The 57,671-nt window shown below is 71.0% G+C and carries 47 protein-coding genes, 2 tRNA genes and 1 pseudogene (2 of these 50 only partly in view); 23 read left to right on the plus strand and 27 right to left on the minus strand.

The window, feature by feature from the left end:
- Positions 1–35 carry the 3' portion of a TIGR03943 family putative permease subunit gene (locus ACYUD3_RS28145; protein WP_470975523.1) on the plus strand. It extends 661 nt beyond the left edge of the window, so the window shows 35 of its 696 coding nt (coding positions 662–696); its start codon lies off the left edge, out of view; it ends in the stop codon at positions 33–35.
- On the opposite strand, the gene ACYUD3_RS28150 is transcribed toward ACYUD3_RS28145, so the two are convergent.
- From ACYUD3_RS28150 to ACYUD3_RS28165, 4 genes are all read right to left on the minus strand, one after another.
- Positions 36–881 (minus strand): EamA family transporter, encoded by an 846-nt coding sequence (locus tag ACYUD3_RS28150; RefSeq protein ID WP_470975526.1) that lies wholly within the window; start codon positions 879–881, stop codon positions 36–38. It lies immediately after the preceding gene.
- A 69-nt stretch (positions 882–950) separates the two neighbouring features.
- Positions 951–1,460, minus strand: a complete 510-nt coding sequence (locus tag ACYUD3_RS28155; protein ID WP_470975529.1) for a formylglycine-generating enzyme family protein — start codon at positions 1,458–1,460, stop codon at positions 951–953.
- Positions 1,461–1,540: 80 nt separating this feature from the next.
- The gene (locus ACYUD3_RS28160; protein WP_470975532.1) at positions 1,541–3,742 is read right to left on the minus strand and encodes an MMPL family transporter; all 2,202 of its coding nucleotides are present in this window, start codon (positions 3,740–3,742) and stop codon (positions 1,541–1,543) included.
- A 139-nt stretch (positions 3,743–3,881) separates the two neighbouring features.
- Positions 3,882–4,484 carry a TetR/AcrR family transcriptional regulator gene (locus ACYUD3_RS28165; protein WP_470975535.1) on the minus strand — a complete coding sequence of 201 codons (603 nt, stop codon included), beginning with the start codon at positions 4,482–4,484 and terminating at the stop codon, positions 3,882–3,884.
- A gap of 154 nt (positions 4,485–4,638) precedes the next feature.
- On the opposite strand from ACYUD3_RS28165, the gene ACYUD3_RS28170 reads away from it, so the two are divergent.
- Positions 4,639–7,902: a S41 family peptidase gene (locus tag ACYUD3_RS28170; RefSeq protein ID WP_470975537.1), complete on the plus strand. Its 3,264-nt coding sequence runs from the start codon at positions 4,639–4,641 to the stop codon at positions 7,900–7,902.
- Positions 7,903–7,910: 8 nt separating this feature from the next.
- On the opposite strand, the gene ACYUD3_RS28175 is transcribed toward ACYUD3_RS28170, so the two are convergent.
- The 3 genes from ACYUD3_RS28175 to ACYUD3_RS28185 are packed head-to-tail and all read right to left on the minus strand — an operon-like array spanning position 7,911 to position 11,214.
- Positions 7,911–8,786: an SDR family oxidoreductase gene (locus ACYUD3_RS28175; RefSeq protein WP_470975539.1), complete on the minus strand. Its 876-nt coding sequence runs from the start codon at positions 8,784–8,786 to the stop codon at positions 7,911–7,913.
- Positions 8,783–9,682 carry an alpha/beta fold hydrolase gene (locus tag ACYUD3_RS28180; protein WP_470975541.1) on the minus strand — a complete coding sequence of 300 codons (900 nt, stop codon included), beginning with the start codon at positions 9,680–9,682 and terminating at the stop codon, positions 8,783–8,785. The genes ACYUD3_RS28175 and ACYUD3_RS28180 overlap by 4 nt, the downstream gene beginning before the upstream one ends.
- Complete coding sequence (locus tag ACYUD3_RS28185) at positions 9,679–11,214, minus strand: flavin-containing monooxygenase (RefSeq protein WP_470975543.1); 1,536 nt, start codon at positions 11,212–11,214, stop codon at positions 9,679–9,681. Before ACYUD3_RS28185 ends, ACYUD3_RS28180 begins: the two co-directional genes overlap by 4 nt.
- A 946-nt stretch (positions 11,215–12,160) precedes the next feature.
- On the opposite strand from ACYUD3_RS28185, the gene ACYUD3_RS28190 reads away from it, so the two are divergent.
- Positions 12,161–12,859: a MerR family transcriptional regulator gene (locus ACYUD3_RS28190; protein ID WP_470975545.1), complete on the plus strand. Its 699-nt coding sequence runs from the start codon at positions 12,161–12,163 to the stop codon at positions 12,857–12,859.
- Between the two features lie 338 nt (positions 12,860–13,197).
- Here the strand turns inward: ACYUD3_RS28190 and ACYUD3_RS28195 are convergent, their stop codons facing one another.
- A complete protein-coding gene (locus ACYUD3_RS28195) occupies positions 13,198–14,001 on the minus strand; it encodes an exodeoxyribonuclease III (protein ID WP_470975547.1) in 804 nt (267 codons plus the stop codon).
- A 423-nt stretch (positions 14,002–14,424) separates the two neighbouring features.
- Between ACYUD3_RS28195 and ACYUD3_RS28200 the strand changes: the two genes are divergently transcribed.
- Positions 14,425–14,898 carry a GNAT family N-acetyltransferase gene (locus ACYUD3_RS28200; protein ID WP_470975550.1) on the plus strand — a complete coding sequence of 158 codons (474 nt, stop codon included), beginning with the start codon at positions 14,425–14,427 and terminating at the stop codon, positions 14,896–14,898.
- A 265-nt stretch (positions 14,899–15,163) separates the two neighbouring features.
- On the opposite strand, the gene ACYUD3_RS28205 is transcribed toward ACYUD3_RS28200, so the two are convergent.
- The 8 genes from ACYUD3_RS28205 to galU all read right to left on the minus strand — a co-directional run bounded on the left by ACYUD3_RS28205 (position 15,164) and on the right by galU (position 21,987).
- On the minus strand, positions 15,164–15,964 hold the full coding sequence (locus ACYUD3_RS28205; RefSeq protein ID WP_470975553.1) for a GNAT family N-acetyltransferase: 801 nt from the start codon (positions 15,962–15,964) through the stop codon (positions 15,164–15,166).
- A 188-nt stretch (positions 15,965–16,152) separates the two neighbouring features.
- Positions 16,153–16,226: transfer RNA gene (locus ACYUD3_RS28210), tRNA-Ala, on the minus strand.
- A 93-nt stretch (positions 16,227–16,319) separates the two neighbouring features.
- Complete coding sequence (gene sepX / locus ACYUD3_RS28215; protein WP_470975556.1) at positions 16,320–17,726, minus strand: divisome protein SepX/GlpR; 1,407 nt, start codon at positions 17,724–17,726, stop codon at positions 16,320–16,322.
- Between the two features lie 173 nt (positions 17,727–17,899).
- On the minus strand, positions 17,900–18,574 hold the full coding sequence (locus ACYUD3_RS28220) for a GNAT family N-acetyltransferase (RefSeq protein ID WP_470975558.1): 675 nt from the start codon (positions 18,572–18,574) through the stop codon (positions 17,900–17,902).
- 26 nt (positions 18,575–18,600) lie between these two features.
- Entirely contained in the window at positions 18,601–19,110 is a 510-nt protein-coding gene (locus ACYUD3_RS28225; protein ID WP_470975561.1) for a MogA/MoaB family molybdenum cofactor biosynthesis protein, read from the minus strand.
- A complete protein-coding gene (moaC, locus tag ACYUD3_RS28230; RefSeq protein ID WP_470975564.1) occupies positions 19,107–19,586 on the minus strand; it encodes a cyclic pyranopterin monophosphate synthase MoaC in 480 nt (159 codons plus the stop codon). Before moaC ends, ACYUD3_RS28225 begins: the two co-directional genes overlap by 4 nt.
- A gap of 170 nt (positions 19,587–19,756) precedes the next feature.
- On the minus strand, positions 19,757–21,079 hold the full coding sequence (glp, locus tag ACYUD3_RS28235; RefSeq protein WP_470975567.1) for a molybdotransferase-like divisome protein Glp: 1,323 nt from the start codon (positions 21,077–21,079) through the stop codon (positions 19,757–19,759).
- A complete protein-coding gene (gene galU, locus ACYUD3_RS28240) occupies positions 21,076–21,987 on the minus strand; it encodes a UTP--glucose-1-phosphate uridylyltransferase GalU (RefSeq protein ID WP_470975570.1) in 912 nt (303 codons plus the stop codon). The genes glp and galU overlap by 4 nt, the downstream gene beginning before the upstream one ends.
- Positions 21,988–22,080: 93 nt before the next feature.
- On the opposite strand from galU, the gene ACYUD3_RS28245 reads away from it, so the two are divergent.
- Positions 22,081–22,695 carry a 5-formyltetrahydrofolate cyclo-ligase gene (locus ACYUD3_RS28245; protein WP_470975572.1) on the plus strand — a complete coding sequence of 205 codons (615 nt, stop codon included), beginning with the start codon at positions 22,081–22,083 and terminating at the stop codon, positions 22,693–22,695.
- Positions 22,696–22,803: 108 nt separating this feature from the next.
- Here ACYUD3_RS28245 and ACYUD3_RS28250 read toward each other — a convergent pair whose 3' ends face one another.
- Complete coding sequence (locus tag ACYUD3_RS28250; RefSeq protein ID WP_470975575.1) at positions 22,804–25,599, minus strand: penicillin acylase family protein; 2,796 nt, start codon at positions 25,597–25,599, stop codon at positions 22,804–22,806.
- Between the two features lie 217 nt (positions 25,600–25,816).
- On the opposite strand from ACYUD3_RS28250, the gene ACYUD3_RS28255 reads away from it, so the two are divergent.
- The 6 genes from ACYUD3_RS28255 to mscL all read left to right on the plus strand — a co-directional run bounded on the left by ACYUD3_RS28255 (position 25,817) and on the right by mscL (position 31,715).
- A complete protein-coding gene (locus tag ACYUD3_RS28255) occupies positions 25,817–27,391 on the plus strand; it encodes a potassium/proton antiporter (RefSeq protein ID WP_470975578.1) in 1,575 nt (524 codons plus the stop codon).
- Positions 27,392–27,692: 301 nt separating this feature from the next.
- Positions 27,693–28,985, plus strand: a complete 1,293-nt coding sequence (locus ACYUD3_RS28260) for an MFS transporter (protein ID WP_470975580.1) — start codon at positions 27,693–27,695, stop codon at positions 28,983–28,985.
- Positions 28,986–29,052: 67 nt separating this feature from the next.
- Positions 29,053–29,361, plus strand: a complete 309-nt coding sequence (locus ACYUD3_RS28265; protein WP_470975583.1) for an FmdB family zinc ribbon protein — start codon at positions 29,053–29,055, stop codon at positions 29,359–29,361.
- A 93-nt stretch (positions 29,362–29,454) separates the two neighbouring features.
- A complete protein-coding gene (locus ACYUD3_RS28270) occupies positions 29,455–30,288 on the plus strand; it encodes an S-methyl-5'-thioadenosine phosphorylase (protein WP_470975586.1) in 834 nt (277 codons plus the stop codon).
- A 173-nt stretch (positions 30,289–30,461) separates the two neighbouring features.
- Positions 30,462–31,100: a hypothetical protein gene (locus tag ACYUD3_RS28275; protein WP_470975588.1), complete on the plus strand. Its 639-nt coding sequence runs from the start codon at positions 30,462–30,464 to the stop codon at positions 31,098–31,100.
- A 138-nt stretch (positions 31,101–31,238) separates the two neighbouring features.
- Positions 31,239–31,715, plus strand: coding sequence for a large conductance mechanosensitive channel protein MscL (gene mscL, locus ACYUD3_RS28280; protein ID WP_470975591.1), 477 nt, complete (start codon positions 31,239–31,241; stop codon positions 31,713–31,715).
- 43 nt (positions 31,716–31,758) lie between these two features.
- On the opposite strand, the gene ACYUD3_RS28285 is transcribed toward mscL, so the two are convergent.
- Positions 31,759–31,941, minus strand: a complete 183-nt coding sequence (locus ACYUD3_RS28285; RefSeq protein ID WP_470975593.1) for a hypothetical protein — start codon at positions 31,939–31,941, stop codon at positions 31,759–31,761.
- A gap of 53 nt (positions 31,942–31,994) precedes the next feature.
- Here ACYUD3_RS28285 and ACYUD3_RS28290 point away from each other — a divergent pair, with 53 nt between their 5' ends.
- The 4 genes from ACYUD3_RS28290 (at position 31,995) to ACYUD3_RS28305 (ending at position 36,648) form a co-directional block, all read left to right on the plus strand.
- Entirely contained in the window at positions 31,995–33,263 is a 1,269-nt protein-coding gene (locus tag ACYUD3_RS28290; protein WP_470975596.1) for a low temperature requirement protein A, read from the plus strand.
- A 5-nt stretch (positions 33,264–33,268) separates the two neighbouring features.
- Positions 33,269–34,294: a P1 family peptidase gene (locus ACYUD3_RS28295; RefSeq protein ID WP_470975598.1), complete on the plus strand. Its 1,026-nt coding sequence runs from the start codon at positions 33,269–33,271 to the stop codon at positions 34,292–34,294.
- 200 nt (positions 34,295–34,494) lie between these two features.
- Positions 34,495–35,661, plus strand: coding sequence for a L,D-transpeptidase (locus tag ACYUD3_RS28300; RefSeq protein WP_470975738.1), 1,167 nt, complete (start codon positions 34,495–34,497; stop codon positions 35,659–35,661).
- A gap of 237 nt (positions 35,662–35,898) precedes the next feature.
- Positions 35,899–36,648 carry a DUF6227 family protein gene (locus tag ACYUD3_RS28305; protein ID WP_470975601.1) on the plus strand — a complete coding sequence of 250 codons (750 nt, stop codon included), beginning with the start codon at positions 35,899–35,901 and terminating at the stop codon, positions 36,646–36,648.
- Between the two features lie 263 nt (positions 36,649–36,911).
- On the opposite strand, the pseudogene ACYUD3_RS28310 reads toward ACYUD3_RS28305, so the two are convergent.
- The 5 genes and pseudogenes from ACYUD3_RS28310 to ACYUD3_RS28330 all read right to left on the minus strand — a co-directional run bounded on the left by ACYUD3_RS28310 (position 36,912) and on the right by ACYUD3_RS28330 (position 43,373).
- Positions 36,912–38,134, minus strand: a pseudogene (locus ACYUD3_RS28310) (IS701 family transposase).
- A 352-nt stretch (positions 38,135–38,486) separates the two neighbouring features.
- Positions 38,487–38,768, minus strand: coding sequence for a hypothetical protein (locus ACYUD3_RS28315; RefSeq protein ID WP_470975603.1), 282 nt, complete (start codon positions 38,766–38,768; stop codon positions 38,487–38,489).
- Positions 38,769–39,215: 447 nt separating this feature from the next.
- Complete coding sequence (locus ACYUD3_RS28320) at positions 39,216–41,348, minus strand: PTS fructose transporter subunit IIABC (RefSeq protein WP_470975606.1); 2,133 nt, start codon at positions 41,346–41,348, stop codon at positions 39,216–39,218.
- Between the two features lie 262 nt (positions 41,349–41,610).
- Positions 41,611–42,558: a 1-phosphofructokinase gene (gene pfkB, locus ACYUD3_RS28325; RefSeq protein ID WP_470975741.1), complete on the minus strand. Its 948-nt coding sequence runs from the start codon at positions 42,556–42,558 to the stop codon at positions 41,611–41,613.
- A gap of 53 nt (positions 42,559–42,611) precedes the next feature.
- Positions 42,612–43,373 carry a DeoR/GlpR family DNA-binding transcription regulator gene (locus tag ACYUD3_RS28330; RefSeq protein ID WP_470975609.1) on the minus strand — a complete coding sequence of 254 codons (762 nt, stop codon included), beginning with the start codon at positions 43,371–43,373 and terminating at the stop codon, positions 42,612–42,614.
- Positions 43,374–43,634: 261 nt separating this feature from the next.
- Here ACYUD3_RS28330 and ACYUD3_RS28335 point away from each other — a divergent pair, with 261 nt between their 5' ends.
- Positions 43,635–44,618 (plus strand): helix-turn-helix transcriptional regulator, encoded by a 984-nt coding sequence (locus ACYUD3_RS28335; protein ID WP_470975612.1) that lies wholly within the window; start codon positions 43,635–43,637, stop codon positions 44,616–44,618.
- 284 nt (positions 44,619–44,902) lie between these two features.
- Complete coding sequence (locus ACYUD3_RS28340; protein WP_470975614.1) at positions 44,903–46,315, plus strand: glutamate decarboxylase; 1,413 nt, start codon at positions 44,903–44,905, stop codon at positions 46,313–46,315.
- A gap of 421 nt (positions 46,316–46,736) precedes the next feature.
- On the opposite strand, the gene ACYUD3_RS28345 is transcribed toward ACYUD3_RS28340, so the two are convergent.
- Positions 46,737–47,735, minus strand: coding sequence for a sigma-70 family RNA polymerase sigma factor (locus ACYUD3_RS28345; RefSeq protein WP_470975617.1), 999 nt, complete (start codon positions 47,733–47,735; stop codon positions 46,737–46,739).
- A gap of 150 nt (positions 47,736–47,885) precedes the next feature.
- Between ACYUD3_RS28345 and ACYUD3_RS28350 the strand changes: the two genes are divergently transcribed.
- A complete protein-coding gene (locus ACYUD3_RS28350) occupies positions 47,886–48,407 on the plus strand; it encodes a GNAT family N-acetyltransferase (protein ID WP_470975620.1) in 522 nt (173 codons plus the stop codon).
- A gap of 43 nt (positions 48,408–48,450) precedes the next feature.
- On the opposite strand, the gene ACYUD3_RS28355 is transcribed toward ACYUD3_RS28350, so the two are convergent.
- Positions 48,451–49,236, minus strand: a complete 786-nt coding sequence (locus ACYUD3_RS28355) for a dioxygenase family protein (RefSeq protein WP_470975623.1) — start codon at positions 49,234–49,236, stop codon at positions 48,451–48,453.
- A gap of 346 nt (positions 49,237–49,582) precedes the next feature.
- Between ACYUD3_RS28355 and ACYUD3_RS28360 the strand changes: the two genes are divergently transcribed.
- Positions 49,583–50,095 carry a MarR family winged helix-turn-helix transcriptional regulator gene (locus ACYUD3_RS28360; RefSeq protein WP_470975626.1) on the plus strand — a complete coding sequence of 171 codons (513 nt, stop codon included), beginning with the start codon at positions 49,583–49,585 and terminating at the stop codon, positions 50,093–50,095.
- A 44-nt stretch (positions 50,096–50,139) separates the two neighbouring features.
- Here ACYUD3_RS28360 and ACYUD3_RS28365 read toward each other — a convergent pair whose 3' ends face one another.
- Both ACYUD3_RS28365 and ACYUD3_RS28370 read right to left on the minus strand, forming a co-directional pair.
- On the minus strand, positions 50,140–51,651 hold the full coding sequence (locus ACYUD3_RS28365) for an MFS transporter (RefSeq protein WP_470975629.1): 1,512 nt from the start codon (positions 51,649–51,651) through the stop codon (positions 50,140–50,142).
- A 182-nt stretch (positions 51,652–51,833) separates the two neighbouring features.
- On the minus strand, positions 51,834–52,484 hold the full coding sequence (locus ACYUD3_RS28370; protein WP_470975632.1) for a TetR/AcrR family transcriptional regulator: 651 nt from the start codon (positions 52,482–52,484) through the stop codon (positions 51,834–51,836).
- Between the two features lie 389 nt (positions 52,485–52,873).
- Here ACYUD3_RS28370 and ACYUD3_RS28375 point away from each other — a divergent pair, with 389 nt between their 5' ends.
- The 4 genes from ACYUD3_RS28375 to ACYUD3_RS28390 all read left to right on the plus strand — a co-directional run.
- Positions 52,874–54,181, plus strand: coding sequence for a M6 family metalloprotease domain-containing protein (locus ACYUD3_RS28375; protein WP_470975635.1), 1,308 nt, complete (start codon positions 52,874–52,876; stop codon positions 54,179–54,181).
- 335 nt (positions 54,182–54,516) lie between these two features.
- On the plus strand, positions 54,517–56,268 hold the full coding sequence (locus ACYUD3_RS28380) for an IclR family transcriptional regulator domain-containing protein (protein ID WP_470975638.1): 1,752 nt from the start codon (positions 54,517–54,519) through the stop codon (positions 56,266–56,268).
- Between the two features lie 75 nt (positions 56,269–56,343).
- A tRNA-Arg gene (locus ACYUD3_RS28385) sits at positions 56,344–56,416 on the plus strand.
- A gap of 705 nt (positions 56,417–57,121) precedes the next feature.
- On the plus strand, positions 57,122–57,671 hold the 5' portion of the coding sequence (locus ACYUD3_RS28390) for a LuxR C-terminal-related transcriptional regulator (RefSeq protein WP_470975641.1). Its footprint extends 419 nt past the window's final position; 550 of the gene's 969 nt are visible here — the first part of the coding sequence; its start codon is at positions 57,122–57,124; its stop codon lies off the right edge, out of view.

Raw genomic sequence — 57,671 nt, forward strand, 5'->3', positions numbered from 1 at the left:
CGAACGCCTACATGGACGCCCTCCCCCTGGGCTGATCACCCGGCGTGCAGCATCAGCCCGATCCCCACCACCAGCAGCCCGGCGGCGGCGATCCTCGGCGCCCCGAACCGCTCCTTGAAGAACACGGCCCCGATCGCGGCCCCCACGATGATCGACGACTCCCGCAGCGCCGCGATCGGCGCCAGCTCGGCCCGCGTCTGCGCCCACAGCACCAGGCCATAGGCGAGCACGGACAGCGCCGCCCCGAGCAGTCCAACTCCCGCGTACGGCCGCAGAGTCCGCACCATCTCCCCCCGCCACCGCCACCACCCGTACACCGGTATCGCGAGGCCCTCCAGCAGCATCAGCCACCCGGTGTACCCCACCGCGCTCCCTGACGCCCGCACCCCGAGCCCGTCGACGACCGTGTACGACGCGATGGCCACCCCGGTCGCCAACGCGGCCCCGACCGCAGGCCAGTTGGGCGCCTTCCCGCGCATCCCCCACAGCGCGACCCCGGTAAGTCCCGTACAGCACAAGGCGATTCCGGCGGCGCCCCAGCCGTCGGGCACCTCGTGCGCGAACCCGGCCGCGAACACCGTCACGACGAGCGGCGCGCTCCCCCGCGCGATCGGGTACGCCTGCCCGAAGTCCCCGAGCCGGAACGACCGCATGAGCAGCAGGTGGTAGAGCAGATGGACGACGACGGAGAGCAGCAGCCAGGGCCGGGCCGGCCCGGCGGGAACGGCCCCGAACGGCAGCATCAGCAGCCCGATCACCGCCCCGCCCCCGGCGATCAGCGTGAACGCGACGAGCTTGTCCGGGATCCGGTGCGCGAGCGCGTTCCAGCAGGCGTGCGTGACGGCCGCCAGCAGGACGGCGGCGGTGACGGCAGGGGTCATGACCGGCACGCTAGCGGTAGCTGTACCCACCACGCACCGCATCCGGACACCCGCCGCCCCCAAGGGAGTTCACCCCGCCCGGGCCACCCGGAACCCCACGTCGTCCCCCGCCAGCGCCGGATGGCTCCGCCGCCGCTCCGAACTCCTCCTCAAGTCCGACCAGTTGCCCCGCTGCACCCGGTAAGTCCCGTACACCTGGGGGTCGTACAGATCCCAGCACCACTCCCACACCGGACTCGGCGCGCGGCAGCCGTGCTCCCACTCCGCCTCCGTCGGCAGCCGGTAGCCGAGCGGGTCCGCCAGCAGGTCGACCCCGTCCGCGTGGAAGCGGTAGGCCGGCCGCAACCCCTCCGCCAGGGAAAGGGTGTTGCAGTACCGGACGGCGTCCCACCAGGAGACGCCGGCGGCCGGCTGCGGGGACGCCGAGAGCGGCGCCCCGGTCAGCTCGGCGTAGTCCGCCTGCGAGACCGGGTGCGCCGCCAGTTCGTACGGCGGCAGTTCCCTCGTCCAAGTGCCGCTGCCACGGCTTGAGTTGACGGTGACCTCAGCCCCGTCGACCTTGATCATCTGTAAGTCCATGGGCTGATGATCGCAAGGTTGGTGCCGGTGAGGGCTCCCCGTCCCCACGGACCCTCACCGGCGGCTCGTGCGTACGCCCGCTAGGCGCGTACGAGTTCCTTCCCCGGAGCCGGCTCGGTGCGCAGCCCCTCGCCCTCGACGTCGACGTTGGGCAGCGCCCGGTCCAGCCACTTCGGCAGCCACCAGGCCTTCTTGCCGAGGAGGGCGAGGACGGCCGGGACGATCGTCATGCGGACGACGAACGCGTCGAAGAAGACGGCGATCGCGAGCCCGAACCCGATCATCTTGATCATGGACTCGGAGGCGCCGATGAACCCGGCGAACACCGCCATCATGATCACGGCGGCGGCCGAGACGACCCGCGCCCCGTGCCTGAAGCCGGTGACGACCGCCTGCGTCGGCTGCTCCCCGTGCACGAACGCCTCCCGCATCCGGGTCACGAGGAACACCTCGTAGTCCATCGCGAGCCCGAAGACCACGCCGACCATGAAGATCGGCATCATCGACATGACGGGCCCGGTCTCCTCGACCCCCAACAGCCCCGCGAACCAGCCCCATTGGAAGACCGCGACGACCGCGCCGAGCGCCGCCATGACGGAGAGCAGGAACCCGAGAGCCGCCTTCAGCGGGACGAGCACCGACCGGAACACCACGATCAAGAGGAGGAACGCGAGGCCGACGACGAGGATCAGATACGGCACCAGCGCGTCGTTCAGCTTCTGCGAGACGTCGATGTTCATCGCCGTCGCCCCGGTCACCAGGACTTTCGCGTCGGTCTCCGCCGCGACCTGCGCCCCCTTGTCGCGGATGCTGTGGACGAGGTCCTCGGTCGTCACCGACGACGGCTTGGAGTCCGGGATGACGGTGATCGTCGCGGTGTCCCCGGCCTTGTTGGGCGCGGCCGGGGTGACGGTGACGACGTCCTTCAGCCCCTTGATCTCCTCGCCGACCTTGGTGAACGCGGCCTGCGCGTCCTTGCTGCCCTTGGCGTCGACGACGATCATCAGCGGCCCGTTGAAGCCGGGCCCGAACCCGTCGGAGAGCAGGTCGTAGGCGCGCCGCTGGGTGGTCGACGCCGGCTGCGAACCGTCGTCGGGCAGCCCGAGTTCGAGCGAGGAGGCGGGGATGGCGGCGGCGCCGAGCCCGACAACTCCCAGCAGGAGCACGGCGATCGGCCGGCGGACGACGAAACTCGCCCAGCGGGTGCCCATGTTGGGCCCCGCGGCCTTCGCGGAAGCCTTGTTCCCGCCGAGCAGCCTGCTCTTCGTACCGGTCGGCATGACCTTCTTGCCGGCGTACCCGAGGAGCGCGGGGACCAGGGTGAGGGCGATGAGGACGGCGATGACGACCGTGCCGGCCGCCGCGATGCCCATCTTCGTCAGCATCGGGATGTTGACGACGGCCAGGCCCGCGAGGGCGATGACGACGGTGAGCCCGGCGAAGACGACCGCCGATCCGGCCGTCCCGGTGGCCCGCCCGGCCGCCTCCTCGCGCTCGCGGCCCTCGGCGAGTTCGGCGCGGTAGCGGGAGACGATGAACAGGGCGTAGTCGATGCCGACGGCGAGGCCGATCATCAGGGCGAGCGTGGACGTCGTGGAGCCGAGGTCGAGGGCGCTGGCCAGGGCGGTGATCGTGGCGACACCGATGCCGACACCGATGATCGCGGTGAGCAGCGGCAGCCCGGCGGCGATGAGCGAGCCGAAGGTGATGACGAGGACGACCGCGGCGACGCCGATGCCGATGATCTCGCTGGTGCCGCCGACCTCCGGCGTGGCCTGGAGCGCGTCACCGCCGATCTCGACGGTCAGCCCGGCGGCGCGGGCGTGCGCTCCGGCCTCCTCCAGGGCGGTGCGCGAGGAGTCCTTGAGTTCGATGCCGGAGACCTTGTACTTGACCGAGGCGTAGGCGACTTGGCCGTTCTCGCTGACGGCCCGGCCGGTGTAGGGGTCGGCGACGGAGGTGACCTCGGAGCCGGACTTCAGCTCTTCGACGGTCTTCTCGACGACGGCCTTGTTGGCGGCGTCGTTCATGGACTGCCCGGCGGGGGCCTTGAAGACGACGCGCGCGGTGGCGCCGTCCGCGCTCATCCCGGGGAAGCGCTGTTCCAGCAGGTCGAAAGCCTTCTGCGCTTCCGTGCCCGGGATGGAGAAGGAGGTCGAGCCGGCGCTGGGCGCGCTGGCGGCGCCGACCCCGGCGAGGGTGAGGAGGGCTATCCACATCAGGGCGACGACGTTGCGTCGCCGGAAGGCGAACCGGCCCAGTTTGTAGAGGAACGTGGCCACGGAGGCGTACTCCCGGTCAGTCGTGGGGTGTTGATGGGCAGGGGGGACCGGCCGCGGGCGGGGAGGGCGCGGCTGATCGGCCCGACGACATGAGCGGTGTGACGTCAGGAGGTGCTGGATTACTGCGAGTTGGGGAGGGTCAGTCGTGCGCGGGGACGCCGAGCGCGGGGAGGACCACGGCGTCGATGTACGACAGGAGGAAGGCCTGGGTGGGCGGCTGGTCGTCGAGGAGCATGCGGGTGACGAAGCCGCCGACCATCATGTGGAGCATGAACTCCAGTGCGGGGCAGTCCGGTTGGACCTCGCCGCGGTCGACGGCCCGCTCGATCACCTGGTGGAACTCGGAGAGTTCGGGGTCGACGAGCTGCGCCCGCAGGGCCTCGCGCAGATCGGGGTTGCTGTGCATCGCCATGGCGACCCCCCGCATCAGCGCCGAGTTCCGCTCGTGCACGCAGTCGTCCTCCAGCCGGATCAGCGCGTGCATGTCGCCGCGGAGGCTGCCGGTGTCGACCGGCTCGACGGGATGCGCCTTGCTGTGCCGGATGGCCCTGACGACGAGTTCGGCCTTGCCGCCCCACTGGCGGTAGAGCGTGGCCTTGCTGGAGCGGGTGCGGCCCGCCACGGCGTCCATGGTGAGGGCGTCGTAGCCGACCTCGCGGAGCAGTTCGAGCACGGCCTCGTACAGCTCGGCCTCGCGCTCGGGCGAGATACGACTGCGACGCGCCGTCGCGACCTCAGTCATAGCCACACTCTCCACTCTGCTCTGTCCGCTTCCTCTGACCATGAAGATACCCCGAGCGCCAAGCGAAACGAAACCGTTTCGTACGTGTGCTGGGTCACGTGTGTCAGCGGTGCATAAGTTGCCCGCGCGCAGCCGCCGGAAAAGCATGGGAACCGTGAGCTATCTGCGCCTGCCGCACCTCAGCGGCGACCTCCTGTGCTTCGTGGCCGAGGACGACCTGTGGCTGGCCCCGCTCGACGGCCCCGGCCGGGCCTGGCGGCTCACCGTGGACCGCACCAAGACCGGCCACCCCCGCTTCTCCCCCGACGGCACCGAGATCGCCTACACCAACTGGCACAGCCTCGTCCCCGAGATCCACGTCGTCCCCGTGGCCGGCGGCCAGGACCGCCGCCTCACCTACTGGGGCAGCGTCGACACCCGCGTCTGCGGCTGGACCCCCGAGGGCCACGTCCTGGCCGTCACCTCGCACGGCCAGCCCTTCTCCTACTTCACCTGGGCCTACGACGTCCCCCCGACCGGCGCCCCCGGCGGCCGGCTCCCCTGGGGCCCGGTCACCGACCTCCAGGTCACGGACGTGGAAGGCGAACGCCAGTCCCTCTTGCTGACCGGCACCCCGCCGCACGAACCGGCCGCCTGGAAGCGCTACCGCGGCGGCGCGACCGGCCGCCTCTGGCTGCACGGCCGCCGCCTCCTCGACGGCCTCGACGGCCATCTCGCGAGCCCCCTCTTCGTCGCCGGCCGCGTCGCCTTCCTCTCCGACCACGAGGGCGTCGGCAACCTCTACTCCTGCGCCCACGACGGCACCGACCTGCGCCGCCACACCGACCACGACGCCTTCTACGCCCGCAACGCCTCGACCGACGGCACCCGGGTGGTCTACCAGTGCGCGGGCGACCTGTGGCTGGTCGACGACCTCGCCGCCGGCTCCGCACCCCGCCGCCTCGACGTCCGCCTCGGCGGCCCCCGCGCGGGCCGGCGCCCGTACCAGATCCCGGCCGCGCAGCACGTCGACGGCATCTCCGTCGACGAGACCGGCCGCGCCAGCGCCGTCGTCGTACGCGGCAGCCTCTACTGGCTGACCCACCGCGACGGCCCCGCCCGCACCATCGCCGACACGGCCGGGGTGCGGGTACGGCTGCCGGAGATGCTGGGGCCCGGCGGGCGGGTGGCGTATGTGACGGACGCGGAGGGGGAGGACGCGGTGGAGATCGCGTACCTGCCGCGGGCGTCGGGGGCGCGGGAGGGGAGGCGGCTGGCGGGCGGGGGGCTGGGGAGGGTGCTGGAGCTGGTGTCGGACGCGGAGGGGGAGCGGTTGGCCATTGCCTCGCATGACGGGCGGGTGCTGTTGCTGGAGACGGGGGTTTCGGGGGACGAGGAGGGGGTTGCCGGAGGTGCTGCTGACGATGCTGCTGTGGCCGGCGAACCGGTGGAGCTGATCCGCTCCCTCAACGGCCCGGTCCGTGACCTCGCCTTCTCCCCCGACGGCAACTGGCTGACCTGGTCGCACCCCGGCATCGGCCGTTCCCTCCGCCAGATCAAGATGGCCCGCATCAAGGACCGCCTGATCGTGGACGTCACCAACGGCCGCTTCGAGGACGAGAACCCCGTCTTCACCAGCGACGGCCGCTACCTCGCCTTCCTCTCCTGGCGCGGCTTCGACCCCGTGTACGACGTCCACACCGGCGACCTCAGCTTCCCCCTGGGCTGCCGCCCCTACCTGGTCCCGCTGTCCTCGGCGACCCCGTCCCCCTTCGCCCTCAGCCCCGACGGCCGCCCGGCAGCGGGCGGCCTGGACCCCGGCGAGGAGGTCGAGGGCGCGGCGGTGACCGTGGAGGTCGAGGGCCTGGAGAACCGCGTGACCCCGTTCCCCGTGACGGCGTCGAAGTACTCCGCGCTCTGCCCGGTCGCCGGCGGCGGACTGGTCTGGCTGCGCTGGCCCATCTCCGGCGCGCTCGGCGAGACCTTCGCCAACCCCGCCGACACCAGCGGCCGTCCGACCCTCGAGTACTTCACCATCAGCAAGGCGAAGAAGTCCGAACTCGTGGGCCACCTGGACTGGTTCGCGGTCAGCGGCGACGGCACGCGCCTGGTGGTCGTCGACGAGGGCGAGCTGCGCGCCGTCCCCTCCACCGAACTCGGCGACCTGGACTCGACGGTCTGGATCGACCTGCGCCGCATCCTCCACGAGGTGGACCCCGGCGCCGAGTGGCGCCAGTCGTACGCGGAGGCGGGCCGCCTGATCAAGTCGTACTTCTGGGACCCCGGGATGTGCGGCATCGACTGGGAGGCGGTCCTGGACCAATACCGCCCCTTGGTCGAACGGGTGGCGTCCCCCGACGAGTTCGCGGACCTCCTCCGCGAAGTCCTCGGCGAGCTGGGCACATCCCACGCGTACGTCGCCCCCGCCCGCCGCAACGAGGGCCCGCCGCACTACCAGCGCCTGCAAGGCCTGCTGGGCGCGGATTTCACCTACCGGGACGGCAGTTGGATCCTGACCCGCATCCTCCCCGGCGACTCGTCGGACTCCAAGGCGCGATCTCCCTTGGCGGGAACGGGAATTCGCGAGGGCGCGACTCTGACCCACGTGGACGGCCGCGAGGTTGACGAAGTGGCGGGCCCCTACCCCCTGTTGGCGGGCGCGGGCGGCACGACGGTAGAGCTGACGTTCCTCGACGAGGACCGCCCCCGCCGAGTGGCCGTGGTCCCCCTCACCGACGAACGCCCCCTCCGCTACCAGCACTGGGTGGCCAAACGCCGAGAAGTGGTAAGGGAGTTGAGCGGCGGCCGGTGCGGCTACCTCCACATCCCCGACATGGGCGGCTCCGGCTGGGCCCAGTTCAACCGCGACCTCCGCATGGAGGTCTCCCGCCCCGCCCTGATCGTCGACGTCCGCGGCAACGCGGGCGGTCACATCAGCGAGCTGGTGGTGGAAAAACTCTCCCGCACCATCCTCGGCTGGGACCTGACGAGAAACGCCCAGCCGGTGTCGTACGCGTCAAACGCCCCCAGGGGCCCGGTAGTTGCGCTGGCGGACGAGGCGACGGCGTCGGACGGCGACATGATCACGGCCGCGTTCAAACTGCTGGGCCTGGGCCCGGTGGTGGGCCAGCGGACATGGGGCGGGGTGGTGGGGATGACCGGCCGGCACCAGCTGGGGGACGGGACGGTCATCACGGTCCCGATGAACGCGGCGTGGTTCGACGCGTACGGGTGGACGGTGGAGAACAGGGGGGTGGATCCGGACGTGGAGGCGCTGCGAACTCCGCTGGACTGGGCGGAGGGGAGGCATGCGCAGTTGGACGACGCGGTGGGGTTGGCGTTGGAGTTGCTGGAGGGGGGTGCGGTGGCGGATCCGCCGGGGTACCGGGACGTACCGGACCGGTCGCGGCCGAAGTTGCCGCCGAGGGAGGGGGGTTGAGCCCCCCCCTACGCCCCCCGAGCCACCTCATCCGCAGCACCCCCGGCTCCCACCAACTCCCCCCGCACCCCCTCCACCCGAGCCGCCACCCTCCGCATCTCCCGCCCCCCAGCCGCCCCCACCACCAGAGGCAACACCCCCCGAACCCCCTGCATCCCCCGCAACCACCACTGCGCGTAAACATGCGAGGCCCGCCGCTCCACCCCCGCGACCAGCCGATCAACCGCCGGCCCCAACGGATACGTCTTGTTCGCCGGCCAAGGCAACCGCTCCCTCAACTCCCGCATCACCGCGTCCTGATCAGCCCCCCGCACCATGTCGGTATCGGTCCACGACAGATACCCGACCCCGACCCGCACCCCCCGATACCCCACCTCGGCCCGCAAACTGTGCGCGAACGCCTCCACCCCCGACTTGGACGCGCAATACGCACTCATCATCGGCGCAGGAACCATCGCCGCAAGCGAGGCAATCTGCAACAAATACCCCCGGCTCTCCACCAGCACCGGAAGAAACGCCCGAGCAGTCACCGCAGACCCGATGAGATTGACCTCGATGACCCGCCGCCAGGCCCCCGCATCGGAGTCGAGCAACGTCCCCCCGGCGGCAACCCCCGCATTGGACACGACGACATCGACCTTCCCGAACCGCTCCTTGACCTCAGCGGCAACCCGGGACATGGCGACCTGATCGGTGACGTCGGCGTACCAATACCCGCTCTCACCATGCAGCCGAGAAGCAACCCCCTTCAACGCCTCCAACTCCAGCCCCACCAACGCGACAACGGCCCCCCGAGCCGACAACTTCCGCGCCAGCAACGCCCCGACCCCCCGAGCCGCCCCGGTGACCACGACGACCTGCCCCTCAAGACCCACCTTGCTCATGCGCCCTCCTCCTTCAACTGGCAGTACCGGCCGGACAGTTCACGAATGACGGCACTCACGGCGGCAGGCCGCTCGACGGGCCCCATATGCCCGGCCCCGGCCAACTCGGTGACCCCCACGCACTGAGGCAGCGCGGCAGCGATACGCCGCCCCTGCACAGCCGGCGTGAGCCGATCGACGCTCCCCACAAGAACGGCGACGGGAAGCTCCAACTCCCGTACAAGAGCGTCGAGTTGCAGCCCCTCCAACACCCGGGCCCACGCCTGCCGCACCCCAGCGGGACACGCGTGCACGATCCGCGCACACGCCTCCACCGCCTCCGGCGCGGCCCCCACCCCCATGGTCGCGTACCGCAACACCCGCTTCCCGACCGCGTTCACGGGCCCGAGCGACACCCCCGTCCCCAGAATCCGCCCGGTCACCCACGTCCGCAACCGCCCACCCGGCAACGGCACGACGGTCGCCTCCCCGACCAGCCGCGAACTCCCGGTGTTGCACAGCAGCGCGGCCACGGCATGCTCCCGGAACACCGCCCGCCGAGCGGCGGCGATCACGGTCATGGCCCCCATGGAATGCCCGACGACCACAGCCTTCTCCCCCGCCGAAAGCGTGCCCGCCAACACCGCCTCAAGATCATCGGCAAGGGCATCGGTACTGCACACCGCACTCGCGGGACTACGCCCATGCCCCCGCTGGTCGTACACGATCACCCGATGATCCACCCGCAGCGCACGCACTTGAGCGGCCCAGAACCCGGTCGAACAGGTCCACCCATGCGCGAGCACAACGGCAGGCCCTCGCCCATGAATCTCGACGTGCAGAGGACTGCCGTCCCTGGATACGACGGTCAGCGCGCGGTCGGGAACAGGCGGGGCGTAGGAGTCGATCCGGCTCATGCGGTCACCTCGGCGGAATCGGCGGACCCGGACTCGACAGACTCGACGCCAAAGGACCCGGGATCGCGCAGCACCGCGTACTCCCCGAGATCGACGTACCGGGTAGCCCGCCGGAATTCACCGGTCGTCCCCGGCCACACGGTCGTATTGCGCCCCTGAGCGTCGAGATACCAGCTGACGCACCCCCCGGTACTCCACACCGTCCGCTTCATCCGCTCCTGCACCCGCAGATTCCACCGATGAACGGCACTGGGCCGCGCATCAAGAGCGACCCTCCCACCCAGCATCCCCAATTGCCGAACATAATCGGCCATATAGTTCAACTGTGACTCGATCATCAGAATCATGGACGAATTCCCGAGCCCGGTATTGGGCCCGATGACCGTCATGAGATTGGGAAACCCGGGTACGGTGGCCCCGCGCAGCGCCTCCATCCCGCGCTCTTCCCAATGCTCGGCGAGCGAACGCCCGTCGGCCCCCACGACCCGCTCGGCGATCGGCATATCGGTGACATGGAACCCGGTCCCGAAGACGATCACATCCGCCTCGGCCGTACTCCCGTCGGCGGCGACCAGCGTATTCCCGCGAATCTCCTTGAGCCCGCTCGCGACGACGTCGACGTTGGGCCGGGCGAGCGCCGGATAGTAGCTGCTGGACAGCAGGATCCGCTTGCACCCGATCCGGTAGTCGGGCGTCAACTTCCCTCGCAGCACAGGGTCCTTGATGGATCGCGCGATGTTCCGCCTAGCCAACTTCTCGACGAATCCCAGCTCGTCGGGGTGCTTGGTGAACGCCTGGACCTGCAACTCCCGCATCCCCCACAGCAGTCCACGCCGCAGCCGGGTCGTGAACGGCAACGCCCGGTGCAGCGCCCGCTCGGCGCCGCTGATCTCCCGGTCGACGCGGGGCATGACCCAGGCGGGCGTCCGCTGGAACAGCGTCAGCCGGGAGACGAGCGGCTGGATCGCCGGAACGATCTGAATCGCCGAGGCCCCGGTCCCGACCACCGCGACCCGTTTCCCCCGCAGATCAATTCCATGATCCCACCGAGCGGAATGAAACACCTCACCGGAAAAGGACTCAAGCCCCGGAACATCAGGAACCTTGGGATCGGAGAGCGGCCCGGTAGCCGAAACAACAAAGTCAGCGGAGAACAACCCCCGCCCGGTATCAATATCCCAGCAGAGCCCTTCCGAGTTCCAGACCATCCGCTCGACTTCAGCACCGAACCTCAGATGCCCCCGCACCCCGAACACATCGGCAACCCGCTCCAGATAAGCCCGAATATGCCCCTGCCCGGAAAAGGTACGCGGCCACTCGGCATGGGGAGCAAAGGAAAACGAATACAAATGCGAGGGCACATCACAAGCACACCCGGGATAACTGTTATCCCGCCAGGTCCCCCCCACACTGTCCGCCCGCTCCAGCACAACAAAGTCGGTAACCCCTTCCCGCCGCAACCGAACAGCCGCCCCAAGCCCCCCAAACCCGGACCCGACGACAACCACCCGCACCCGCTCCCGCCCACCCATCGCCCACCCTCCTCCACAAGACCCTGCCAGTAATCACTGGCGCAATGGGGAGAGTAGAACAGCAAGGTACTGATGGGTAGCCCCCAGACAGAGGAAAGTTACCCCCGGTACGACATAGGGTGCGGTCGTGACGGAGAGCCGAGGGGATGGGAGTGTGGGGGGCGGGGAGGACGCTTCGGCCCTGGTCGCGGGCACCCGGGAGGGGGCTTCGGGGTTGAATGCGGGCAGCTGGGAGGGGAGCTCAGGGCTGGACGCGGGCAGCCGGGAGGGGAGCTCGGAGCTGGACGCGGGCAGCCGGAGGAGGGGGACGGGCTTGGATGCGGCCGGCCGAGAGAGGGGCTCAGAGCTGGACGCGGGGAGCCGGGAGGCGGACTCGGGGCTGGATGCGGGCAGCCGGAGGGACACGGCGGACTTGGATGCGGCCGACCGAGAGAGGGGCCTGAGCTCGGAGATGGATGGCCGGAGAGGCGGGGCGGGTCTGAATGTGGTCGGCCCGAAGGGGGGCTCGGACTCGGACGGTCGGAAGGGGAGCCCGGACTCGGACGCGGGCGGTCAGAGGAGTGGCCCAAGCCCAGACGCGGACGGTCGAAAGAGCACGGCAGGTCTGAATGCGGCAGGTCTGAATGCGGCCGGCCCGAAGGAGGCCCCGGACACGAACGGTCGGGAGGGGGGCCTGGACACGAACACGGACAGTCACAGGAGTGGCCCAAGCCCAGCCGCCGACGATCAAAAGGGCGGGGCAGGTCTGAATGCGGCTGACCGGAAAGCGGGCCCGAACCCGGACACGGACGGCCGGAAGGAAGGCCCGAGCCCAGACACGGACAGCCGACAAGGGAGCCCGGACACGAACACGGACAGTCGGAGGAGTGCCCCAAGCCCAACCGCCGACGATCGGGGGGACGCCCCGAGCCCGGACACGGACAACTCGGCGAAGCGCGAGTACCGCATGGCAGAGCTGGCCGAGTTGGCCGGCATCCCCGTCCGCACCCTCCGCTTCTACCGCGAACGCAAACTCCTCGCCCCACCCCGCCGCGAAGGCCGAATCGCCTGGTACGACGACCACCACCTGGCCCGCCTGCGCACCATCACGGCCCTCCTAGAACGCGGCCACACCCTGAACGGCATCGCCGAACTGGCAGAAGCCCTTGACCGGGGCCACGACGTCGCCGACTTCCTCGGCATCACCCCCACCGAGGAAGAACCGGTCCACCTCACCCCCGAAGAACTGGCAGCCCGCTTCGGCGACCAGTCCACCCCGGAAAACCTGGCAGCCGCCCTGGCCCTCGGCTACCTGGGCACCGACGGCGACGAAATCGTCCACATCAGCCGCCGCCTGCTGGACGTCTCCACCACCTTGGTCCGCGACGGCATCCCCCTGTCGGAAATCCTGGCAACAGCCCACCAGGTCCGCACCCACGCCGAAGCCCTGGCCACCCTCTTCACCACTTTCCTCCACCACCACACCCCCACCCCCGACCTCACCCACTTCCGCCCCCTGGCCCAAAGCGTGGTAGCAGCAGAACTCTCCCTGGCCCTGGACCGCCACCTCTCCATACCTCTTCAGCCAAGCGGAGAACACGGAGGTTCGACCTCGGAGGCGGGACCAGGGGCGGCCCCAGACTCAGACCAGCAGCCCCCAGGCTGACCGAGACGGAGACTGGAAGCCGAACCGAGAAGACCGAGCACACGAAAACCGGATACCGAGGCAAGCCAAAAGCCAGAACAGGCGGGGAAGCCGAGCCGAGGGCAAAGCAAGCCAGGGATCAAGGCGGCCCGGAGACCAGGGCGGACAGAAAAGCCAAGGCGGGCCGGAGCTCAGGGCGAACCGAACCCCAAGGCGAGCCAAAGCCCAAGCCCCCCCCCAGCCCAGCCGCCCCACCACCGACTCCGCTCCCCAGCTCCCCAGCTCCCCAGCTCCCCAGCTCCCCAGCTCCCCAGCTCCCCAGCTCCCCAGCTCCCCAGAGCTAACGAAGCCGCCGAAGACTAGTGCTCATACACAACAGTCACCGGAGCATGATCCGACCACCGCTCCGCATGAGTGGCCGCCCGCTCGACATACCCCTTGACCGCCTTACCGGCCAACCCCGGCGTAGCAACGTGGTAGTCGATCCGCCAGCCGGCGTCATTGTCGAAGGCCCGCCCCCGATAAGACCACCACGAGTACGGCCCCTCAACCCCAGGATGCAGCGCCCGCACGACATCGACGTACCCCCCGTCCGCCCCGTCAAAGACCCCGCCGAGCCACTCCCGCTCCTCCGGCAGGAACCCTGAGTTCTTGGTATTGCCCCGCCAGTTCTTCAGATCCGCCTCCTGATGAGCGATGTTCCAGTCCCCACAGACCAACACCTCCCGCCCCTCAGCAGCGGCCCGCTCCCGAAGCCCCTTGAGATAGGCGAGGAACTCCCCCATGAACCGGACCTTCTCGTCCTGCCGCTCGGTCCCGACCTCACCGGAAGGCAGATAGAGCGAGGCGACGGTCACACCGGGCAGGTCCGCCTCGACGTACCGCCCACTCCCGTCGAACTCCGCGGACCCGAACCCGACCCGCACCGCGTCCGGCTCCCGCCGGCTGTAGAGCGAGACCCCGGCCCGCCCCTTGGCCGCCGCCGGCGCATGCACCACATGCCACCCCTCCGGCGCCCGCACCTCCTCCGGCAACTGCTTCTCCTCGGCCCGCACTTCCTGGAGGCACAGCACATCGGCGGAGGTCCCGGCGAGCCACTCCACGAAACCCTTCTTCGCGGCGGCCCGCAGCCCATTCACATTCACGGAGGTCACAGTCAGCAAAACGCTCTCCTCTGCTTCCCGGGTGACCCAGCGATCAGAACACGCCGTCCGAGGTCACAGTCAGCACGGCGGGAACGATACCGGCCCCCAGAACGAAGCCCGGAAATCCACCGCCCCTCTCACCACCCCCCTTCTCCCAACATCCCGCTGCCCCCACCGCCGTTCCCCCGCTCCCGCTGCCCCCACCGCCGTTCCCCCGCTCCCGCTGCCCCCAGCGCCATTCTCCCGTTCTCGCTGTCCCCACCGCCGCCCTCTCGATCCCGCTATCCCCACAGCCCCCCTCTCTCTCACCACCCCGCTCTCCCCACCGCCCCTTTCCCCAGCCACACCAGCCCCCTTTCCCTCTCCCAGCCACTCACCTCCAGATACCCAGCTCCAGATACCCACCTCCTCCATAAATCCCCTCCCCGTAAAGTGCTCGGCATGGACATACGCCCCGTCTCCTTCGACCACCCCGATGCCGCCAAGCTCAACGACATGGTCCAGGCCGAGTACCAAGAGCGCTACGGCGACGGCGACGCCACCGAGCTGGCCCCCACCGACTTCGACCCGCCCCAGGGCCTCTACCTGATCGCCTACGACGCCTCCGACAGCCCCGTCGCCACCGGCGGCTGGCGCAGCCAGGACAGCAGCCCCGAAGGCCACCAGGACGGCGACGCCGAGCTGAAGCGCATGTTCGTCATCCGCGAGATGCGCGGCCACGGCCTCGCCCGCCGTATCCTCGCCACCCTCGAAGAAGACGCCCGCGCCGCCGGCCGCACCCGCATGGTCCTGGAGACCGGCACCGCCCAGCCCGAGGCCGTCGCCCTCTACCAGTCCAGCGGCTACGAGCCCTGCACCAAGTTCGGCCACTACCGCGAGTACGAGTCGAGCCTCTGCTTCGCGAAGCAGCTGTAGCCCCGGCGGCCGGCCTACGACCGGCTCACGCCTCCGATATCACCATCACGCTGCCCCCTCCCTCTTCACCCTTCTCTCCTTACTCCAGCTCCGCCGCTTCCCCGCCCACACCCCTTCATCGCTCCACCCCCACCGGCCGGTTCACGAATCCGCCGACGAATTCCACAAATCTTTTCCGCACGCAGGCACGCACGCACACGCACTCATGCACGCGCGCACGCACACCCACGCCCGCCCAACCCCCGAGCCCGCCCCAGACCCCGCCTCACCCCTTGAGCCCATAAAAATGGATCGGCGAGTTCGGCTCGAACCCGATGCGCAGATAGACAGGCGCCCCAGCACTGGTCGCATGGAGAGTGGCACGGGTGAGCCCAGTACCTCGCCCACCCTCGTAAAGAGCCTTACGCGTCACAGCCTCGCCGTACCCACGCCGCTCCCACCGCGGATCGGTGGCGACGAGCACGACGAACAGACAGCCCTCCGTCCCCACCGTAGCGGCGCACGTCACCGGCACACCGTCCCGCAGCCCCAGATAGGCATGGATCCCCTCCTTCCACAGCCCGGAGCCGGCCAGCCCGTCCCGCCCGTCCTCCAAAGGAAAGCCGTAGGCACGGGAGTTGAGATCCGCGTAGGCCAGCAGCTGCTCGTCAGTGGCCACCCGCACGAACGTGAGATCAGGATGGCCGGGCTCGGGAAGAGGCAGCAGATCCGCAGCCATCCCGGTGCCCGGGAACCCGTACGCGAGCCCGGCCCGCTCGGCCGCGGCGGCGAGCTCCGTACGCGCCCCGTCGTCGAGAAGACCCTCGAACAGCCACAGGAACCCGGGCCGCTCCTTCTCGCGCATGATGTCCGCCACCTGCCGCAGCCGCCGCTCCAACAGCTCCGCGTCCACCCCGGGCTCGGTCAGCGTGACGCAGTTCCAGAAGGCGAACCGGCTGTCGGCCCAACGGACGGCGACACCCGGCAGATCACGCACATCCGCGCCGGCATCCCGATCCAGCACCAACCCCCGCCACCCCGAAGTGAGTTGCCCCACCGACTCGACGACATCCGCAAGTTCCGCCACAGCACCCTCCCACCCACCGCACTCACGCGCAGTGCATCAGCCTTCAACCCTCCGCAACATGATGCCCCGTCACCCACACCTCCGGCACCAGCCCACGAACCCCACACCCCGGAAACGCCAAAGATCCCGCCCGATCTTCCGATCGGACGGGATCTTGTCAACCACTCTTCACAGAGAGGTTGTTGCTGTGGACCTGAGGGGATTCGAACCCCTGACCCCCTCGATGCGAACGAGGTGCGCTACCGGACTGCGCCACAGGCCCTTGCAACGAGTGAAACTCTAGCACCCCGATCGACCTGCCCGGAAATCCGTCCCGGGGCGGGAACCGGCGCCCGCGCGGGCGCCGGACCGCAGGTCATTCGTTGGCCGCGCGGGGCCGCTCCCCGTCCTCGTACTGGTCGAACAGCGGGGTACGGCCGCGCTCGCGGGAGCGGCGGGCCGAGGCCGCGCGGCGGTCGGTGCGCTCGCCGTCGTCCGCGCGCGGGCCGTCGTCAGGGGCGGCGTCCTGGGGCGCGGTGTCGTCCTCGGTGTCGTGGTCCGGGGCGACGGCACTGGAGCGGGCGGAGCTCCAGGTGCCGGGGGCGCCCAGGTCGACGTCGGGGGTCGCGCGGGGGGCGACCGGCGCGGTGACGTACGTCGGGAGGGGCACCGGGACGGGGTCCCAGCTGTCGCCGTGGTCCGGGCGGCGCTGCCGTTCGCGCTGCTGGTCGACCCACTCGGCGTGGTCGGTCTGCTCGACGAGCGCGCGGCGGTCCGCAGCGAGCGCCAGCAGCCCGGGGTCGGTCTCCGGCTCGGGGCCCGTTTCGGGCTCCTCTGCGGCATCCAGGGACGCCTCCGAGGGGGTGGCGGCGGACGTGCGCCGGTGCGGCTGCGCGACGCGCTCCTTGAGGCGCTGGGCGGCGGCCTCGGCGCGCTGGCGGTCCATCTGGTAGGCGAAGCGGCGGCGTTCCTGGGTGCGCAGGTAGGCGATGTAGCCGCTGAGCATCACGGCGGGCACCCCGGGCGCCCAGAGGAACGCGAGCCCGCCGACGGCGGCGACGATCGCGCCGAAGGTGAAGGCGAGGAACAGCATGATGGTGGTGCGCCGACGGCGCGCGAGGACCTTCGTGCGCTGGGCACGCGCGGCGGCCTGCGCCTCCTGGGGCGCGACCGGGGTACGCCGGGCAGCCGGCACGCGCTGGTGCGCGGAATTAGGGTGCGCTTCCCGCGCGGAGGCCGCGTGGACCTCGCGCGGGGAGGCCGCATGTGCTTCGCGCGCGGGATGTGGCTCCCGGACCGGAGCGGCGTGCGCCTCACGCGCGGGCGCCACATGCCCGTCCCGGTGAACGTCCCGCGCGGGCGCGGAGTGCGCCTCCCGCGCGGAATGCGTTTCTCGTCCCTGGGCGCCCTGCTCTCGTCCCTGAGCGCCCTGCGCGGAACCACCGTCCCGCGCGGACGACTTGCCGCCGTCCCGGCCGTCCCTCGTGGCCGCCGGGTGCCCCTGGGGGCGGCCCGGAGGCATGGCGAAGGACCGGACGTCCACCGGTTCGGTGACGGCGTCCGGGTCGGCGTCGGGCTCCCCCGCCTCGGCGGAGCGTGCCCGTAGGTCCCGGGCGTACCGGCGCTCCATCCCGGCCCGTCCGGACAGCAACCGGATGGCTGTGCTGAAGCGTTCCGTCGGACGGGCCTCGTTCAGCTCGTCCTGCCTACGGAGCCACATCGGCACCAAGTAGGCGGCCCAGGCCCCGACAATGACTGCGTAGATGAGGCCGCTGCTGCTCACGCCTCACACCGTAGAGGGGTTTGCGTGAGCCCATCCGCCAATTGGGCCGGTGTGTCGCACGATCTGGCTGATATTTCGAGCTTTTTTTGTGACCGATCTGATCACCAGGCCACAAAGGGGGCGAACTTCAATACGCGTCAGCGATCAACACCCGATCATTTTCGAACACTTATTCAATTTCCCGGTCCGGTGGGATTCCCCGGCGCACGGTGGTGACCATGGGGCGCGTTCTCGTGGTCACGCGCCATGCTCCCGCGCGGCGCACTCGGGGGGCGTGCGCGGCGCCAGCGGCTGAGCAGCCCCTCGGGGACCTCCTCAGCGGTGAGCGCGAACACCAGGTGGTCGCGCCAGGCGCCGTCGATGTGGAGATACCGGGGCCGCAGCCCCTCCTCCCGGAATCCGAGTTTCTCCACGACCCGCCGGCTCGGCCCGTTCTCGGGGCGGATGCACACCTCGATGCGGTGCAGCCCGACCGAGCGGAAACAGTGGTCCACGACGAGCGCCACGGACGTCGGCATGACCCCGCGACCGGCCACCGACTCGTCGACCCAGTAGCCGACGTGCCCGGAGCACATGGAACCCCAGGTGATCCCGGCGACCGTCAACTGGCCGACGAGCCGCCCCTGGTACTCGATGACGAACGGCAGCATGCGGCCCGCGTTCGCCTCGGAGCGCAGGTGGCGGACCATCTGACGGTAGGTCGGCCGGTGCGCGATCGGCCCGCTGGGCGCGGGCGGCGGGATCGTCGCCTCCCAGGGGCGCAGCCAATCCCGGTTGCGCCGGTTGACCTCGCGCCAGGCCCGCTGGTCGCGCAGCTTTATCGGCCTGAGGACGACGTCGCCGTCCACCAGCTCGACGGGCCAGGATGGGCTGTTCAGCTCGCACCCCCGTGACCGGATCTGGAGTGGTCGCCGCCGCGCAGCTGGTCGACGGCGTGGATCAGCAGGGGCTCCAGGACGGCCAGACCGTCCTTCACCCCGCCGGAGGAACCGGGCAGGTTGACGATCAGCGTGCCGCCCGCGACTCCGGCGAGCCCCCGGGACAGCGCCGCCGTGGGCACCTTCTCGCGGCCGTACGCGCGGATCGCCTCGGGGATGCCGGGCACCTCGCGGTCGAGCACCGCATGGGTCGCCTCGGGCGTGCGGTCGGTGGGTGAGACGCCGGTGCCGCCGGTGGTGAGGATCACGTCGTAGCCGGCTGCCACGCCCGCGCGCAGGGCGGCTTCCACGGGGTCGCCGTCGGGCACGACCTGGGGGCCGTCGACGGCGAAGCCGAAGCCCTTCAGGCCCTCGGCGATCAGCGGCCCGCCCGTGTCCGCGTAGACCCCGGCGGCGGCCCTGTTGGACGCGGTCACCACCAGCGCGCGATACGGCCCGCCGCTCATGTCCGGCTCCAGTCGCCCGACTTGCCGCCCGTTTTCTCCTCCACCCGCACGTCCGTGATGACCGCCCCCTTGTCGACCGCCTTGACCATGTCGATCACGGTGAGCGCGGCGACCGAGACGGCGGTGAGGGCCTCCATCTCGACGCCCGTACGGTCCGTCGTCCTCACGGTCGCCGCGATCTCCACGGCGTCGTCCGCGACCGACAGATCCAGTGTCACACCCGCCACTGACAACGGGTGGCAGAGCGGGATCAGGTCCGGGGTCCGCTTGGCGCCCATGATGCCCGCGATCCGCGCGACGGCCAGCGCGTCACCCTTGGGGACGCCCTCGCCGCGCAGCAGCTCGACCACGCGCGCGGAGACCAGGACCCGTCCACTGGCGCGCGCGGTGCGGGCCGTCACGTCCTTGCCTGATACGTCGACCATCCGCGCGGCGCCCGCCGCGTCGATGTGGGTCAGTCGGTCCTGCGTGCTCATCCTGTACGGCACTCCCGGTCACGGCCCCGCGCGATAGGGCTCCCGGGGCCTGCTGTGCGCGACACGGTACCCCTCGCCACGGCGGACGACGGAACGAGCGCCCCCGCGCACGCGCGCGTACGCCCGGTTTTTCCGGTACGACCGCCTCGGCGCCCACCACATGGCCGGGTTCAGCCGAGCAGGACGACCTCGACCTCGGTGCCCGGGTCGACGCGTTCGACGTCCTCGGGGACGACGATCAGCGCGTCGGCGTGCGCGAGGGCGGCCACCAGATGCGAGCCGGAGCCGCCGACGGGCCGCACGGTGTCGCCCGCGTGGGCGGCCCGCAGGAACTGGCGGCGCCCCTTGGGCGAGTTCAGCGGCTTGTCCGCGACCACCCGCGCGCGCGTGGTGGGCCGGTGGACGTCGGTGAGCCCCATCAGCACCCGGATGGCGGGCCGCACGAACATCTCGAAGGAGATGTACGACGACACCGGGTTGCCCGGCAACGCCAGCAGGGGGGTGTGGTCGGGGCCGATGGAGCCGAAGCCCTGGGGTTTGCCGGGCTGCATGGCGAGGGTGCGGAAGTCGATGCCGCTGCCCGCCTCGTCCTCGTCGCCGACGGACGACAGGGCTTCCTTGACGACGTCGTACGCGCCGACGCTGACCCCGCCCGTGGTGACCAGGAGGTCGGCGCGGACCAGTTGGTCCTCGATGGTGGCGCGCAGCGTCTCGGGGTCGTCGTCGACCGCGCCGACCCGGTAGGCGATGGCACCGGCGTCACGGGCGGCGGCGGTGAGGGCGAAGCTGTTGGAGTCGTAGATCCGGCCGCTGCCCAGCTCCTCGCCGGGCTGGACGAGTTCGCTGCCGGTGGACACGATCACCACGCGCGGGCGCGGGCGCACGCGTACGGTCGCGCGGCCGATCGCGGCGAGCAGGGCGATCTGCGGCGGCCCGAGGACCGTGCCGGCGGCCAGCGCGCGATCGCCCGCGCGGACGTCGCTGCCCTGCGCGCGTACGTGCGCGCGGGCGGGGGCGGGCCGGTACACGCGTACGTGCCCGGTGGCGTCCTCGGGGGCGAGGCTGCGCGCGCGCATGGAGCCGACCGGGCCGCCGCCGAGCCCGCCGTCGGTCCACTCGACGGGGACGACGGCTTCGGCGCCGGGCGGCAGCGGGGCGCCGGTCATGATCCTGGCGGCCTGTCCGGGGCCCACGTGCAGCAGGTCGGCCTGGCCGGCCGCGACGTCCCCGACGACCTCCAGGGCGGCCGGGAACTCGCCGCTCGCGCCGGCCACGTCCGCGACCCGCACCGCGTAGCCGTCCATGGAGCTGTTGTCGAACGGCGGCAGGGAGACCTGGACCGTGACGTCCTCGACCAGGACGCAGCCTTGCGCGTCGAGGAGTTGCAGCTCGATGGGTTCCAGGGGGCGGACGGTGGCGAGGACATCCTTGAGATGCTCGTCCACGGTCCACAGGTGGCCCTGGCCTGCGGGGCGGGTCGCGGCGGTGCTCAACGCGGCTGCAACTCCTCGGTGACGTAACTGCGGAGCCAGGTCCGGAAGTCCGGGCCCAGGTCCTCACGTTCGCACGCGAGTCGGACAATGGCACGCAGGTAGTCGCCGCGGTCGCCGGTGTCATAGCGGCGGCCCCTGAAGACGACGCCGTGGACGGGGCCCGCGGCCTTCTCGTCCTGGGCGAGCTGCTCCAGGGCGTCGGTGAGCTGGATCTCGCCGCCGCGGCCGGGCTCGGTGGTGCGCAGGACGTCGAAGATGCCCGGGTCGAGGACGTAGCGGCCGATGATCGCGTAGTTCGACGGGGCGTCCTGCGGGTCCGGCTTCTCGACCAGGCCGGTGACCTTGACGACGTCGCCTTCGACGGTGGCTTCCACGGCCGCGCAGCCGTAGAGGTGGATCTGCTCGGGGGCGACCTCCATGAGGGCGACGACGCTGCCGCCGTGCTGCTCCTGGACCTCGATCATGCGCTGGAGCAGGGGGTCGCGGGGGTCGATCAGGTCGTCGCCGAGGAGGACGGCGAAGGGTTCCTGGCCGACGTGCGGGGCGGCGCACAGGACGGCGTGCCCGAGGCCTCTGGGGTCGCCCTGGCGGACGTAGTGCATGGTCGCGAGGTCACTGGACTCCTGGACCTTCGCGAGGCGCCCCGCGTCGCCCTTCTTCTCCAGCGCGGACTCCAGCTCGTAGTTGCGGTCGAAGTGGTCCTCAAGGGGCCGCTTGTTGCGGCCGGTGACCATGAGGACGTCATCGAGACCGGCGGACACGGCCTCCTCGACCACGTACTGGATCGCGGGCTTGTCCACGACCGGCAGCATCTCCTTGGGAGTGGCCTTGGTCGCGGGCAGGAACCGGGTGCCGAGGCCGGCCGCGGGGATGACAGCCTTGCTGATCCGGGGGTGCGACTGAGTCATGCCGATCAGCCTATCCGGTGCCCTTGGGAGGATTCTGTGGCACCAAAGCGGTGATTCTCATATGAGCGCATGACAACTGGGCGGGAGTGGTGGATGAGTCCTTTCGGGACCGACAAGCGTGCGCTGCGGCGGGAACTGCTCACCGCGCGGAACGCGCTGACATCGGACGACGTGCGAGAACACGCCGCGGCGCTCGCCACGCGCGCGCTGGAGCTGCCGGAGCTGGCGCACGCGCGCGTGGTGGCCGCGTACGTCTCTGTAGGTAGTGAACCGGGCACCCTAGCGCTCCTGGACGCGCTGCGCGCGCGGGGCGTGCAGGTCCTGCTGCCCGCCCTGCTGCCGGACAACGACCTGGACTGGGGCGTGTACGACGGCCCGGGCTCTCTCACGGAGGTCCGCCACGGCTCCCGGATGGCCCTCCTGGAGCCGTCCGGGCCCCGCCTGGGCGCGGACGCCGTGACGGGCGCCGACGTGGTCCTCCTGCCGGGCCTGGCGGCCGACGCGCGCGGCATGCGGCTGGGGCGCGGCGGCGGCTCGTACGACCGCGTCCTCGCGCGCCTGGAGCGGGCCGGGTCGGCGGCGGCTCTGGTGGTGCTGCTGTACGACGGGGAGGTGCTCGCGCGGGTGCCTGCGGAGGAGCACGACCGTCCGGTGCACGCGGTGGTGACACCGTCGGGGGTACGTCGGTTCGGGACCGTATCGTCGTGACGTAGACGTATCGACGCAACGGAATCGTCTCGACGTACGCCGGAAGCGAGCTACGGAAAAGGGCCCTCCACGCGCGTGGAGGGCCCTTTCGTCAAGCGGGGGTGACGGTCACGGTTTCAGGGTGAGGGTGTCGCTGGTGCTCGCGTCGACGGACTTCGACGAGAAGGACCAGTCGAGGAGTTCACCGTTGGCCCACTTGCCGGTCTGGTCGGTGTAGTGGGCGCTGAAGGCGTGTCCCGAGGCGCCGCTGAGGTTGATCCACTTGGACTTGTCGAGGTCGTCGAGGTTGACGACCATCCGCATGGACGGCACCCAGACGACGCCGTAGCCGCCGGCCGCGTTCCAGCCGGTCGCGTTGACCGCGGCCTCGCCGCCGCTGAGCTTCCAGGGGCCGCGGTTGAGGACGTAGCGCAGGAACTCGGGGCCTTCGGTGCCCAGGGTCTGGTTCTTCAGGAACAGGCGGTGCAGCCGGCCCCAGCTCCAGGTGTCGATGTCCTTGCCGAGCTTGGCGGTCAGCTCCCAGCGGGCGTCGATCATCGCGCGCGCGAAGAGCTCGTTCATGTTGTCGGCCTTGGGGCGGGTGCCGGAGGCGGGGGTCTTCCACCAGTCGCTGTCGGGCTGGCTCATGAGGTTGCGGACCACCTCGAACCAGCGGTCGCCGCCGTCGGGCTGGGCCTGGTCGGCGTCGCGCTGGCCGCACTCGCGGACCTTGGTGGTGTCGTCGACGGGCCCGGTGGTGTTGACCGGGTCGACCCACAGGCACTGTCCCTCGACGCGCAGCTCCTTGGGGAGCTTGTTGCCGAAGGCGAGCTTGAGGATGTTGCGCCAGACCGCGTTGAAGTAGGCGGCGGCGGCCGAGTCGGCGTCCTGGGTGTAGTCCCAGCCCTGGAGGAGCTTCTGGGCCTCGCGGACGTCCGGGTCGGAGAGGTCGGTCTTCAGCAGCTTGGGCACGAGCAGCTTGGCGATCTCGCTGCTGTTGTCGAGCTGCATCTGGCGCATGTCGTCGGTGGAGATCTTGCCGCCGCCCTCGATCTTCTGCTTGATCAGATCGGTGATGCGCTGGCTGCGGGTGCCGTAGCCCCAGTCGGTGGTCAGCGTGTAGGGGTACTTGTCGGGGTCGACGACGGCCTGGTTGGCGGTGACGATGTACCCGCGCGCGGGGTCGTGCTCGTAGGGCAGTTCGTCGAACTTGATGTAGCCGGTCCACGCGTACTTGGAGTCCCAGCCGGGGGCGGGGATCGAGCCGTCGTGGTTCTTCCCGCGCGTGGGGATCTTCCCGGGCAGCTGGTAGCCGATGTGGTTCTTGGTGTCGGCGTAGACCAGGTTCTGCGAGGGGACGTCGAAGAGCTTGGCCGCGTCGCGGAACTCGTCCCAGTCGGACGCCTTGTCCATCGCGAAGACGGCGTCCATGGAGGTGCCGGGCTCCAGGGCGGTCCACTTCAGGGCGACGCCGTAGCCGTCGCCGCGGTCGGGCGCGGCGGTGGAGACGGTGGCCCGCTTGCCGACGGTGACGAGTTCGTCGTCGCGGTCGGAGAGCAGCGGCATGCCGTCCTTGGTCTGCCGTACGACGATCTTCTTGGAGCTGCCGCCGGCGACCTTGATGGTCTCCTCGCGCGTGGTGAACGGCAGGACCTTGCCGTCGTACTCGTAGCCGTCGCCGGTGATCTTCTCCAGGTAGAGGTCGGTGACGTCGACGCCGGAGTTGGTCATGCCCCAGGAGATGTCCTGGTTGTGGCCGATGACGACGCCGGGCATGCCCGCGAAGGTGTAGCCGGTGACGTCGAACTGGCAGGTGCTGGAGACGGTGCGGCAGTGCAGGCCCATCTGGTACCAGACGGACGGCAGCGAGGCCGACAGGTGCGGGTCGTTGGCGAGGAGGGGCTTGCCGGTGATCGTGTACTTCCCGGCGACGACCCAGGAGTTGGAGCCGATGCCGTTGCCGTTCACGCCGACGGCCGTCGGGAGATCGTCGAGGACGTCGTAGAGGCCCGAGAGCTGGCTCTGGAGGGCCGAGGAGGTGGTGGCCGAGGTCTTGGCCCCGGAAGTGGTCCCGCCGCTTGTGGAGAGGCCGCTGGAGCTTCCCGAGCCGGTCGACGTCCCGGAGCCGGAGCTGCTGCCGCTCTCGAACTTGCCGGTCAGTTCGTCGTACTGGCCTTCCTGGACGATCGCCTGGTTGCGGCTGTACGGGTACTCGGGGTACAGGTCGGCGATCTGCTTCGGGCCGAGGCGGCTGGTCATCAGCGCGCGGTCGATCTCGTCCTGCATGTTGCCGCGCAGGTCCCAGGCCATCGCCTTCAGCCAGGAGACCGAGTCGACGGGGGTCCACTCGGCCGGGGTGTAGTCGTTGGTGAAGCCCAGGGCGGCGTACTCCAGGGAGATGTCCTTGCCGTCCTTGCCCTTGAGGTAGGCGTTGACGCCCTTCGCGTAGGCCTGGAGGTACTTCTTGGTGGAGGCCGACAGGGTCTTGTCGTACTCCTCCTTGGCGATGCGGTCCCAGCCCAGGGTGCGCAGGAACTCGTCGTTCTTGATCTGGCCCTTGCCGAACATCTCGGACAGGCGCCCGGAGGTCATGTGCCGGCGGACGTCCATCTCGTAGAACCGGTCCTGCGCCTGGACGTAGCCCTGCGCCATGAACAGGTCCTCGTCGGAGGAGGCGTAGATCTGCGGGATGCCGTAGCCGTCGCGCTTGACGTCGACGGGGCCGGACAGGCCCTGCAAGGTGATCTCTCCCGAGGTCTGCGGGAACGACGCGCGGACGGTACTGACCGACCAATAGCCGCCGTAGGCGATGCCGCCGATCACCGCCAGCACCAGGATGATCACGAGCAGGCGGGCTTTGCGCCCCTTCTTCCTGCCGGACTTGCCGGGCTTGTCACCCGATGTGGCGGTGGTGTTGGGGGGCATCGCTGTCCTTGCTGTCCTAACGCGAGCGGCAGGTCGGGCTGTGACTTTGAATGAACGCTGGAGCAACCATAGGCGCAGGGTCCGGCGGGACTTGACTCGGAGTCGGGAACGGGCGGACGGGAAGGGTGGATCACGCCTTGGACAGCGTCAAGAAATCGTCAAGAGTTAGGTAAGGTAACGAAGTAGTTGGATGTGCGGCGTCGGTGCTTCATGTCCGATGTACCTGTGCACCCGCGCGCGGGTGTGTGCGTACGGGTCTCCGCCGCACCCCGCGCGCCACGAAAGGATTCCGTCGCTGACCGTCCACCACCTCAACCAGCTCCTGCTCATCTGCTCGCTCGTCCTGCTCGTCGCCGTCGCAGCGGTCCGGATCTCCTCGCGCAGCGGGCTTCCCAGCCTGCTCGTGTACCTGGGCATCGGCGTCCTCATGGGCCAGGACGGCATCGGCGACATCCACTTCAGCAACGCCGAGATGACCCAGGTCATCGGCTACGCGGCCCTGGTCGTCATCCTCGCCGAAGGCGGCCTGGGCACGAAGTGGAAGGAGATCAGGCCCGTGCTGCCGTCGGCCTCCGCGCTGGCGCTCGCGGGCGTGGCGGTCAGCGTCGGCGTGACGGCCACGGCGGCGCACTACCTGGTGGGCCTGGAGTGGCGGCAGGCGCTGATCATCGGCGCGGTGGTGTCCTCGACGGACGCGGCGGCCGTCTTCTCGGTCCTGCGCCGCATCCCGCTGCCCGCGCGGGTGACGGGCACCCTGGAGGCCGAGTCGGGCTTCAACGACGCGCCCGTCGTCATCCTGGTCGTCGCCTTCTCCACCGCGGGGCCCGTCGAGCACTGGTACATGCTGCTCGCCGAGATAGCTCTGGAGCTGGCCATCGGCGCCGCCATAGGGCTCGCGGTCGGCTTCGCGGGCGCGTGGGGGCTGCGGCACATCGCCCTGCCCGCCTCCGGCCTCTACCCGATCGCCGTCATGGCCATCGCCGTCACGTCGTACGCGGCGGGCTCCCTCGCGCACGGGAGCGGCTTCCTGGGGGTCTACCTCGCCTCGATGGTCATGGGCAACGCCAAGCTGCCGCACTGGCCCGCCACGCGCGGGTTCGCCGAAGGACTCGGCTGGATCGCCCAGATCGGCATGTTCGTCCTGCTCGGCCTGCTGGTCACCCCGCACGACCTGGGTGACGACTTCTGGCCCGCGATGATCATCGGCCTGATCCTGACGATGGTCGCGCGCCCGCTGAGCGTCCTGCTGTGCTTGCTGCCGTTCCGGGTGCCCTGGCAGGAGCAGACGCTGATGTCCTGGGCGGGGCTGCGCGGCGCGGTGCCGATCATCCTGGCGACGATCCCCATGGTGAACGGCGTCGACGGCAACCACCGGATCTTCAACATCGTCTTCGTCCTGGTCGTCGTCTACACGCTCGTCCAGGGGCCGACGCTGCCCTGGCTCGCCCGCAAGCTGCGCCTGGGCGAGGGGACGGAGGCGACCGACCTGGGGATCGAGTCGGCGCCCCTGGAGCGGCTGCGCGGCCATCTACTGTCCGTCGCGATCCCCGAGGGCTCCAAGATGCACGGCGTCGAGGTCAGCGAGCTGCGGCTGCCCCCTGGGGCTGCGGTCACGCTCGTCGTGCGGGACGGGGCGTCGTTCGTGCCCCTGCCGACGACCGTGCTGCGCCACGGGGACGAGCTCCTTGTTGTCGCCACCGACCCCGTGCGGGACGCGGCCGAGAAGCGGCTGCGCGCGGTGGGGCACGGCGGCAAGCTGGCCGGGTGGCTGGGGACGGGCGGGACGGACTGAGGGCGGTGTCCCGCGCGCGGGGGCGTCGTGGCCGTCCCGCGCGCGGGATGACGTTCCGCTGACGGTTAAGGGAACGTTTCGCGGTGCTCACTTTCACAGGCCACAGGCCTGCCGGTCCCTGTACGATGAGCACGCATTCTGATCGGACCAACTCTGCCTGACGCAGAGCTGGCGCGACCGTATGGCGGCCGGAACGCCCCTTTGACAGGGGCCTGGCATCTACCGCAGTCCGCGCAAGAGGACAGCTCTCGGCCGCCCCTCCCAGGGGGTCGCGCTACCAGGCGGCAGAAAGGCACGGGCCGTGGCGTCCACGGTCACCGACGAGTCGTCCAAGGGTTCGTCGTCGTCCTCCCGCCCGGGTTACGGGCAACTGCTGCGCACCTGCGGTGCGTGGACTTTCCTCCTGCCGGGGTTCGCGGCGCGGCAGCCGTTCGCGATGCTCACCCTGTCGATCGTGCTGCTCGTGCAGCACACCACCGGCTCCTACGGCGCGGCCGGCGCCGCGGCGGCCGTCACGGGCGTCTCCATGGCCCTGTTCGCGCCCCTCAGCGGCCGTCTCGCCGACCGCTACGGGCAGCGCGCGGTGCTGCTGCCCGGCGTGCTCGTGCACACGGCGTCGGGGCTGGCCCTGACGGCGCTCGCGCTGGCCCACGCGCCGCTGTGGGCGCTGTTCGCGGCGGCCGTGCCCACCGGGGCCTCCGTGCCGCAGGTCGGGCCCATGGTGCGCGCCCGCTGGGGCGTGACCCTGAAGGACTCGCCCCTGCTGCCGACGGCGGCGGCCTTCGAGTCCGTCACCGACGAACTGACCTTCGTCCTCGGCCCATTGCTGGCGACCGCCCTGTGCACGACCGTCCACCCGGCCGCGGGGCTCGTCACGGAAGCCTCCCTGACCCTGATCGGCGGGCTGCTGTTCGCCGCCCAGAAGGCCACCCAGCCGCCGGTCGCGGCCGACGACCCCGCGCGCGTGGAGCACGCCTTCGCCCTGAACGTCCCCGGCGTGCGCGTGCTGATCGTCGCGTTCCTGGGCATCGGCTCCGTCTTCGGCGGCATGCAGGTCTCCCTGGCCGCGTTCACCGAGTCCATCGGCGAACCGGGCCTCAACGGCGTCCTGTACGGCGTCTTCGCGGCCGGCAACATGCTCTCGGGCATCGTCTGCGGCGCGATCGCCTGGAAGGTCGCCCCCCGGCGCCGGCTGCTCGTCGGGTACGGCGCGCTGGCCCTCGTCGCCTCCGGGCTGTGGGCGGCGCACTCGGTGGCGCTGCTGGCGGGCCTCGGGCTGCTGGTCGGCATGTGCATCGCGCCCGCGCTGATCACCGGCTACACCCTGGTCGAGGACCTGGTCCCGGCCGCCGCGCGGACGGAGGCGTTCACCTGGATGACCGGCGCGGTCGCCCTGGGGCAGGCGGCGGCCGTCACGGTCGCCGGACAGCTGGAGGACCGCTTCTGGGGCGGCTCCGGATTCCTGGTGCCGATGGGCGGGACGATCCTCGCCCTGGGGACCCTGCTGGCGCTGCGCTCCCGGCTGGTGGCGCACCCGCGCGGGCGTACGGTCGCACGTGGCGTCGGTCACCGCGCGCCGGTGGCAGTGGACTGATCCACGGGAATACGTCACTATGGACCGTCGTTAGCACTCATCGAGTGAGAGTGCCAGGAGGAAGACAGTGCCGACCTACCAGTACCAGTGCACCGAGTGCGGCGAGGGCCTTGAGGCGGTGCAGAAGTTCACCGACGACGCCCTGACCGAGTGCCCCAGCTGCAACGGCCGCCTGAAGAAGGTGTTCTCCGCGGTCGGCATCGTCTTCAAGGGCTCCGGCTTCTACCGCAACGACAGCCGCGGCTCGTCGTCGAGCAGCTCGCCGGCCGCGTCGAAGCCGTCCACGTCGTCGACGCCCGCCTCCGGGTCGTCCTCCACGACGTCCTCGGACTCGAAGCCGTCGTCCTCGTCGTCCTCCAGCACGACCGCCGCGTAAGGCACTTCACTTCCCGAAGGACCCCGTTGTCGTACGACAACGGGGTCCTCGGCATCTGCCGCTCCCCCGGGGGACGTCGCTACTGTTCTGATCATGACGAATGCAGAGATCGGCGTGATCGGCGGATCCGGCTTCTACTCGTTCCTCGACGACGTGACCGAGGTCAGCGTCGACACACCTTATGGGGCGCCCAGCGACTCGCTCTTCCTCGGTGAGATCGCCGGCCGGAAGGTCGCGTTCCTGCCCCGGCACGGGCGCGGGCACCATCTGCCACCGCACCGCATCAACTACCGGGCCAACCTGTGGGCGTTGCGCTCGGTCGGGGTGCGCCAGGTCCTCGGGCCGTGTGCGGTGGGCGGGCTGCGCCCCGAGCACGGGCCCGGGACGCTCCTGGTGCCCGACCAGCTCGTCGACCGGACGAAGTCCCGCGCGGGCACCTACTTCGACGGCCTGCCGCTGCCCGACGGCACTGTCCCCAATGTCGTCCACGTCTCCCTGGCCGACCCTTACTGCCCCGCCGGTCGGACGGCGGCTCTGAAGGCGGCTCGCGGGCGGGACTGGGAGCCCGTCGACGGCGGGACGCTGGTCGTGATCGAGGGGCCGCGTTTCTCGACCCGCGCGGAGTCCCTGTGGCACCAGGCCCAGGGCTGGTCGATCGTCGGCATGACCGGCCACCCCGAGGCCGCCCTGGCCCGTGAACTGGAACTCTGCTACACCTCGTTGACCCTCGTCACCGACCTCGACGCGGGCGCCGAGACCGGTGAGGGCGTGTCCCACGACGAGGTTCTCCAGGTGTTCGCCACCAACGTGGACCGGCTGCGGGGAGTGCTGTTCGACACGGTGTCGCAGTTGCCGGCGGCCGGGGAGCGGGACTGTCTCTGCGTGAACGCGCTGGGCAGTCTGGAGCCGGGGTTCGCGCTGCCGTAGCGGCGGAACGACTCGTTCGGGTGGCGGAGTTTTCCACAGGGGCGGGGTGGTCCACAGGCTTCGGCGGGGTCGGGGCGGGAAGCCGGATCGTGGGTCGGGCAAGCCGTTGTCGCGGACTGCGTGATCCGTTTCCACAGGTCACGCGGACCGCTCTCGTGACAGGTGGTGATCCCATGTCGACTCCGATGCCGACCCCCGTGCCGGCCCCTACGGCAGCCCCGTCCCCCTCCCCCTTCGCCTCCCCTCCCGCGCCGGAACCGGCCGGCGTCCTGCCGCCCGGTCCGGACACTCCCGCCACCCGCGAGGTGCCGCATTTCCCGCCCGTGCGGGTGCGCGGCGGGCGGTATCTGCTGCACGGGTTCGTACGGCAGCGCAGGCCGGCGCTGGTCCTGGGGCTCGCGGTGACCGCCGCCGCACTGGTGGCGGCGGGGCCGCGCGGCGCCGAGGGGAGCCGGGGGCACCCCGAGGACGCTCCCCGCGCGGCGAGCGGCCGGACCGCTCCCGTTCCCCCGGCGCCCGCCCCGCCGGCTCCGGTCCGGACGGTGTCCGCGCCCGTGCGGATCGCCGACGCCGAGACCGTACGGCTGCTGCGGCCGGGCGACCGGGTCGATGTGATCGCGGCCGACGAGACGGCGGCCGGCGGCGGGACCGCGCGGTACGTGGCGCGCGGGGCGCTGGTGTCGAAGGTGCCCGAGCCGGTCGGTGGGAGCGCCGACGGTGGTGCGCTGGTCGTCCTTTCGGTGCCCCGTGCCACGGCGGCGGGGCTGGCCGGCGCGGGGGCCACGGCCCGGCTGGCGGTGACGCTGTGGTGACCGTCTCCCGTCCGGTATGTGGGCGTCTTGTGTCAAGTCCCTCGATCGAGGGAGGGAATTGGACACGTCGGGGACGCGGTGCCGTAGGTTGCGGAGCTGTTTGTTCCACAGTCTGTGCATGTGAGGAGAGTCACCGAGGTGAGCGAAAAGAAGGGGTCCGGCGTCTGGGAGGGCTTCAAGGCCTTTCTGACGCGTGGCAACGTCGTCGATCTGGCAGTGGCGGTGGTGATCGGCGCCGCCTTCACGAACATCGTCAACTCGGTGGTGAAGGGCGTCATCAACCCGCTGGTCGGGGCGATCGGCACGAAGAACCTCGACAGCTACAGCTCCTGCCTGAAGGCGCCGTGCAAGCTCGCGGCCGACGGCTCGGTCCAGAGCGGCGTCATGATCCTCTGGGGTTCGGTGCTGGGGGCCGCGCTGAACTTCGTGATCACCGCGGCGGTCGTGTACTTCCTGATGGTCCTGCCGATGTCGAAGTACCTGGCCCGGCGCACCGCGCAGCAGAAGGCCAAGGAAGGCGCGCAGGAGGTCATCGAGGTCAGCGAGCTGGAGGTGCTCAAGGAGATCCGCGACGCCCTGGTCGCCCAGCGGGGCACCGGGCACCGCGAGCAGTAGCGGGCCTGAGGGGCGGCGCGGCCCGGAGGTGGTGGGGCCGGGCTCAGAGGTGGTGGGGCGGCTTCTCGTCGAGGAAGCGCTTGAGGTCGGCCGCCGCGTCCACGCCCGCACCGGAGGCCTCGCCCCGGCCGCGGTCCGTGTCGTCCGACGACTGGCGGTCCAGCGGGTCGTCGAAGACCAGCGCGGCCTTGGGGTCGCGGGGCGCGGCGGCGGAGGGGGTGCTCATCCCTCCAGGGTACGGGGGTGCGGCGCGGGGGGCCGTCTGCTGTGCTGAGGGGCATGACGACCAGCCCCGCCCCCTCCGGTCCCCCCGGCCCCTCCCCCACAGCTCACGGCGCCCCTTCCGAGGCGGCGGCCGGGCGGCCCCTGCGGCGGCTGACCGCGCGGGGGCGGGAGGAGACGCACCGGGTGGCGTCCCCGCTGGAGCTGTTCTTCGACCTCTGCTTCGTGGTGGCGGTGGCGCAGGCCGGGGTCGGCCTGGTGCACGCGGTCGCGGACGGGCACGCGGGGCACGGGGTGCTGCACTACGCGATGGTGTTCTTCTCCATCTGGTGGGCCTGGATGAACTTCTCCTGGTTCGCCTCCGCGTACGACAACGACGACGCGCTGTACCGGGTGGTCACGCTGGTACAGATCGCGGGGGTGCTGGTGCTGGCCGCCGGGGTGACGCGGGCGTTCGACCGGCAGGACTTCGTGCTGGTGTGGCTCGGGTACCTGATCATGCGGCTGGCGATGGCCGCCCAGTGGCTGCGGGCGGCCAGAGCGGCGCGCGGCGCGGAGCGGACGACGGCGCTGCGGTACGCCGGGGGTGTGCTGCTGTGTCAGGTCGGCTGGCTGGGCCTGGTGGTGCTGCCGCAGGGGGCGCGCGGGTGGGTGTTCCTGGTGATGGTGCTGGTGGAGCTGGGGGTTCCGGTGTTCGCCGAGCGGGACTTCCAGACGGCGTGGCATCCGCATCACATCGCCGAGCGGTACGGGCTGTTCACGATCATCGTGCTGGGCGAGACGATCGCGGCGGCCACGGTGGCGGTGAAGTCGGCGGCGGACGAGCACGAGGCGCTGGGTGACCTGCTGCCGATCGCGGCGGGCGGGCTGCTGATCGTGTTCGCCGCCTGGTGGATCTATTTCGTGACGCCCGTCCATGGCCATCTGCGCTCCAACGACCAGGCGTTCCTGTGGGGTTACGGCCACTACCTGGTCTTCGCCTCGGCCGCCGCGATCGGCGCGGGCCTTGAGGTGGCGACGGAGCAGGCCGTCGGCAAGGCGCATCTGCCGGCGACGGGCGCCGCCGCTGCCGTGACGGTGCCGGCGGCGCTGTACCTGCTGAGCGTCTGGGCGCTGCACGCACGGCACTTCAAGGTGGGCGCGGCCCAGCAGGCGGTGCTGCCGGTCACGGCGGCTCTGGTGCTGTGCTGCACGTTCCTGGGGCACTGGGCGGTCCTGGCGGCCGGGCTGGTGGCGGCGGGCGCGGTGGCGACCGGGGTGACGCTGACCGCGCGGACGGCCGCCGGGGAGAGCGGCGGTGTACGGCCCGTGGGGGAAGGACACTGAGCGGTATGACAGTTGACGCGGTGACGGACGTGGCCGGGGTGCGGGTCGGGCATGCGACGCGGGCCGGGGACGGGTGGCTGACCGGGACGACGGTCGTGCTCGCGCCCCAGGGCGGTGCGGTGGCCGCCGTGGACGTGCGCGGGGGCGGGCCGGGGACGAAGGAGACGGACGCGCTCGACCCGCGCAACGTGGTGCGGCGGGTGGAGGCGGTCGTGCTGACCGGGGGCAGCGCCTACGGGCTGGACGCGGCGTCCGGGGTGATGGCCTGGCTGGAGGAGCACGCGCGCGGGGTGCGGGTCGGGCCGCTGCCGGAGCACGTGGTGCCGGTGGTGCCGGCCGCCTGTGTCTTCGACCTCGGGCGCGGCGGCGACTTCCGGGCCCGCCCGGACGCGGCCATGGGGCGGGCCGCGGTGGAGGCGGCCGCGGCGGCCGGGAGCGGCGGACCGGTGGCCCAGGGGTGCGTCGGGGCCGGGACGGGGGCGGTGCTCGGCGGGCTCAAGGGCGGCGTCGGGACGGCGAGCGTACGGCTCGGGTCGGGGATCACCGTGGGCGCGCTGGTCGTGGCGAACGCGGTCGGCTCGGCGCTGGAGCCGGGCACCGGGGCGTTGTACGGGGAGCTGGCCCAGGGGATCGTCGTCCTCCCGCCGGAGCGGGTGCACGAGGCCGCGCGGCGGGCGCTCGCCGAGTCGGCCGAGCGCAACGCCCTGCCCCCGTTGAACACGACGCTGGCGGTGGTGGCGACCGACGCGGTGCTGTCGAAGGCGCAGGCGCAGAAGCTGGCGGGGACGGCGCACGACGGGATCGCGCGCGCCGTGCGGCCGGTGCATCTGCTGAACGACGGGGACACGGTGTTCGCGTTGGCGACGGGTACGCGCGCGGGGGCGGACGAGGACGATCCGCTGGCGCTCAACGAGGTGCTGGCGGCGGGGGCGGACGTGGTGACGCGGGCGATCGTGAAGGCCGTGCGGGCGGCGCGGGGGGTGGCCGGTCCGGGGGGCGCGTGGCCGTCGTACGGGGAGCTCTATGGGTGAGGTGATTGTCGCGGTTTTGTCACGTGCTGGTGTGAAGTCGCTTTCGTGGGAACCCGGTTCGGTGGCGGAGGGCTCTTCCCTTGTGCGGCGGGAGGGCCGCGTGCAGCGGAGGGGAGCACACACTTCACATGGAGCGGGAGCGGGTTGTGACGACGTCGTACGGTCGGGCTCGGCGGGCGCTGGGGGCGGGAGCCGTCCTGGTGGCCGGGGCGCTGGCGCTGACCGGGTGCGGGGGCAGCGCCAAGGCGAAGACCGACGACGGGAAGGGGGGCGGCGGTTCGGCGAAGGAGTCGGTGGCGAAGATAGCGATCTCCGCGCAGGACGGCTCGACCGGGGCGTCGATCAACACGACCGGGGTGAAGGTGAGCGACGGCACGCTGACCGCCGTGACGATGACGGTGGCCGCGAGCGGGCAGGCGGTGCCGGGGACGCTGGCGGCCGACGGGACGTCGTGGAAGCCGAAGGAGCAGCTGGACCGCGGGACGAAGTACCAGATATCCGCGACCGCGAAGGACAGCAGCGGGCGGCCCGCGGCGGCCAACGCGATCTTCACGACCGTGACGTCCGCGAACAGCTTCATCGGGACGTACACCCCGGACAACGGGACGACGGTCGGTGTGGGCATGCCGGTGTCGTTCAACTTCGACAAGGAGATCAGCGACCGGAAGACGGTGCAGTCGCACATCACCGTGACCTCCAGCAGCGGCCAGCAGGTGGTGGGGCACTGGTTCGGGACGCAGCGGCTGGACTTCCGGCCGCAGGAGTACTGGAAGGCCGGCTCCAAGGTCACGATGAAGATCGACCTGGACGGCGTGCAGGGCGCGAACGGGGTCTACGGGGTGCAGAACAAGACCGTGACGTTCACGGTCGGGCGCGCGCAGGTCTCGACGGTGGACGCGAACACGCAGACCATGACGGTCGTACGGGACGGGCAGACCCTCAAGACGATCCCCGTGTCGACGGGCAGCGCGCAGCACACGACGTACAACGGCCAGATGGTGATCTCCGAGAAGTTCGAGCAGACCCGGATGAACAGCCAGACGGTGAACCTGGGCGGCGAGTACGACATCCCGGACGTGCCGCACGCCATGCGGCTGACGACGTCGGGGACGTTCATCCACGGCAACTACTGGTACAACCCGTCGAACCCGCCGTTCGGGCAGCAGGGCACGAGCCATGGCTGCGTCGGCATGCGGGACGTGCGGGGCGGGCAGGGGGACACGCCGGCCGCGTGGTTCTACGACAACTCGCTGATCGGGGACGTCGTGATCGTGAAGAACTCGCCCGACAAGACGGTCTCGCCGGACAACGGGCTCAACGGGTGGAACATGCCGTGGGCCGAGTGGACCGCGGGGAGCGCGGCCTGAGGGAGCTGATCGAGGGGGCGCGCTCCGGGGAGCGCGCCCCGCTGGGGGGCGTGCGGCGCGGGGTGTGCCGCGAGGCGCCGTATCACGCGGAGCCGTTCATGTCGGGCCGCTCGGGAACTTCTCGGGCGGTCGGTGCGTTTTACCCGGCGTACGTTTCCTCGTTCCCGGACACGATGCCCGGGCGAGGGGCTACGGTATGCACCCACAAGGTGACATGCAGCAACGCCGGGAGAAACCTTGAGCGTTCCGTACGAGATGGCGGCGTACGAACCATACGAGTCGCCCGAGTCTCCGGAAGAGCACCTCGCGCGGCTCCTGGGCCGTGCCCTGAACTCCTTCGAGCTGCCCGACGAGGCGCTGCGGCGGCTTGAGTGCGCGCTGGCGCACGCCAGTGCGCTGCACTCGGCCCACCACAGTGCGGGGCTGCACCGCGAGACGTACCGGCACACCTGGCTGCTGGCCGACGGCTCCCCGCTGACGCTGTGGGAGCTGGTCCACAACGTCACGGCGAACGGCGAGGCGCAGCACGAGGTGTACGTGGACGAGGAGGAGCTGCGCACGGCGACCGCGCGGCTGCCGCTGCCGGTGGACTCGCCGGAGTTCGACCTGCCGCCGGTGCTCCTGGAGCTGACGGAGCTGCCGCTGCCGCGGCGCGTGTATGTGCGGGACGACTCGGCGGACCATGCGCGGCGGCTGCTGCGCCGGGCGGAGAACGGGGACCGGCCGGGCCCGGAGACGGCGGCGCTGCTGGCCACGTCGTGCGCGCACGAGATCACCCAGGCTTTCGGCCGCCCCTTGCGCGCGGTCCGCCCCGGCGTCTCCTTCGCCCTCTACGAGCACGCGTTCCTGCTCCCCGGCGGCCAGGAGGTCTCCCTCTGGGAGGTCGAGCACACGGCGACGCCGGACGGGCGGCACATGTGCGAGGTGTACCTCACGGCGGACGAGGCCCACGAGGCGATGGAGCGGCGGGCGTCCCGGTTCTGGTGACGCGAGGGGGCGCGTGGCGAGCTGCGCGACGGGCCCTGTACGCCCTCAACTCTTAGTACTCCAGCAGGATTTCGCTGTCTGAGCTGGTCTTTTCGCCGGGTGGCGGGAGTGTAGCGGGGCTTGGGTCGTGCGGGGGCGGTCTCATGGAGACCGCCCCTCGATCGTGCGACACCGCCGCAGGTAGTGACAGCGGCGGGCGACTGCCTGGCGTCGGCGGCGCCAGTTCGACCAGCTCAGCGCGTGGTGCCGTCCGCGGTGTCCGCTCAGGTGTGGGGGCCGGGCACGACAAGCTGCCAGGAGTCGCCGAACCTCCGCCACTGTGAGCCCGACGGCCCCGGGCGTCTCACCGGTTCCGCCCCCTTTTCGCAGGGCTGGTGTGCCGTGGCGGCCAGGAAGGCGTGAGCGAGCATGGCCAGAGTGACGTGCCGATACCAGCCCACGTAGCGGCGGACCTCGTACTGATCCAGGCCGCACTCGTTCTTCGCGGCCTGGAAGCACTCCTCGATCGCCCAGCGCGTCCCGGCGACCCGCACCAGCTCCTGGACGGTGACCTGGAGGGGCGTGTAGGCAAGGTAGTAGGCGATCTCGTCGGGCCTGCTGATGCTGCGCCGGCCAGTGCCCACCGCATCCGGTGAGGGACCTCGTCCTGGTAGTCGAATTCGGCGACGGCAGGCAGCCGCACCGCCGCCCAGTGATAGACGCGGGGCCCCTTCGCGCCGTCGCCGCAGGAGATCTTCTCCCATACCTCGTCCGGGGCCTGCGCGAACAGGCCCTCGATCCGTGAACAGCCCACGCTGAACTGGGACTTGGGGACGGCCAGTACGTAGCCGGTCCCCGACTGTTCCAGCAGCCGGCGGAACCGGTTGTCCTGACCGTAGGCGGAATCCGCGGTGACCCAGGTGATGGGCAGTGGCGAGGCCAGGGCCCGCAGCACCATGTGCCGGGCCAGTTCGCCTTTGGTGGCGAACTCCCGCTCGTCGGGGACCCTTGCGGTGCGGCAGCGTTCCCGGTCCTCGGTCCAGGACTTCGGGAGGTAGAGCTCACGGTCGACCAGAGCCCTGCCGCAGGCGGAGGCGTAGGCGGCGAAGACGCCGATCTGGCAGTTCTCGGTCCGGCCTGCGGTTCCGGAGTACTGGCGCTGGACTCCGGCGGAGGTGGTGCCCTTCTTGATGAATCCGGTGTCGTCGATGATCAGGACGCCGCCAGTCTCGCCGAGCTTGGTGGCGACGTATTCCTGCAGGTCGTCGCGGATGTCATCGGGTTCCCACTTCGATCCGGCGAGGAGGTGTTGCAGGCCATCGGGGGTGGAATGGCCGGCCTGTTCGGCCAGCTGCCAGCTGTTCTTGCGGGCGACCGGGGCGAGCAGCCCTCGCACGTAGTCCCGCATGCGGCGGCGGAGCTCGACTCGGCCGAAGCGGTGCCCGATGGCCAGGAAGAGATCGTCCAGTTCGAGGTCCCACTGCGCGGCGGCAGACTCGGTGATCACCCTCGGAGGCTGCCCCGCCGCTGTCACTACCTGCGGCGGTGTCGCACGATCGAAGGGCGGTCTCCATGAGACCGCCCCCGCACGACCCAAGCCCCGCTACACTCCCGCCACCCGGCGAAAAGACCAGCTCAGACAGCGAAATCCTGCTGGAGTATTAGATCCCGTATGGCACTTCGCGGCCCGGCCTGCCCGTGAGCCCCGGCGGAGTCCTGCGCGATCCGCTCCTGCGCAGCCGATTCCCGTGCCCCTGCAACGCGCGATCCGGCGATCCCGAAATTCGTGGACGGAACCGTGAACCGATCGGCGGGGCCGGACCGATGAGGGGGTGTGGGCGGGAGAACGGAGGTCCCGCTCAGAGATCGTCGGCCAGCCGGCGGACCAGCAGGGCGAAGGCGTACTCCTCAGCCGGCGTGAGGCGGACGGCTTCGGCGTCCGGTCCGCTGCGGCGCTGACGGGGCAGGGCCGGAAGGCCGTCGGGGCGATAGCGGAGAGGGGTGGTGCGCAGGGTCGGCCCGTACGACCGCTGCGTCCGGGTGCGGCGCAGGACGCGGGTCAGGAGAGCCAGCCAGGCGACGGTCGCCAGGGTGAGGGCGGTCAGGCCGGCCAGCTGGGAGAAGGAGAGGTGCTCGGGCATGAAAACCAGTAGACACCACAGTTCGTGACTTTTGCCGCGGATCGTGATGGATACCCCAGGGATCGCGGGAGGTATTAAACGCGCATACGGGGCGCGGGAGTTGTGAAAGGCGCGGGAGGCGCGGAGGGGGCGTACGACGCCCTGGGCGCTCCTCTTGAGAGGGCGGTGCGGGAAGGGAGGTGAGCGGAGTTGGATGTCGAAGTCGGTGCACTGGAGAAGGTGTTGCGGTGGGCCGCTGGGCGGAGAAGGGAGGTGAGCGCAGTGGGCGTTGAAGTGGGCGCCTTCGGAAGGGGGTTGCGGGGAGCCGCCCTAGGGGGCCGTTTGCGAGGAGCCGTCGCCCGGACTTGCCGGTGGGGAGTCCTCGTCCGGGGGCCGGAAATCGAGCCGGCCGCGGCCCCGTCCGGTTCTCGGTGGGGTCGCGGCCGGTTCTGGGGCCGGGGGGCGGGGTTACGCCGCTATCGGCTGCTTGGGCTCGGTGGTGGCGGGGGCCGGGGTGGAGTCGGCCGGGGCGGGGGCGGCCGGCTTGCGCAGGCCCTTGAGGAGGACGACCAGCGCGGTGGTGACGCAGACGCCGGCCGCGAGGGCGATCAGGTAGAGGAAGGGGTTGCCGATCAGCGGGACGACGAAGATGCCGCCGTGCGGGGCGCGCAGGGTGGCGTCGAAGGCCATCGAGAGCGCGCCGGTGACGGCGCCGCCCGCCATCGAGGCCGGGATGACGCGCAGCGGGTCGGCCGCGGCGAACGGGATGGCGCCCTCGGAGATGAAGGAGGCGCCCAGGACCCAGGCGGCCTTGCCGTTCTCCCGCTCGGTCGCGGTGAAGAGCTTGCCGCGGACGGTCGTCGCGAGGGCCATCGCCAGCGGCGGGACCATACCGGCGGCCATGACGGCGGCCATGACCTTCATCGCGGAGTCACCGGGATCGGTGACGGCGATGCCGGCGGTGGCGAAGGTGTACGCGACCTTGTTGACGGGGCCGCCGAGGTCGAAGCACATCATCAGGCCGAGAAGGGCGCCGAGCAGGACGGCGTTGGAGCCGGTGAGGCCGTTCAGCCAGTCGGTCATGCCCTTCTGGGCGGAGGCGATGGGCTTGCCGATGACGACGAACATCAGGAAGCCGACGATCGCCGTGGAGATCAGCGGGATCACCACCACGGGCATGATGCCGCGCAGCGCCGCCGGGATCTTGACCTTCTGGATGCCCATCACGACGCCGCCCGCGAGGAGACCGGCGGCGAGGCCGCCGAGGAAGCCCGCGTTGATGGTGGAGGCAATCATGCCGCCGACGAAGCCGGGGACCAGGCCTGGCCGGTCCGCCATCCCGTAGGCGATGTATCCGGCGAGGACGGGGACGAGGAAGCCGAAGGAGACGGCGCCGATCTGGAAGAGCAGCGCGGCCCAGCTGTCGGACTGGGTCCACACGAAGTGGTCCATGACCGACGGCGCCTTGTTGATCTTGTAGCCGCCGATCGCGAACCCGAGGGCGATGAGGAGACCGCCCGCGGCGACGAAGGGGACCATGTAACTGACGCCGGACATCAGCCACTTGCGGAGCTTGGTGCCGTACCCCTCGGTGGAGTCGCCCGAGCGCTCGACCGGGGTGGACCCGGCGCCGGCCGGGGCGGTGACGACGCCTCGGGCGGCCTTGTCGCGGACCTCGGCGATGAGTTCGGCGGGGCGGTTGATGCCGGCCTTCACCCCGACGTCGACGGTCGGCTTGCCCGCGAAGCGGTCCTTGTCGCGGACCGGGACGTCATGGGCGAAGATCACGCCGTCGGCCGCCGCGATGGCCTCGGGGTCGAGCCGGGTGAATCCGGCCGAGCCCTGGGTCTCGACGGTGAGCTGGACGCCCGCCTCACGGCCGGCGTTCTCCAGGGACTCGGCGGCCATGTAGGTGTGGGCGATGCCGGTGGGGCAGGAGGTGACGGCGACGATGCGGAAGGGGGCGCCTTCCGTCGCGTCCCCGGCGGCCGGGGACTGCTCTGCCGCTACGGCACCGGTGGAGGCCGCCACCGGTGCCGCAGCGGAGTCTTCGGGGGCGGAGGTCTCGGCGCCGCCCTTGGCACCGGCCCCGCTCTCAGCGCCGGCCGTGCCCTCGGTCCCGGCCCCGCCCTCGGTCTCCGCGGAGACCTCCCTCGGCTCCTTCTCGCCCCGGATCAGCGCCGCCGTCGTCGCCGGGTCGCTCGCCGCGCGCAGGGCGTCGGTGAACTCGGCGTTCATCAGCTTGCGGGCCAGGGAGGACAGGATCGTGAGGTGGGCGTCGTCGGCGCCGGCCGGGGCGGCGATCAGGAAGATCAGGTCCGCCGGGCCGTCCGGGGCGCCGAAGTCGACGCCCGCGGCGCTGCGGCCGAAGGCCAGGGTCGGCTCGGTGACGTGGGCGCTGCGGCAGTGCGGGATGCCGATGCCGCCGTCGAGGCCGGTCGGCATCTGCGCCTCGCGGGCCGCCACGTCGGCGAGGAAACCGTCCAGGTCGGTCACCCGGCCCAGGGCCACCATGCGCTCGGCGAGGGATCGCGCCGCCGCTTCCTTGCTCTCGGCGGACAGGTCGAGGTCGACCAGGTCCGCGGTGATCATGTCGCTCATCGCGGGCTCCTTCGCACGCGTATCGCCTTGGGGGCGGGGGTGAAGAGGGGGAGGGGAGTGAGGGCGGAGGCAGCCGCCGTTAAGGGGAGGCCTTGCCGCTCGGGGGCCAGGGGTACGAGGCCGGCGGAGATCCAGCGGGCCGTGGCCGGCCGGGGACGGGTCCGCTCGCCGGGGTCCGTGAGGTGCCGCCCCTTCACACCGGCCCCGGTGGCCGGCGGGAGCGTCACCGCGGCGGGGTACGCCTCTCGGGCGGAGCCGGTCCTCATGAGACCGGCTCCGTCAGTTCCCGGTCCAGGGGGATCTGGGAGGTCACCGTCACCGTCTCGGGGGCCAGGTCGGCGGGGGTGGGCATGACACTGCCGGGGAGCTGGACGGCGGCTGCGCCGTGGGCGGCGGCGGAGGCGAGGGCGGCGGGGCCGGTGCCGCCGGCGATGAGGAAGCCGGCGAGGGAGGAGTCACCGGCGCCGACGTTGCTGCGGACGGTGGTGACGCGGGCCTGGGCGAAGTACGTGCCGCCGTCCTCGACGAGGAGCTGGCCGTCCGCGCCGAGGCTCGCCAGGACCGCGCGGGCGCCCATCGCGCGCAGCTCCTCGGCGGCCTTGAGGGCGTCGCCGACGGTGGCCAGGGGGCGGCCGACGGCTTCGGCGAGTTCCTCGGCGTTGGGCTTGACGACGTCGGGGCGGGCGCGCAGGGCCTCCAGGAGGGCGGGTCCTGAGGTGTCGAGGGCGATGCGGGCGCCGCCCGCGTGGGCGCGGGTGACGACGTCGGCGTACCAGGACGGCGCGAGGCCGCGCGGGAGGCTGCCGCAGCAGGCGATCCAGTCGGCGTCCCGGGACTGCTCGCGGACGGTGTCGAGGAGGAGTTCCTGTTCGGCCGCCGACAGTTCGGGGCCCGGCGCGTTGATCTTCGTGAGGACGCCGTCGGTCTCGGCGAGCGCGATGTTGGAGCGGGTCGCGCCGGTGACGGGGACGGGGGCGACCTCGATGCCCTGGGCGTCGAGCAGGTCGGCGACGAGGGCGCCGGGCGCGCCGCCGAGCGGCAGGACGGCGACCGTGCGGCGGCCGGCCGCGGCGACGGCGCGCGAGACGTTGACGCCCTTGCCGCCGGGGTCCATGCGCTCGCCGGTGGCGCGGATGACCTCGCCGCGGTCGAGGGAGGGGACCTCGTAGGTGCGGTCCAGGGAGGGGTTCGGGGTGACGGTGAGGATCATGCCGTTCTCGTCAGTCGTGCCGGTGAGCTTCGTACGTCCGGGGTTCGTGCAGCTCATGCGCGCACCACCTCCGGGCCGCCGCGTTCGAGGGCGGACGCCTCGTCGTCGCCGAGTCCGCTGTCGGTGATCAGCAGGTCCACGTCGTTCAGGTCGCCGAAGCGGGCGAAGTGCTCCTGGCCGTGTTTGGCGGAGTCGGCCAGCAGGACCACGCGGCGGGCGGCGGCGACGGCGGCCCGCTTGACCGCGGACTCGGCGAGGTCGGGGGTGGTGAGCCCGTGTTCGGCCGAGAAGCCGTTGGCCGCGACGAAGAGGACGTCCGCGCGGATCTCGCCGTACGCGCGCAGCGCCCAGGCGTCGACGGCGGCGCGGGTGCGGTGGCGTACGCGGCCGCCGACCAGGTGGAGCTGGATGCCGGGGTGGTCGGCGAGGCGGGCGGCGATGGGGAGGCTGTGGGTGACGACGGTCAGGGTCGCCTCCAGCGGGATGGCGGCGGCCAGCCGGGCGACGGTGGTGCCGGCGTCGAGGATGACGGTGCCGTCCATGGGCAGCTCGCCGAGGGCCGCCCTGGCGATGCGGTCCTTCTCGTCGGCGGAGGTCGACTCGCGTTCGGCGAGGTCGGGCTCGAAGTCCAGGCGCCCGACCGGTATCGCGCCGCCGTGCACCCGGCGCACCAGGCCCGCGCGGTCGAGGGACTTCAGGTCCCGGCGGATCGTCTCCGCGGTGACCTGGAACTCCTCGGCCAGCGACACGACGTCCACCCGGCCGCCGTCGCGGGCGAGCCGCAGGATCTCCTGCTGCCGCTCCGGTGCGTACATGTCGTTCGCCTCCGTGGTCCGTTCCGTCTCGCGCGCCGGGGCCGGCGCTATTCGATCAACGTCTGATGCCCAGTGCCCGGTTCAGTGTCCGGTAGATGTCCGTTCACTTCCGGATGACGCCCGAGCTTGTGGTTTCGAGGGGAGGCTACGCGGAGATTTCCGGAAAGTAAACAGGTTCGGACGCTATTCGGGCATGAACGGACTTCGGCTCCGCCGGGAAAGAGGTCAGCTCCTGTCCTGGACAAGGAGGATGCTCGGAGCATGACGACAGGCACTCCCGCGCGGCTGCTTCAGTTGCTGTCCCTGCTCCAGACGCCCCGCGAGTGGCCGGGGGGTGAGCTGGCCGGGCGGCTCGGGGTGTCGCGGCGGACCGTGCGGCGCGACATCGACCGGCTGCGGGAGCTGGGCTATCCCGTGCGGGCGACGAAGGGCGCGGACGGCGGGTACCGGCTGGTCGCGGGGAAGGCGATGCCGCCGCTGGTGCTGGACGACGAGGAGGCCGTCGCCATCGCCGTGGGGCTGCGGGCGGGCGCCGGGCACGCGGTCGAGGGGGTGGACGAGGCGTCGGTGCGGGCGCTGGCGAAGCTGGAGCAGGTGCTGCCGGCCCGGCTGCGCCGCCGGGTCGCCGATCTCCAGTCCGCGACGACCGCGCTGACCAGCGGGGACGGTGCGCTGGTCGCGCCGGAGACGCTCACCGCGATCGCCTCCTCGATCGCCGGGCACGAGCGGCTGCGGTTCGCCTACCGGGCGCGGGACGGCAGCGCCACGCGCCGGCTGGCGGAGCCGTACCGGCTCGTGTCCACCGGGAGGCGCTGGTATCTCGTCGCCTACGACCTGGACCGGGGGGACTGGCGGACGTTCCGGGTGGACCGGCTGAGCGAGCCGTTCGCGACCGGGGCGCGGTTCGCCGCCCGGGAGATGCCCGAGGGCAGCGCCACGGAGTACGTCCGGCGCTCCATCCGCCGGCCGCACGAGGAGTACGTCGTCGAGGTGGACTTCGCCGTGACGCCCGGGGAACTCGCCGGGCGGCTGCCGATGGGGTGGGCGGTGGCGGAGCCGTCCGGGAAAGAGGAGGAGGTGGCGAGCGGGTGGTGCCGGGTGCGCGGGGTGAGTTCGTCGCCGGTGGAGTGGACGGCCGTGCGGCTGGTGGGGGTGGGCGCGGAGTTCGTGGTCCGGGGGCCGGCGGAACTGGTGCAGTGCGTACGGGAGTTGGGAGGGAGGTTCAGCAGGGCGGGCGGTGGATGAGCCAGCCGCCGCCGGGTTCCGGACCCGGAGCGAACACGCCAGCCCCGTCTCCGTCCGCCGGGTTCCGGACCCGGAGCGAACACGCCAGCCCCGTCTCCGTCCGCCGGGTTCCGGACCCGGAGCGAACACGCCAGCCCCGTCCCCGGCACAAAGACGCCCGCCCCCCTCGTCCGCCATCCAGGCGACCCTTCCCCTCCTCTCACCCTCCCCCCGGTCACACCCCGTCCGGAAGGGGTACTGAGGCAAGGACCAGGTGACCCGGCGACACGGCAGGAGACAGCGCGATGGCTTTGCACAGTGGGCCGCAGAAGCACCATGAGGACCGGGCGGTGTCCGTGAACCCGTTCTTCCTCGGGGAGGCGGATCCGGTCGGCGGGATGACCGAGGCGCCGCCCAAGCACCGGCTGGCGGACGGCCCGATGGCCCCCTCGACGGCATACCAGCTGGTGCACGACGAGCTGATGCTGGACGGCAACTCCCGGCTGAATCTGGCCACGTTCGTGACGACGTGGATGGAGCCGCAGGCCGGAGTGCTGATGGCCGAGTGCCGTGACAAGAACATGATCGACAAGGACGAGTACCCGCGCACGGCCGAGCTGGAGCGGCGGTGCGTGGCGATGCTCGCGGACCTCTGGCACGCGCCGGACCCCGCCGCGGCCGTGGGCTGTTCGACCACCGGCTCCAGCGAGGCGTGCATGCTCGCCGGCATGGCGCTGAAACGGCGCTGGACGCGGCGCAACGCCGACCGCTATCCGGGGGCCCGGCCCAATCTCGTCATGGGCGTGAACGTGCAGGTCTGCTGGGAGAAGTTCTGCAACTTCTGGGAGGTGGAGGCCCGGCAGGTGCCCATGGAGGGCGACCGCTTCCACCTCGACCCGCAGGCCGCCGCCGAATTGTGCGACGAGAACACCATCGGGGTCGTCGGCATCCTCGGCTCCACCTTCGACGGCTCCTACGAGCCGATCGGGGAACTCTGCGCGGCGCTCGACGCGTTGCAGGAGCGTACGGGTCTCGATGTGCCGGTCCATGTCGACGGCGCGTCCGGCGCCATGGTCGCGCCGTTCCTCGACGAGGAGCTGGTGTGGGACTTCCGGCTGCCCCGCGTCGTCTCGATCAACACCTCGGGGCACAAGTACGGGCTCGTCTACCCCGGCGTCGGCTGGGCGCTGTGGCGGGACAAGGAGGCGCTGCCCGAGGAGCTGGTGTTCCGGGTGAACTACCTGGGCGGGGACATGCCCACGTTCGCGCTGAACTTCTCCCGCCCCGGCGCGCAGGTCGTCGCCCAGTACTACTCGTTCCTGCGGCTCGGCCGCGACGGCTACCGCGCGGTGCAGCGCACCACCCGCGACGTCGCCCGCTCCCTCGCCGACCGTATCGAGGCCCTCGGCGACTTCCGGCTGCTGACCCGGGGCGACGAACTCCCGGTGTTCGCCGTCACCACCGCCGACCACGTCACGGCGTACGACGTCTTCGACGTCTCCCGGCGGCTGCGGGAGGGCGGCTGGCTGGTCCCGGCGTACACCTTCCCGCCGAACCGGGAGGACCTCTCCGTCCTGCGGATCGTGTGCCGCAACGGCTTCTCGCACGACCTCGCGGATCTCCTCGTCGAGGACCTCACCCGCCTCCTGCCCGAACTCCGCCGCCAGCCCCACCCGTTGACGAGGGACAAGGACGCGGCGACGGGGTTCCACCACTGAGCGCGCCCCACACGTATGGCACAATCTGGCCTCCGGGCGGGCCACCCCGGGGTTCAGGTTCGGGGTGGCCCGTCCTTCTCATGTCCGGCTCAGGTACGGGAACAAAGATCAGGTCCGGGAACAAAAGGAGCCGGCCTCCGGCGCCCAGGGGGGGGAGGGCACCGAAGACCGGCTCGGGAGGTCCCGGCGCCGGGGGGGGATAGCGTCGGGACGTGGTTCAGGATGCCCCCTCAAGGGGCCGTTCACAGCGGGACACGCTCACCGCGGCCGAGCCCATAAAAGCCGAACTCTTGTTCCCTGCTGGGTTGTTCCCTGGCGGCAGGGCGTTGAAGCGGGGTTACCCGGCCATGTTCGCGCGGGCCCGGCCACTCCGGCGTACGCCCCTCGTACATCCCCTCGCGCCCCCTCACCACCGTTTCCGTTACGCCGCCGCCTCGAACCCCGTGTCCCGCGCCAGCTTCTTCAGCTCCAGCAGCGCGTGCTTCTCGATCTGCCGGATCCGCTCGCGGGTGAGGCCGTGTTCCTTGCCGACCTCGGTCAGCGTCCGCTCCCGGCCGTCGTCGATGCCGTAGCGCATCTTGATGATGGAGGCGGTGCGCGGGTCGAGGCGGTCGATGAGGCCGTCCAGCTCCTCGCTGCGCAGCAGGGTCATGACGGACTGCTCGGGGCTGACCGCGGAGGTGTCCTCCAGGAGGTCGCCGAACTGGGTCTCCCCCTCGTCGTCCACCGCCATGTTCAGGGAGACCGGGTCGCGCGCCCAGTCCAGGACGTCCGTGACCCGCTCCGGGGTCGAGCCCAGCTCCGCCGCGATCTCCGCGGGCTCGGGGTCACGGCCGTGCTCACGGTTGAACTCGCGCTGGACCCGGCGGATGCGGCCGAGCTCCTCGACGAGGTGGACGGGCAGCCTGATCGTGCGCGACTGGTCGGCTATCGAGCGGGTGATCGCCTGGCGGATCCACCACGTCGCGTACGTGGAGAACTTGAAGCCCTTGGCGTAGTCGAACTTCTCCACCGCGCGGACCAGACCCGCGTTGCCCTCCTGGATCAGGTCGAGCAGGGGCAGGCCGCTGCGCGGGTAGCGCCGGGCGACGGCGACGACGAGGCGCAGGTTGGACCGTATGAAGACGTCCTTGGCGCGCTCGCCGGCGTCGACCAGGGCCTGGAGCTCCTCGCGGGAGGCGCCGGACGCCGAGGTCTCGTCACCCTCCAGGACCTGGCGCGCGAAGACACCCGCCTCGATGATCTGCGACAGCTCGACTTCCTTCGCCGCGTCGAGCAGCGGGGTCCGCGCGATCTCGTCGAGGTACATGCCGACCAGATCGCGGTCGGCGATCTCGCCGCCGGTGGCGCGAACACTGCGGGCCGCGCCGTCCGTCTCGCCGGTGGCGGACTGACGACGGGCGACGGCACGGGTTGCCATGCGTGCTCCCTTGCGATGGTGGGCTGGCGGTGGGGTCCTGTTCAGTTCCGTTCGAAGGAAACAACGACTGGAATCAGGACAGAATTCCCAACCCGTCCCTCCAATTTTCTGATCTTGCAGTATCCTGCCCGGCCACACGAGGAGGTCGGGATGTCGGACGAATCGACAGAGGTGCAGGTCAGACCGGGGATCGAGGGCGATCTGGCAGCCCTCACCGACCTCTACAACCACTACGTCCGTGAGACGTCCATCACATTCGACACCGTGGCCTTCACTCCGGAAGAGCGCCGCCCTTGGCTGCTCTCCCATCCTGAAGACGGCCGGTACCGCCTGATGGTTGCCACGGGCACGGACTCACAGCGGATTCTCGGCTACGCCACATCCAGCCCTTACCGCCCGAAGCCGGCCTATGAGACATCCGTGGAGGTCACGGTGTACGTCGCCCCCGACGCCGGCCGCCGCGGCATCGGCACTCTCCTGTACGAGTCCCTGTTCGCGGCCCTGCGCGAGAAGGAGGACGTCCACCGCGCGTACGCCGCCATCGCCCAGCCCAACGAGGCGTCCGTGCGCCTGCACGAACGCCTCGGCTTCCGCCACGTCGGCACGTTCCGCGAGGTGGGCCGCAAGTTCGGGCGCTACTGGGACGTCGCCTGGTACGAGAAGAACCTCTAGCAGCCCACCCGAACAAGCCACGCCCGCCGCAAACCCCCAGCCCTCACCCGAACTGCACAGACCTCTTGGCCAGCCCCATCCAGAACCCCTCGATCACCGACCGCTGCGCATCCAGCTCCCCCGCCGCCTCCGCCGCCCCCATGGTCACGAACAGCGGAGCGAAGTGCTCGGTACGAGGATGCGCGTACCGCCCGGCCGGCGCCTTGCCCAGGAAGTCGAGCAGCCCGTCCCAGTCCCGCGCCTCCAGCGCCCGCCGCCCCCAGTCGTCGAACTCGACCGACCAGCTGGGCACGCCCGCTTCGCGCAGCGCGGCCAGGTTGTGGGTGAAGAATCCGGAGCCGACGATCAGGACGCCCTCGTCGCGCAGCGGCGCGAGCTTGCGGCCGATGTCCATCAGACGTACCGGATCGAGTGTCGGCATGGAGATCTGGAGGACAGGGATGTCGGCGGCCGGGAACATCTCCACCAGCGGGACGTACGCGCCGTGGTCGAGGCCGCGGTCGGGGATGTCCTGTACGGGGACGCCAGGGGCGCGCAGCAGCTTGCGCACGCTCGCGGCGAGCTCCGGTGCGCCGGGAGCGTCGTACGTCACCCGGTAGTAGTGCTCGGGGAAACCCCAGAAGTCGTAGACGAGAGGGACAGGGTTGACGGCGCCGAGAGCGAGGGGGGCCTCCTCCCAGTGGGCGGAGACGATGAGGATCGCCTTGGGGCGGGGCAGCTGGGCGGACCACGCGGCGAGCTCGCCCGGCCACACGGGGTCGTCCGCGAGCGGCGGCGCGCCGTGGCTGAGGTACAGGGCGGGCATGCGTTCCTGGGTCACTGCGGACATGGCGGCGGCTCCTTCTCCCGAAACAGGCCGGTTGACCGGTCGGGCCGGTCTCATCCCCCGAGACAACTCGGGTGGCCCCTACACCCACCCCCGGATTACCGAATCGACCGGTCACCTGCCCCTTGGAGGTAGGGCCGACCGACCGACAGGTATCCACCAGATGGACCTTGACACATTCGTACTTGAACTCTCAGCGGTCGGCCTTGAACACTCGACCTCGCGCGGCACGTTCTAGCTCTCTGCACAGCACTGTCAGCTGTTGCTTCAAATCTAAAACATCAACTCACCGCACACTGTACGACCTATTTGTTTAATATTCAAGAATGGTGGCGCTACTGTGGAGTACATGAAGGCAACCCCCTCCCCGCACGCCGACGGGCGCCAGTGGCTCACCGAAGAGGAGCAGCGCGTCTGGCGCGCGTATCTCCACGCGACGACCCTGCTGGAGGACCATCTGGACCGCCAGCTCCAGCGCGACGCCGGCATGCCGCACATGTACTACGGCCTGCTCGTCGGCCTCGGCGACGCCCCCCAGCGGCGGCTGCGGATGACCCAGCTGGCCATGAAGTCGAAGATCACCCGGTCCCGGCTCTCGCACGCCATCGCGCGGCTGGAGAAGAACGGCTGGGTCCGCCGCGAGGACTGCCCCTCGGACAAGCGCGGCCAGTTCGCCGTCCTCACGGACGCGGGCGCCGAGGTGCTGCGCCGGACCGCGCCGGGCCATGTGGACGCCGTACGCGGCGCGCTCTTCGAGCGGCTCACGGCGGAACAGCAGAAGGCCCTCGGCGAGATCATGACGATCGTCGCCGAGGGCCTCCAGCCCAACGAAGCGGGTGCGGACCTGCCCTGGCTGCGCTGACCTCGCCCCCTGGGCCGCGCCGGTCAGGGCGGTGGCTCAGCGGCTCAGTGCGCGGCCACCGGGATCTTCAGCTCGTCCTCGGCACCCTCACCAGCGCCGAGGTCGGGGCGGCCGGCGTTGACGAACGTGAACGCGATGACCGCGGCCAGCGCCAGGATGCCGACGGCGAACCAGATCGCGCTGGTGTACCCGTGCACCATCCCTTCGAGCTGGACCAGCTGCGCCCGGGTGCGGTCGGTGCCGGCCGCGGCGAGGTGGTCCTTGAGGTACGACGTCGTCGCGGACGCGGCGATCGTGTTCAGCAGGGCGGTGCCGATCGCGCCGCCGACCTGCTGCGAGGTGTTGACCATGGCGGACGCGACACCCGCGTCCCGGGGCTCGACACCCGTGGTCGCCAGCGACATGGCCGGCATGAACGCCGTACCCATGCCGAGGCCGAGCAGCACCATGCCGGGCAGCAGCAGCGTGGCGTACGAGGAGCCGATCTCCAGCTGGGTCAGCAGCAGCATGCCGAGCGCGGCGGTGAGGAAGCCGGGGCCCATCAGCAGCCGCGCCGGGACGCGGGTCATCAGACGGGTGCCGATCTGGGTGGAGCCGGTGATCATGCCCGCGACCATGGGGAGGAACGCGAAACCGGTCTTGACCGGCGAGTAGCCCTTCACGACCTGCAAGTAGTAGGTCAGGAAGAGGAACAGACCGAACATGCCGATGATCGCGAGCCCCAGCGAGAGGTAGATGCCGCCGCGGTTGCGGTCGGTGATCACACGCAGCGGCAGCAGCGGGGCCTTGACCCTGGCCTCGACGGCGACGAAGGCGGCCAGCAGGACGACGGAGCCGACGAACATGGCGATCGTCAGACCGTCGGACCAGCCGGCGGTCTCGGCGCGGGTGAAGCCGTAGACCAGCGCGACCAGGCCGAGCGTGGACAGGATCACGCCGGGCACGTCGAGCGGGGAGCGGTTGCGGCCGCCGGCGGGCTCACGGATGACGAAGTACGCGCCGGCCGCCGCGATCATCGCGAACGGGATGTTGACGAAGAACGTCCAGCGCCAGTCCAGGTACTCGGTGAGGAAGCCGCCGAGGATCAGGCCGACCGCGCCGCCGCCGCCGGCGATGGCGCCGTAGATGCCGAACGCCTTGGCGCGCTCACGGGCGTCGGTGAACATCACCGCGAGCAGCGAGAGCGCGGCGGGCGCCAGCAGCGCGCCGAACAGGCCCTGGAAGGCGCGGGAGCCGAACAGCATGGCCTGGTTGGTCGCGGCGCCGCCGAGCGCGGACGCCAGCGCGAAGCCGCCGAGGCCGACGACGAAGGTGCGCTTGCGGCCCCAGAGGTCGGCGATCCGGCCGCCGAAGAGCAGCAGCCCGCCGAAGGCGAGGGCGTAGGCGGTGACGATCCACTGCCGGTTGCCGTCGGATATGCCCAGGTCCTGCTGGGCGGAGGGCATCGCGATGTTCACGATGGTGGCGTCGAGGACGACCATCAGCTGGGCGATGGCGATGAACGCCAGGGCCTTCCAGCGATTGGCGTCGGGCGCCGTGGAGGCTGTCTGAGACATGGGTGGACCCACTCCGGTGCTTCGTTGGTGTTCTGGGTGCGGAAAAGGGCGTGCTGACATGGCCGGCCGGCGCGGTGGGGGCCTGCTTCAGGCGGACGCCGTGACGGTGTACTGACGGTGGGGGGCGTCGTAACTAATCGGTGCGGCGGCGGATCTCACCGCCGCGATCGGTCAGGTCTGGTTCAGGGACGACGCAGGTCCTCCATGGTCAGGGCGGGGGTGCCCGGCAGGGCGGAGGGGGCGGGGGCGCGCAGGCCATCCAGGAAGATCTGGAGGCTGCGGTGGACGAAACGGTCCACCATCACGCACCGGGCGCCCGCCGGGGGGCGGCTGAGCTGGGCGACGACGAGCATGACGTCGCCGGGGCCCACGTCCTCGCGGAGCTGTCCGGCCGACTTGGCCCGGTCCATGATCTCCCCGATCAGCGCCTCGACCCGCGCGCTGGCGGCGGCGAGGTCGGGGTGCTGCTCGTCGAAAGTGGTGGAGATCATCGGGCAGAGCGCGCTGACCCGTTCGTCGGCCGAGACGTGCACGAAGCGCTCCAGGGCGGCGAACGCGTCGCCCGCCTCGGCCAGCGCCTCGCGGCCGGCCCGCGCGGTGCGGTCGAGCACCGAGCAGACGACCTCGCGGACGAGGGCGTCGCGGTCCGGGAAGTTCCGGTACAGCGTGGCGTTGCCGACACCGGCGCGGCGCGCGATGTCGTCGAGCGGTACGTCGGCGCCGAACTCGGTGAACATCTCGCGGGCGGCGGTGACGATCCGCTCCCGGTTGCGCAGGGCGTCGGCGCGGGGCCGGGTCGCCTTGCGCTGCGCGGGGATCGTCGACGACTCCACGAGGACTCCTCTGCCGGGGGGCTGATCTGATCCGGGGAGCGGGTCCCCGTTTCAGTCGGACACGGGGTTAAACGGGGAGGGGGTCCCCGGATATTTCCTAGGGGTTCTGTGAGCTGGGTCACAATGTAGGGGGTCCTAGGGGTTGTACGGGATTTCGGGGGCCGTAGGGGACCTAGGGGCCGTAGGGGATCTCGGGGTCCGTAGGTGCCCTAGGGGCCGTAGGGGATCTCAGGGCCCGTAGGTGACCTAGGGGCCCTAGGGCAGGTCAGGGGCGTGCGCGGGCGCGCCACGTTCGGACCCGCTCAGCGGGCGGGGCCGGAGGCGGCGGCGGAGGGTGAGCGCAAGGGGGCAGCCGGTGAACGGGGGCTGCCTGGAGCGAAGGGCCCCGTATGCAGCCGCAGCCTCGCCGTCGGATACGCACCCGCCGTGCGGCGGCCCTGGTGTCGGTGACCGCGCTGACCCTGGCGGTCGGCACGTCGGCCGGGACCGGGCACCGCGCGCACGGCGGCGGACCGATAGCGGCCGGGGCGAATCCGGTGGCGCAGGCGCGGGCCTCGGCGCTCGGGCCGTGCATGATCAGGGCGGGCGCGGCGGTGCAGATGTCGGAGGGGGTGCCGACGGCCCGGGGGTACGCGCGCTCCACGGGGACGGTCAGGGCGCTGACTCTGATGATCGACTTCCCCGACGCGAAGGGGAAGGGCACCGCGATGGAGCGGTTCCGGGAGTTCTTCCCGCAGACCTCGGAGTGGTTCAGGACGGCGTCGTACGGCCGTCTCGACTACCGCGCGGAGACCCCCGTACGGCACTGGCTGCGGATGCCGAAGCCGTTCAAGGCGTACGGCATAGAGCGCGGGGCGCCGTTCGACCCCGGGTACCGGGAGCTGGTCCAGGACCTCGTCGCGGCGGCCGACCCGGACGTGGACTTCCGTCGGTACGACCTGCTGAACGTGCTGGTCACTCCCAACGCCGGCCCCTCCGCGCTGGACACGGTCCTGTCGGTGACCTTCGCCGGCAACACGGACGCGCCCGTCGCCGACGGCGTCCCCGTCTCCAACGCCTCCTTCGTCTACTCCCGCCAGGACGACGGCAGCGGCAGCTACGCCGAGACCGGCTACCGCGTCCTCCCGCACGAGAACGGCCACGTCTTCGGCCTGCCCGACCTGTACACCCAGGAGGGCGGGGGCGCGGTCGGGCACTGGGACATCATGAGCGAGGACTGGGGGGCCAACAACGACTTCCTCGGCTGGCACAAGTGGAAGCTGGGGTGGCTGGACCCGGACCAGGTGAGCTGCGTGTCGGCGGCGGGGACGGTGGAGTACACCCTGACGCCGCTGTCGTCCGCCGGCGGACGCAAGCTGGTCGTCGTGCCGGTGAACGGGCGGACCAGTTACGTCCTGGAGGTGCGGGTGCGGGGCGGCAACGACGAGGCGGTCTGCCGGCCCGGGGTGCTGATCTACAAGGTGGACGCGGCGGTGGACACCGGGATGGGGCCGGTGTCCGTGCATGACGCGCGGCGGGGGAGCGGGGGGTGCACGCGGAGTCCGAATGTCCATACGGAGCTGTCGGATGCGGCGTTGGGGGTGGGGGAACGGTTCGTGGACAAGCGGAACGGGGTGAGTGTGGTGGTGCGGGGGGTTGAGGGGGAGGGGAGTTATGTGGTGGGGGTGACTAGGGAGGGGAGGGGGGTTGCGGGGTGAGGGGGGTGAGGGGGTGAGGGGTGGCGAGGAGCTGGCGTTCCCCTAGGGGGCGTCGGGGCCCGTAAGGGGAGTCGGGGTCCCTAGGGGACGGGCGAGACCCTTAAGGGAGTCGGGGTCCCTAAGGGACGGGCGAGACCCCTAAGGGAGTCGGGGTCCCTAAGGGACGGGCGAGACCCCTAAGGGAGTCGGGGTCCCTAAGGGACGGGGCGGGTCCCTTAGGGGGCGGGTCGGGTCCCCTAGGTGGGCGGTGGCCCGTAAGGGTGCTCGGTGTCCCGTAAGGGGCGGGTGCTGTCCCGTACGGTGAGCCCGAGATCTCATCCGGGAGTGCCGTGCCAATGCCGTCGTCGTCCGCGTCCGTCCCGTCGTCCGCGTCCCCCCTGCCGTCCGCCCCCGCCCCCGCCGAGGCCGTCGCGCCGCTGATGCGCGGGGTGGCCGTGCTGCGGCGGCTGACCGAGGCCGGGGGTGCGCTGAGCCTCAGCACACTGGAGCGGGAGACGGGGCTCGCGCGGTCCGTCGTGGACCGGATCGCCGTCACGCTGGCGCGCATGGGGTACGTCCGGCTGGCCGGCCGGGAGGCCGTACTCGCGCCGCGCGTCATGGAGTTGGGGAACGCGTACCTCGGCGCGCTGCGACTGCCGGAACTGCTGGGCGGTCTTGCGGACGGACTGGCGGACGAGCTGGACGAGTCGGTGTCGCTGGCCGTCGGGGACGGGGACGGCATCCGTTTCATCCGCCAGACGACGCGGCGGCGGGCCCTGTCGGTGTCCTTCCGGATCGGAGATCTGCTGCCGGCGGAGCGGACGGGGCCGGGGGCGGTGTTCGCCGGGGAGTGGGGGGAGCGGGAGTGGGGGGTATGGCGGGGGAGGTGGGGGGTGGATCCGGGGGGTGAGGGGTTTGTGGGGATGCCCCTTAGGGGGGCGTTGGGCGTGAGTACGGGTTCGGGCGTTGGCACAGGTGGGGGCGTAGGCATGGGCGCAGGTGCGGGTGCAGGTGCGGGTCCGGGCATATTTACGGAAGAGGATTTCGTACGACGGGTACGGGCGGCGGCCCGGGACGGCTACGCCGTGGACGACCAGCTGATCGAACCGGGCCTGGTCGCCGTCTCCGTACCGGTCCGCGCCGCCGGCCGCCTGGCCTGCGTGGCGAGCGTCGTCAGCCACACCAGCAGACACACGGCGCAGGACTTGCGTACGACGCTGCTGCCGCGCCTGCGCGAGACGGTGACGCGGATGGAGGAGACGCTCCGTACGGCCCCCGAACCCCCGGCGGCGCCGCCCGCCACGGGGCTCGCGGCGTGGACGGGGGCGTCGAAGCAGGAGCTGGGCCGGGAGTTCATCGAGTCGCTGGCCCGGGGTCTGAGCGTCCTGACGGCGTTCGGCGCGGGCCGGGCGGAGCTGACGCTGACGGAGGTGGCGCAGGCGACGGGGCTGTCGCGGGCGACGGCGCGCAGGGCGCTGATCACGCACCAGCACCTCGGCCTGGTCCACCAGCCCACGGACACACGGCACTTCGGCCTGACCCCGAGGGTCCTCTCCCTCGGCTTCCCTCCCCTCTCCCGACTGACGCTCCCTCAAATAGCGCAACCGCACATGGAGTTGCTGTCGGCGCTGATCCAGGAGCCGGTGTCCATGGGGGTGTTGGTGGGGTCGGAGATCCAGTACACGGCGCGGGTGACGGCGGGGCATGTGATGTCGGTGAACGCGAGCGTGGGGGCCCGGCTGCCGGCGTGGGCGACGTCGATGGGGCGGGTGTTGCTGGCGGATCTGCCGCAAGAGGAGCGGGAGTTGGGCGAGTTGGAGCCGCTGACGCCCAAGACGGTAACAAGCGAGGAGGAGTTGGAGCCGCTTCTGCGGAGAGTTGCGGCTGAGGGCTACGCCTTGGTGGACGAGGAGCTGGAGGAAGGTCTCCGTTCCCTGGCCGTGCCCCTCCGCGACCACAAAGGCAAGGTCGTCGCCGCCCTGAACACCGCCACCCACACGGCCCGCCACTCCCCCGCCTCCTGCCTCACCCACCTCCTCCCACCCCTCCGCGAAACAGCCACCAAGATCGAACAGGAGACAACCACCGCCTCCCGCTTCACCACCTGACCTGTCCCCTGGGGCCATCCGGTACTGTGGTGCGCGTCAGATGTGACAGTGGTGCGTACCCAGTGCGCATGCCACGCCTTCGTAGCTCAGGGGATAGAGCACCGCTCTCCTAAAGCGGGTGTCGCAGGTTCGAATCCTGCCGGGGGCACGTAGTTGATCAGGGCGGAGGCCCCGGATTTCCCAGCTCAGGGACAGTCCGGGGCCTTCTCCGTACCCGTCAGCGCCAGCCTCCCTACGGGGTACCTACACCCCCGATACACCCTCACTACCAAAGCCGATCTCCTAAATTCCCCCTAAATGATCATAGAGAATGTGCAGGTCAGGCCCACAACGACGAACCCCCGCACTCCCATGGGAGTGCGGGGGTCGTCCGTGCCGGGGCGCCACCAAGTGGGGGGGCACCGTCTCCGTGATGCCCGGCACAACCGAAGCGCAGGGCGAGTTGATCACCACCACGCCATCGGCGGCTGACTGTCAGCCAGAAGGGGCCTAGCTCGCGACGCGGATCGATCAGCATCCACCCGAGTCGCCAACGAGGGTCACCCCCATCCGGCGTCATCAAGCGTGACGACAACCGGACCGGCCGGGGGCGCTCCCCATCCGGCGTCGGCGGTCCCGGCCTCGTTAGCGTGCGCCGCAGCCGCACCGCCGAGCGCGAGCATCACGACCGCCGCCGCAGTGCACAACAGCTTCTTCACTAGAGCCTCCAGAACAGATTCGAACATATGTCCGCACGTCTTGCTCGTGGGCTTAGGCTGACACGTGCAACGCCATGAACCAAGGGCGATTGGTGTGCGGAAACGTGAAGTAGGACTCGCTTCGTAAAAGTGCATCTCTTCGTAGAGGGGGACAAGTGGAGACATCGGACCATGCAGCCCTACCGCTGCCTGAGAAGGAGAGACAGGCTTATCGCGCCATCGCGGGGAACGACGTCATAGGCCACGGCGAGGAGTTGGAGCGCCTGGTAGCTCTGGGGCTCGTCGACACCACCCACTGGGGGCCGGTCGCCCTTGATCCGCGCGTCGCCATGCAACGCCTGCTCGCCGAGGAGCGCGAGGCCATGGCCCACTCCATCGCTCGCATGGGACACATCTCCGAACTCGAAGGCTTGGCCGCACACTTCGACCCGAACAGGATGTTCGGCGGTCCCCCTTCGGAATTCTTCCCATCGCGCACCCTCATGAACGCCCGCATCGGGGAGGCCTTAGGGGTATCCAGCACCGAGTTCCTCTCCGTGCAACCCGGGCGCCCCGAGCAACGCGACCCAGCTACTCACCAACTCGGCGTCCAACGGACCCGGAGGCTCCTTGAGCGAGGGGTAGCCGTGCGCGCGCTCTACACCATCGAAGCCTTGGAGCACGAAGCGACGCGTGGCTATGCGGCAGACCTCCTGGCGGCCGGCG

This window comes from Streptomyces sp. AMJ-169 (assembly GCF_055597585.1).

Bases quoted from the DNA above. Each gene is read 5' to 3' on its own strand.
- ACYUD3_RS28150 (WP_470975526.1), bottom strand. From the start codon at position 881: ATGACCCCTGCCGTCACCGCCGCCGTCCTGCTGGCGGCCGTCACGCAC.
- ACYUD3_RS28155 (WP_470975529.1), bottom strand. From the start codon at position 1,460: ATGGACTTACAGATGATCAAGGTCGACGGGGCTGAGGTCACCGTCAAC.
- ACYUD3_RS28165 (WP_470975535.1), bottom strand. From the start codon at position 4,484: ATGACTGAGGTCGCGACGGCGCGTCGCAGTCGTATCTCGCCCGAGCGC.
- ACYUD3_RS28175 (WP_470975539.1), bottom strand. From the start codon at position 8,786: ATGAGCAAGGTGGGTCTTGAGGGGCAGGTCGTCGTGGTCACCGGGGCG.
- ACYUD3_RS28180 (WP_470975541.1), bottom strand. From the start codon at position 9,682: ATGAGCCGGATCGACTCCTACGCCCCGCCTGTTCCCGACCGCGCGCTG.
- ACYUD3_RS28185 (WP_470975543.1), bottom strand. From the start codon at position 11,214: ATGGGTGGGCGGGAGCGGGTGCGGGTGGTTGTCGTCGGGTCCGGGTTT.
- ACYUD3_RS28190 (WP_470975545.1), top strand. From the start codon at position 12,161: ATGGCAGAGCTGGCCGAGTTGGCCGGCATCCCCGTCCGCACCCTCCGC.
- ACYUD3_RS28200 (WP_470975550.1), top strand. From the start codon at position 14,425: ATGGACATACGCCCCGTCTCCTTCGACCACCCCGATGCCGCCAAGCTC.
- ACYUD3_RS28225 (WP_470975561.1), bottom strand. From the start codon at position 19,110: ATGAGCGGCGGGCCGTATCGCGCGCTGGTGGTGACCGCGTCCAACAGG.
- moaC (WP_470975564.1), bottom strand. From the start codon at position 19,586: ATGAGCACGCAGGACCGACTGACCCACATCGACGCGGCGGGCGCCGCG.
- galU (WP_470975570.1), bottom strand. From the start codon at position 21,987: ATGACTCAGTCGCACCCCCGGATCAGCAAGGCTGTCATCCCCGCGGCC.
- ACYUD3_RS28245 (WP_470975572.1), top strand. From the start codon at position 22,081: ATGAGTCCTTTCGGGACCGACAAGCGTGCGCTGCGGCGGGAACTGCTC.
- ACYUD3_RS28250 (WP_470975575.1), bottom strand. From the start codon at position 25,599: ATGCCCCCCAACACCACCGCCACATCGGGTGACAAGCCCGGCAAGTCC.
- ACYUD3_RS28255 (WP_470975578.1), top strand. From the start codon at position 25,817: ATGTACCTGTGCACCCGCGCGCGGGTGTGTGCGTACGGGTCTCCGCCG.
- ACYUD3_RS28270 (WP_470975586.1), top strand. From the start codon at position 29,455: ATGACGAATGCAGAGATCGGCGTGATCGGCGGATCCGGCTTCTACTCG.
- ACYUD3_RS28275 (WP_470975588.1), top strand. From the start codon at position 30,462: ATGTCGACTCCGATGCCGACCCCCGTGCCGGCCCCTACGGCAGCCCCG.
- ACYUD3_RS28285 (WP_470975593.1), bottom strand. From the start codon at position 31,941: ATGAGCACCCCCTCCGCCGCCGCGCCCCGCGACCCCAAGGCCGCGCTG.
- ACYUD3_RS28290 (WP_470975596.1), top strand. From the start codon at position 31,995: ATGACGACCAGCCCCGCCCCCTCCGGTCCCCCCGGCCCCTCCCCCACA.
- ACYUD3_RS28295 (WP_470975598.1), top strand. From the start codon at position 33,269: ATGACAGTTGACGCGGTGACGGACGTGGCCGGGGTGCGGGTCGGGCAT.
- ACYUD3_RS28315 (WP_470975603.1), bottom strand. From the start codon at position 38,768: ATGCCCGAGCACCTCTCCTTCTCCCAGCTGGCCGGCCTGACCGCCCTC.
- ACYUD3_RS28320 (WP_470975606.1), bottom strand. From the start codon at position 41,348: ATGAGCGACATGATCACCGCGGACCTGGTCGACCTCGACCTGTCCGCC.
- pfkB (WP_470975741.1), bottom strand. From the start codon at position 42,558: ATGATCCTCACCGTCACCCCGAACCCCTCCCTGGACCGCACCTACGAG.
- ACYUD3_RS28330 (WP_470975609.1), bottom strand. From the start codon at position 43,373: ATGTACGCACCGGAGCGGCAGCAGGAGATCCTGCGGCTCGCCCGCGAC.
- ACYUD3_RS28335 (WP_470975612.1), top strand. From the start codon at position 43,635: ATGACGACAGGCACTCCCGCGCGGCTGCTTCAGTTGCTGTCCCTGCTC.
- ACYUD3_RS28340 (WP_470975614.1), top strand. From the start codon at position 44,903: ATGGCTTTGCACAGTGGGCCGCAGAAGCACCATGAGGACCGGGCGGTG.
- ACYUD3_RS28345 (WP_470975617.1), bottom strand. From the start codon at position 47,735: ATGGCAACCCGTGCCGTCGCCCGTCGTCAGTCCGCCACCGGCGAGACG.
- ACYUD3_RS28350 (WP_470975620.1), top strand. From the start codon at position 47,886: ATGTCGGACGAATCGACAGAGGTGCAGGTCAGACCGGGGATCGAGGGC.
- ACYUD3_RS28355 (WP_470975623.1), bottom strand. From the start codon at position 49,236: ATGTCCGCAGTGACCCAGGAACGCATGCCCGCCCTGTACCTCAGCCAC.
- ACYUD3_RS28360 (WP_470975626.1), top strand. From the start codon at position 49,583: ATGAAGGCAACCCCCTCCCCGCACGCCGACGGGCGCCAGTGGCTCACC.
- ACYUD3_RS28365 (WP_470975629.1), bottom strand. From the start codon at position 51,651: ATGTCTCAGACAGCCTCCACGGCGCCCGACGCCAATCGCTGGAAGGCC.
- ACYUD3_RS28375 (WP_470975635.1), top strand. From the start codon at position 52,874: ATGCAGCCGCAGCCTCGCCGTCGGATACGCACCCGCCGTGCGGCGGCC.
- ACYUD3_RS28380 (WP_470975638.1), top strand. From the start codon at position 54,517: ATGCCGTCGTCGTCCGCGTCCGTCCCGTCGTCCGCGTCCCCCCTGCCG.